The organism is Streptomyces sp. NPDC001914, from assembly GCF_042891215.1.
In the GTDB taxonomy this organism is placed as follows: Bacteria; Actinomycetota; Actinomycetes; order Streptomycetales; family Streptomycetaceae; genus Streptomyces.
Genome location: NZ_JBIASW010000001.1, coordinates 311,596 through 369,266, shown reverse-complemented (window position 1 = coordinate 369,266; position 57,671 = coordinate 311,596). Strand labels below are relative to the sequence as shown.

Below are 57,671 nucleotides of genomic sequence, written 5' to 3'. Positions count from 1 at the left end.
AGAGCACGGCGGCGGCCCAGCACAGGGCGCGCCAGGAACGCGGCACGAAGGGCAGCAGGACCAGCAGCAGGATGGCGAACGACGTGGTGGCCGTCATCGCGTGACCCGACGGGAAGGAGAACCCGGGCGCCCGTGCCACCGGATCCTCCAGTGCCGGGCGTGCCCGCTCCACGACCGCCTTCACCAGGAGCCCGATCAGCCCGCCGACCACCGCCGTCACCGCGGACCAGGCGGCCAGCCGCCAGGCCCGGCGGTACACCAGCCAGAGCGTCAGCGCGGCGACAACCGTGCGCAGGGTGACCGGATCCCAGACCCGGTCGGAGAGGAAACGCAGCGTACTGGTCCAGGCGGAATGCTCCAGGGCGATCTCGTGCAGCCGCCGGGCGGCGCCCGCGTCCACCCGGCGCAGGGGCTGCCACCTGCCCTCGACGAGGACGAGGAGCAGGCCGAACGGCACCGCGGTGATCGCGGCCACCGCGGCCGCGCCGAGCAGGCGGGCGCCGAACCGGCGGTCGGCCGCCGCCCGTCGGCGGTCCCGCAGCTTCTGGACCGTTGTACGTGCCGCCATTCACACTCCAGGATCGGGTTCGACCGGACCGGGGCGCCGCGCGCGCGAGGCTTCGAGCTGCGCGGCGAAGGACAGTCCGAGAAACAGGGCGATCGAGGTCAGATAGGCCCAGAGTAGGAGCGACATGAAGGCGCTGAGGGGCCCGTAGACCGTGTCGAAGGTACCGCTGAGCCCGAGGTAGAGGCTCAACAGCCAGGTCAGCGCCGTCCACAGCACGAGGTAGACGGCGGCGCCGAAGACCAGCCAGGTGTAGCCCGGCTGGCGGCGGCGGGGTGAGCGGCGGAAGATCGCGCTGGCCGAGATGAGGGCGAGGAGCAGCCCGGAGGGCCAACGCAGCACGTCCCAGGCGGTCCTGGCGCCCCCGTCGAGGTGATAGACCGTCACGACCGCGGACGCCAGATCGCCGCCGGCCACCATCAGGACGAATCCGAGGCCGAGCGGAATTCCCGCGCTCAGGGACATGACCAGGCCGCGCAGATACTTCCGGTGGAAGACACGGTCGCGCTCGTTGCCGTAGATCCGGTTGGCGCCGCGCTCGATCTGGCACATCGCGGTGGTCACGTTGACCAGGGAGAAGGCCAGCCCGAACCACAGGGCGACCTGCGCCCCGTCGCCCGCCGTGTGCCGGCTGCGGCGCAGCGCGTCGTCGACGACGTCGGCGCTCGGGCCCGCGGAGATCCGGCGGATCGTCAACTCGGCGACTCTGCCGATGTTCTCGGTGTGCAGGACCGAGGACAGGCCCACGAACGCGATGACGAGCGGGATCAGGGACAGCACGGTCTGGAGGGCGAGCGCACGGGAATGGCTGAAGCCGTCGGCGTAGCGGAACCGGATGAACGCGTCGCGCAGCAGCGGCCAGCCGCCGTACCGGCGCAGCGACGCGAGGGCTTCGTCGGCGGAGAGTTCGTCGCCGGACATGGCACGGGTCTCCGGGACCTTCGTCGCGGTACCCATTCACTTCTCCCGGGAGGGCAGCATGACGGTCAGAGCACCGGGCCGGACCTCGGCGGTGAGGTGCCGGCCGGGGCCCACCGGATCCCCGTCGAGTTCCCTGGACTGCGGCGTGTCGAAGGTGAGTTCGGCGCGCCGGAAGGTGAAGAACTCCACGGGAACCCTGTGGTGGCCGTCGCCTTCGGACACCGGGGTCCGGACGGTGGACGGCCGCGACGGCGTGCCGCGCCCGCGCAGCAGCGTCCGCACGGCGCGGAGCCAGCCGCCCATTCCGCGCGGGTCGAGGACGAGGAGGTCGAGCAGTCCGTCGTCGGGACGGGCGGCGGGCAGCAGCGTGACTCCGCCCTGCACGGCCGCGACGTTGGCGACGAGCACCATGCGCGCCGTGCGGCTAAAGGCGGGGGATCCGTCGAGCCGGATCGTCACCCGCATACGCGGTGTGCGCAGGGTTCCGATCCCGGCGAGCGCGTAGGCGGGCCAGCCGAGGGCGGCCTTGGCACGCGGATCGGCGTGCTCCATCATCGCGGCGTCGAGGCCGGCCCCGGCCATCGCGGCGAACCGGGTGGCGGTCAGGCCGTCGCCCTCGACGGCGGCGAGGTCGATCCGGTGCGGAGCGCCGCCGAGCGCCGCGTCGAGCGCGGCGACCGGGGAGAGCGGCAGGTCGAGATTGCGGGCCAGCAGATTGCCGGTGCCGCAGGGGACGACCGCCAGCGGAACATCGCTGCCCGCCAGGGCGTCGGCGACCGTCCGGACCGTGCCGTCGCCTCCGCAGACCACGACGAGGGTCGCGCCCTCGCGGACGGCATGTGCCGTCTGTCCGGCGCCGGGGTCGTCCGCGGTGGTCTCCAGGAACACGGGGTCGCGGTGACCGTGCCGTTCGAGGGTCCGCCGCAGTTCGTCCCGATCGGGCGCGTCGGACACCGTGGGGTTGAGGATCACGGCGGTCGTGCCGGGCGGACGCTCCTCGGCGGTCGGTGCGGCGGGTGCGCGGTGGGCGGTCGGCGCGGCGGTCACGGACCGGTCGACCAGCAGGGCGCGTCCCACGATCAGCAGGGACAGCCCGCCGTTCGTGAGGCCGCCCAGGACGTCCGTGGGGTGATGCATGCCGCGGTAGAGCCGCGCGGCGCCCACGAGCAGCGGCAGGAGCAGCAGCAGCCCGCCCACGACCTTGCGCCACGGCCCGCGGACCTTGGAGAGCACGAGGACCGCCAGACCCGCGTAGAGCGCGGTCGCGGCCCCGGTGTGCCCGGAGGTGTAACTCGACGTGGGCGGCGACGCGTCGAGCCGGTCGACCTCCGGCCTGTGCCGGTCCACCGACTCGGTGACGGCCAGGAAGACGAGCGACTGGAGCGAGACGGCCACGGCGAGGAAGATCGCCTGGCGCCACATCGGGAGGCGGGGTATCAGGAGCAGTCCCAGGCAGGTCAGAAGCGTGATGGCCACGACCGTGAGGGTGTTGCCGGCCTCCGAGGCGACGGACGACAGCGCGGTGAGGGTGCCGGTGCGGGCCTGTTCGAGGCGCTCGTTCACGGTGTCCTCGGCCGTCAGCGGCCACAGCCCGCGGGCGGGACCGGTGATGAGCAGTCCGAAGCCCACCATCGTCGCCGCCTGGCAGGCGGTCAGCGCGGCGATGCGCGCGGCGGTCGGGCCGGTGCCCCGGGGCAGTGCGAACGAGCGGGCGGCGCCCGCGGCTTCGGTGCGGCTGCCGGTCATTCCGGCGGCTCCGTCCGGTACGGCGGTCGGCATCGGGGTCTCCCAGGGGGCAGCGCGGTACGGCCGGATTCCGCCCGGGACGCGCTTCCTCCCGGGTCCACGGCCGTTTGCCCCGGATCGCCTCGGACAGACCTGTCGCGGCCTGCTCCGGACGAAAGCGAACGGTCCTCGTACGGCGCGCTGCCGTACGAGGACCGGTGGGTGTGCCTGGTGCCCCGGCTCAGCCGTGGTACGTGATGTAGCCGTTGCCGTCGGCGTCGTTGGCCGACTTGGTGTACGCGTGGGAGTCGGCGCGGGCGCCGGAGGACTTCACCAGGTAGATGCTGTCCTTGTCGTTGTTCCAGATGAAGTTGCAGTTCTGGCGGTAGACGACGTTCCCGGCGTCCGAGTCGGTGCCGTGGCCGCCGCGGAGCTTCACGGAGTCCCCGGGCTCCAGGTAGTGGTTCGCCGGGAAGGTGAACCGGTTGCCCGCCGCGTCCTTGACGACGTAACCCTTGAGGTTCACGGTCGTGGAGCGCGAGTAGTTCTTGATGGTCAGGTACTCGCTCTTCGAGTTGCCGCTGGAGCAGCTGTTGGAGTCCCGGCCGGGCGCGTCGTACTGGACGCCCTTGATCTTCAGCGCCGACGAATACTCCGTGGCCTGGGCCGGAGCCGTGGCGACGGCGGCGAGCGTGCCGGCGGCGGCCGCGGTGGCGGCCAGGGCGATACGGATACGCATGAGGAATCCCCCCTCAGTGGTGCGGATGGAGCCCCGTGAGCATAGCGACGATGTGATCAATGGATGACGAGAATGTGTGGGATTCGTAAGACCTGCTGGTCGCCGCCCCGCTGTGACTTCGCCCACCTCCTCTTGTCCGACAAGAAAGGCATACCTAAGTTCTCTCCCATGACCGCACAAATTCCCCCGCGCCCCACTGGCCCCGACCCCGAGCTGGTCGAGTTCACGATCGACCTCACCGCCCAGGAGGTCGCGCGACAGGCCCAGGTCCTGGCCGCCCTCGGCCCCGACTGGGACCCCATGGAGGTGATGCGCCAGGAGGAGGCCGCGTACGCGCTCCTGTACTCCGGGCTCGACGAGGAGCAGCAGCGCGTGTACGACGGCCTCGTCGCGGCCGGTGTGCTCCCCCCTCGCGGAGACGGCCGTGCTGCCGCTTGACCCGCAGGCCGACATCGGGCGGCGCGCCTGGGTGACGTGCCCGAACTGCGCGGACAGCCGCGGATGCGTGCCCTGCGGGCAGCGCCGGTCCTGCTCCGACCACTGGCGCTATCTGCTCTCCACCACGGGAAGCCTGCTCCACCTGCAGTGCCCGTCGTGCACCCACGTCTGGGTCCACGAGACCGGATTCGGCGCCACCCGCTCCCTGTGGAGCCGCATCACGGGCGGCCGCGCCGGGCGGTGAAGCGGCCGGCCGGTACGGAGGGCACGGAATCCGCCCACCCCCGGTGATCCGCACGTCACGGCGGGGTTATCCTCGGGGCCCCAGGCGGGTCGAACTCGTCCGACGCGCCGCTGTGGGAAGATCACAGCCCCGCACGACAGCAGTCCGGGCCCGCGCACGCCATCGCTCGTAGATTCGAGGACGCTCGCGGCCCACCGGTGAATGACGGACCGGCCCGCGCGGGTAAAGAAACTCCATGCGCATCTGCGCGAATTCCCACTGCCGAAGGACTGCCGGTCTTGGACCTCCCACACTCAGAATCTCCTGCCGCGCGGCGTCCCGGACGCTCGTGGACCGTCCGCATCTCCGGCCACAGCGACCGCACCGCGTCCGTCACGTGCTCCTCTCCCTGTGCCATGCCGCCGCGCTCCCGCGACCTCGCTGCGCTGCGCCGTTTCGCCGAGGCCCACATCGGGGCGCACGCCCGCGCGGCCACCGTGCACGCGGACGCCGCCTGCGCCTGCCGCCAGACGCAGTGCGCCGCGCACGAGGGCAGCCAGGTGCACTGCATGGGCAGCGTGCTGCTGGTGCTGCGCCATGATCCGGCCATTGCCCAGGTGTGGAACCTGATGGAAGTCTGCGCCGCCTGCGCCCCGTTGATGACGCACACCCGGGTCCTGGGCCGCGCGCTGCCGCGCACCCGTACGCCCTCGGCGCCCTCCGCTCCTGCCGCCACCGCCGGTGCCCCCGTGGTCGCTCCCGCGGTTCCCGGTGGATTCAGCGCCCCGAGCGGACCCGGTTTCAACAGCGCGGACGCGCCCCCGGCGCCCTCGCGCCGCCGCTCCGGCGGACGGGGTCGTCCCCAGCCCCGGCAGGGCCGGCGGGACCAGGGCAGATCGCGCGGCTGACCGCGGTCCGGCCCGCGGCCCGCTGACCGCGTTCCCGCCCCCCCCACCGGGCCGGCCTCGCGCACGGGTCGTGCCGGAGGTGTGCACAAGGCCCGGACCGGGGCATTTTCGTGAACGGCATGGAGTCGGTTGAGAGTTCATCATCGACTGAAAGATGTTGCATGCCTTTGCGCAATTCTTGCAGGCGTTGCAAGGTGGCTCGCGTCGCGGCTCCACGGCCGCGGCATTCGCCGACCTGAAGGACGCCTCCATGTTCACCACCAGCCGCTCCGTACGTCCGCGTGGGCTCAGGGCAGGTCTGGGCCTGTCCGTCGCCGTGCTGGGTCTGCTGGGTGCCGCCGGCGCACCCGCCACAGCGCGAGACGCAGGGCGGGGCGTCGTCACGGGTGACGCCGCCGACGCGACGCCCGCCCCGGACTGCGTCCACTACTACAGCGACTGGCGCTACACGACCGTCGTCAACGACTGCGACACCACCGTGGACGTCACCGTCCTGTACACCGAGTACCAGGACGCCCCGTGCCGCACCCTGCCTCCCCGGGCGATCGCCACCTTCGCCGGCTACGGCCCCCAGCTCAACTACGTCACCGGCCTGAGCGCCTGCACCCCGCCGACCGCGTGAAGCCCCCGCACACGACGGGGCCCGGGCGACGGGATCCCCTCTCGCCCGGGCCCGCGGTCATGTCAGGGGCAGTGGTACCTGAGCTTCGCCGACGCGGTGTCGTGGGCGGGGGAGAGCAGGTGGAGTTCGGCCTTCGCCGCGTAGCGGCCGGTGCCCTGGAACGTCCACAGCAGGTGCAGGCTCGCCTGCTTCTGGCCGCGCGTGAGGTCCTCGTGCAGGACGTCCGATGAGGTGCCGTCGCTGCGGACCCAGCGGTACGTGAGTTCACCGGCCCTGCCGTTGGTGGTGACCGTGGCCGTGATGTCGGCCGTCTCCTCGCAGCCGGGGGAGGGCGACGCGGTCGAGACCGTGACGTCCTCCACCTCGAGGGACGGCGTCGCACGGTGCCACAGCAGGAAGGCGACGACGGCCAGCAGCACCAAGCCCGGCAGCGCGTGCCGGCGCCAGGTCCGGCGGCGCCGTACCGGCACGACCGCGGGAACGTGGCCGACCCGGCGCATGGTGTCGGCGGTCACGCCGGGGCCGAATCGCAGCAGTGTGCCCTCGACCCGGTCGGGCCCGACCTCCTCGACCCTTGTGCCCGACAGCTCGATGGTCGCCGGACTCTCGGTGAGGGCCAGGGTGTCGGACGAGTCCGGCCGCTGGATCCAGTGACTGGCCAGCACCGTCGCGCTGTAGTCGTCGTCGGGGGAGGAGGCGCCCGAGGCGCTCTGGTTCTGGTTCATCCGATCGAGCACCGCCGGGTGAGAAGCTGCTGCGAGGCGCCGCCGTCGGCGGAGGCCGGCTTGGTGTCGGCCTGGACGCTCCAGTAGCAGCCCGTTCCCTGGAACGTGTGGTCGAGGGCGATGGTGTACTGGGTCGAACCGCTGCGCCGGTACGTCTCCGCCGCCCCGTCCTGCGTTCCTGACTGGCCGCCGGCCTCACCGGTGAACCACGCGACCGTGAGCGTGACCGGCCCGGTGCCGTCGGTGGTGACGGTGACCGACGCCGTCGCCGTCGAGGTGCCCGTCTGCCGGAAGCCGCTCAGCGCGACGGACCTGACCTTGACGGTGGGGGTCGGTGACGGGGAGGCCGTGGTGGGCTCCGCCGTCGTCGTGGTCGGTGCCGTCGGAGGCGCGAGGGTGGCCGACGCCGACGCGGTGGTGCTCGCGGACGCCGAGGGGGACGGACCCGCGGTGGTGTCCGTGGCCGAACCGGACGGCGTGGGCGAAGCCGGCCCGGACGAGGAGGACGACGGCGTCGGGGAACCGGAGTCCGCCGTCGCCGTGGGGCCGCCGTCACCGGCCGGCTGCGCACTGGTGGTGGCCAGTGCCTCCGCGGCCCTTCCCGGTGTGCCGAAGTCCGGGGCGTGCCGGTCGATGCCGTACGTCAGCAGGAGGGCCGCGACGAGCGCGGCACCGGACACGAGCAGGGAGCGGAGACTCGGCTGCCAGACGCGGAGCCAGTCGGGCGTCCTGCCGAGAACGGTGCGGGCGACGTCCGTCGCGTGACGCGGCACGGAAGGGGCTGAGGGAAGCAGCAACAGGAACAGGGCGACGAGCGCGGCGAGTTGGCGGCGGCCGCGCTCCTCCCAGTCCGGACCGTACGCGCCGCCGGCCGTCGCCTCGAGTTCCGCGACGAAGTCCTCGGCGTGCGCGGGCCGTTGATCGGGCTCCTTGGCGAGGCCCCGCTGGACGAGGGAGCGGACCGGCTCGGGGACCTCGTCGGCGGGGATGACTCCGTCCACGTGCTGCAGGGCGAGTTCGGCCAGGTTCTCGCCCGTGTAGGGCTTGCGGCCGGTCAGACACTCGAAGAACGTCGCGGTCGCCGCATAGACGTCGGCGGCCGGTGAGGCGGGCGCGCCCGTCCACTGCTCGGGAGCCATGTACGAGGGCGTGCCCGCGATGCCCGCCGTGGTGCCGTCGGTGGCAGCGATCCCGAAGTCGACCAGCTTGGAGGTGCCGTCGGGGCGGACGAGGACGTTCTCCGGCTTGTAGTCGCGGTGGACGACGCCGACACGGTGGGCGTCGGCGAGGCCGAGCAGCGAGCCCTTGAGGAGGACGAGCGCGGCCTCCGGATCGAGGGGAGCCTGCTGGGCGAGCAGCACCCGCAGGCACACCCCGTCGACCAGCTCCATGACGATGGCGGCGCCCTCGGGGCCCTCCACGTACTCGTAGAGGCCGGCCACGTGGTCGCTGCGCAGCCCGCCGAGCAGCCGCGCCTCCGCCCGGAACTCCTGTACGAAGCCCGGACGGGTGCGCAGCGACTCGCTGAGGTACTTCACCGCGACCGGATGGCCGGTCTCCTCGTGCACGGCCAGCGCGACGCGACCGCTCGCCCCCGCACCCAGCTCGCGGGACTCCGCGTAGCCCGGTACCGCCCATGTGTTCATGACTCATGCCTCCCCGAGACGTGGGGCCCTTGAGACGGTCCGGTCCCCGCGCGCTCCAGTCGAGTGCTGAGACACGATCGGGGCCGCTTCGGTTGCAGGCGGCGCGGAACGGATCGCCGGGCACCCGCTCCCGCCGGGCAGACGGGAATTGTCGGACAGGCCCTAGCCCAGTTCGGCCAGGTCCTCCGGGCTCAGTTCGAGTGCTCCCGCGGCGATGTTCTCCTCGAGGTGCGCCAGGGAGCCGGTGCCCGGGATGAGCAGGATGCCCGGCGACCGGGCCAGCAGCCAGGCCAGCGCCACCTGGGGTGTGGTCGCCCGGTGGCGCGCGGCCACGGACTCCAGGTGCTCGGCGGTGACCGGCTGGAAGCCGCCGACCGGGAAGAAGGGCACGTAGGCGATACCGGCCTCGGCGCAGGCGTCGACGAGGGGATCGTCGTCGCGCCGGGACAGGTTGTAGAGGTTCTGGACGCAGGCGATCGGCGCGATCTTGCGGGCCTCGGCGAACTGGTCGGCCGAGACGTTGGAGATGCCCAGATGCCGGATCAGGCCCTCGTCGCGCAGTGCCAGCAGTGTTTCCAGCGGCTCGGCCAGGGAGGTCGCGCCCGCCTCGCCGACATCACCCATCCGGAGGTTCACCACGTCCATCCGGTCCAGCCCGAGCGAGCGGAGGTTCGCCTCGACACCCCGGCGCAGATTGTCGGCGGTCAGGCCCGTCTTCTCCGCCGCGGGCAACGCGATGTCGCCACCCTCGACCAGGGCGCCCACCTTGGTCACGATCACCAGGTCGTCCGGGTAGGGGTGAAGCGCCTCCCGGATCAGCTCGTTCGCCGACACCCCGTCACGCGCGTAGTAGTACGAGGTGTCGATGTGGTTCACCCCGAGCTCCACCGCGCGGCGCAGGATGCCCAGCGAGGTGTCCCGGTCCGGCCGCTCGCCCCTGGGCCAGCCGGTCAGCTTCATCGCGCCGTAGCCGATGCGCGCGACGCCCAAGTCGCCGCCGATGTGCCATCGTTCAGTCGTCACGCCCATCACCCTAGGGCCTGCCGCGGCGGGACCGCCGCGGGACGGGCGAAGGGGCGCGGTCGGAGACGGACGAGCGGTCGTCGCCGTACGTCGTCCGCCGGGCCCCCGTCACAGACTCCGCGCGGGCCAGTCCAGCAGCCGGGCGCCGATGACCGCGGTCTGCAGGGTGTAGCGGTGTCCGGGGTCGGCGGGATCGGTGCCGGTGAGCTGGTGGATGCGTTCGAGGCGGTACGTCAGCGCGCGCACGCTCAACGAGAGCCTGCGGGCCGCCGCCGCGGCGACACAGCCCGTGTCGAAGTAGGCGGTGAGGGTGTCCAGGAGCGGCTGGGCGCCGCCCCGAGCCGCGGTCAGCGGTCCGAGCGCGACGAGGACCAGGTCGGCCATCGCCTGGCGGTCCCGGGTCAGCACCGGGTACACGAGCAGGTCGGCGGCGCGCAGGACGGGCGTGTCCAGGCCGAGACGCGCGGCGAGTTCGAGGGCGTTCAGCGCCTCCTCGTAGGACTGGACGATCCCGCCGGGTCCGGGCCGGGGCCGGCCGAGGGCCACCCGGCCGCCGTGGGTGGCCGCGTGCGCCAGCCGGCCGAAGTGGGTGAGGACGTCGTCCTGTTCGCCGGGCGCGATGCACAGCATCCTGCCGCCCTTCGTGGTGAACAGGATGCTGCGGTCCCCGAAGCGGGCGATCAGCGCCCGCTCCACCTGACGGGGCACGGGCGCCGACTCGTCGTAGGCCGTCGGTCCCTCGGCGACGGCGACGGCGTGCGTGGGGGAGAGCCGCAGACCGAAGCGTTCCGCCCGCTCGGCCAGGCGGCCCAGGTCGCTGCGCCCGTAGAGCAGGTCGTCGATGAACTCGCGCCGGGCGGCCTCCTCCTTGCGCACGGCGAGGAGCTGGGCCCGGCCGTAGCCCTCGGCGAAGGCGTCGACGACCTGCTGGACCGCGGCGAGCGCGCCGTCGGCCGAACCGGGTGAGGCGGGCCAGGCGGCGCGGGCGGCGGAGAGATGGGCGCTGACGAGGGCGGGCAGCCCGTGTCCGGCTTCGGCGGCGCGCTCGCCCAGGTTCCGCCGGGACTCGATCTCGTCGCGGGTCAGACGCCTGCCGGTGACGGAGACGTCCACCAGTATCCGGGCATAGCCCTCCAGATACTGCTCGGGTATCTGCCGTTCCATCGGTTCGCCCCTGTTTTCTTGACGGCCCGGTGACGACTTCTTGACGGTGACCGGCACGCAGAGCCTAGGCAATACTGCCGGGAACCGGCAATGCGCATGTCACGCACGGCGATACACGATGTCGGCAGGGGAGTACGGAGGACGGTCCCGTGCCGGACACCGGCAGAGTCGACGGTGTCCGGCACGCGGCCGGGACGGGCGGATCAGAGGCGCCTGACCCGGGCGGCGCCTGACTCAGGGCGCGGGCCACCGGACGGTGCCTGATTCAGGGCGCGGGCCAGTTGCGCAGCAGGGCGTCGAGGGCGTCCAGGATGCGTGCCCAGCTCTCGGCCGAGTCGGGAGCGCTGTGACTGAAGCCTCCACTGGACTCCAGGCTCACATAGCCGTGGAACACACTGCCCAGTAGACGGACCGCGTGGGTCTCGTCCGGTTCCGTGAGCTCGTAGCCCCGCAGGATCGCCCGCATCATGTGCGCGTGCTTGACGCCGGCGCTCGCCGCCGCGGTCTCGGGGTCGAGCCTCAACCGGGCGGCGGCATACCGCCCGGGGTGCTCCCGGGCGTAGTCGCGGTAGACGTTCGCGAAGGCGGTCAGGGCGTCCCGGCCGGCCCGTCCGGCGAGTGCCGCCGCCCCCCGCTCGGCGAGCTCGTCCAGGGCGAGCAGGGCGATACGGGTCTTGAGGTCCTGCGAGTTCTTCACGTGCGAGTACAGACTCGCGACCTTGACGTCGAACCGCCTGGCCAGGGCCGAGACGGTCACCTGGTCGAAGCCGACCTCGTCGGCCAGCTCCGCTCCGGCTCGTGTCAGGCGTTCGGCGTTCAGTCCCGCGCGGCCCATGTCCTGCCTCCCTCGCCTGCTCTTCGGCGTAACCGATTATGCATTTGCCTAAAGCTTTTAGGCAAATTACCGTGAGTCTTATGAAGCCGTTGACCGAGCAAGAGATCCGTGCCGCGTTCGTGAACTGCACCAAGGGTGAGGCGAAGCGCCTGTCCGTCCCGCGCGACCTGGCCGAGCGGCCCTGGGACGACCTGGACTACCTCGGCTGGCGGGACCCCCAGGCGCCCGATCGCGCCTATGTCGTGGCCGAGCTGGATGACGGCCTGAAGGGCCTGATGCTGCGCTGTCCCAGTGCGACGGTGGGGCAGCTGCGGCGCAGCATGTGCTCGATGTGTGTGACCACCCATACCGGGGGTGTCTCGCTGATGGTCGCGCCCAAGGCGGGGAAGGCCGGGCAGCAGGGAAACTCGGTCGGCGCCTACATCTGCAGCGACCTGGCCTGCTCGCTGTATGTCCGGGGGAAGAGGGACGCGGGCGTCGGAGGGCGGCTGCACGAATCGCTGACGCTGGAGGAGAAGATCCAGCGGACGGTGGCGAACCTCGCGGCGTTCATCGCCAAGGTGACGGCCTGACCGGTGGGCTGGGGTGCGGTGCGGGTGCCGCACACGGCAGTGCCGTGCCGTGCCGTGTGGTGCGCTGCCGTGGGGTGCCGTGGTGTTCAGTGCGGTTCGGTGCGGCGCAGGGGGATGTCGAGTGGTGCGGCGTCCGTGGTCGGTGGTGCGGTGCGGCGGCGGGCCGCGGCGCGAACGCCGCGGCCGTGGCACCGGACTGTCACCGGCCCCGCAGGCCCGCGAAGCCGCGCGGTGGTACGAGCCTCGCTCGGCCACCCGGGTCCGACCGCTTCAGTCGCCGTCCTTCTTGGCCTCCGCCTTGACCTTCGCCTCCGCCCTGGCCTTCGTCTCAGCCTTCTCAGCCTTCTCAGCCTTCTCAGCCTTCTCCGCCTTCGCCTCGGCCTTCGGCTTCGCGGGCGCGGGCGCGACGGCCGCAGGCACCGACGCCTCTTCGCCCTCGACGGCCGTGTAGAACACGGACGTGCCCTGCTTGGCGCGGTGGGCATGGCTCTTGGCCACGAGGTTCTCGAGGGTGGTCCGGACGACGTTGGTCTGGATGCGACGCTCGGGGTGCGTCTGGCCCAGCGCCGTGGACACCTCGGCGGCGGAGCGCGGTTCCCGCTGCTCCGTCAGATAGCGGCGGATGAGTTCGATGAGGGTGGGCTGCGTCGAAACGGCCTTGTCCGCGGGCTTCTTGGCCGCCGACGTCCGTGCCGTCGCCGGCTTCCCGCCGTCGGCCTTCCGGCTGTCGGTCTTCCGGCCGTCGGCCCGCCTGACCCGCGCGCGCTTGCCGTCGGCGGGCTTGGCCGCGGCGGGCTTGGCGGGAGTCTTCTGACGGGGCACGGCCGCCGTCGTCGGCTCGGGGCCGGTCTCGACGGGCGCGGACGTGGCCCCCAGCGCCTGCTGAAGGTTGGTGAGGACGGCGTGGTCGTGCCGCAGGGCGTTCAACTGCTCCTGCAGCGCCTCCATTTCCGCACCGATGCGGTCCTGTTCCTTGGCGTTGCGCTCCAGGTCGGCGACCACCTGGGCCGTGTACTGCGATGTCAGCTGGGTGGGAGTCTGGGTGTCGGGCACGATGGGACCTCTCTTCGGAGCGCGGTCGCCACATGAACACCCCGGGAAGGTGCCGCGGGGCAGGGCGTGTTGGTGTCGAACCGGGCTGCATGGCTGGGCGACCGCACGTGGTGCGTATGCCCCGGCTTACAGATAGTACGGACAGTGTTGGCCCGTTGTTCCTTTCGCGTGCGGGTTCGCCCCAAAGGGGAGTTCGGGTCGTGCCACGGGATTGACCGGCCGATGTGCAGTCCGGGTTCCGCACCGGGCACATGAGGGCCGTGCCCAACTCGTCCGTGGGGCGCGTGCGGAGGGCCGCAGCGGTGCGTCGGGGCCGACCGGAGGTGTGCCGACTGCACCGGCGGCGCGCGGGTACACGACCCCTACGACAGGGCACGAAGGCACGAGTGGAAGCGGGGTCGGGCGATGGCGGTCAAGGCGATGGGCTGGGCGCACTCGTTCCCGGTCTCCGGAGGGGTGAGCGCCGGGCGACGCTGGACCCGCCGGCACCTGGAGTCCCTGGCCTGGACGGCCGACGAGCCCGACACGGTGGACGCCGTCGTGCTGGCGGTCTCCGAGTTGCTCACCAACGCCCACATACACGCCCACAGCGACGCGCAGCTCGTCCTCACCTGGGACGGCGACTGCCTGCACGTGAGTGTCCACGACGAGGACTCCACACTGCCGCGCCAGCGTGACCCGGAGCCGGGAGCGGTGTCCGGCCGCGGGGTGGGCATCGTGCGGATGCTCGCCGACGAGTGGGCCATGAAGTGCCAGCGGCACGGAAAGACGGTCACGGCATGCTTCCGCCCGTCCGGCGCCCACCGGGGCGGCGACGAGGTCCGGCTGGGCGGTGACGAGGCCCGTCGGGGCGGCGACGAGGTCCGGGTGGGCGGTGACCCCGTACGACACCGTGGTGAGGACGGCTGAGACCCACCGCCGTTCCCGTCCCGGACCGGTGGTGCCCGGCGCGTGCCGCCCGGACGGCCCGCTCGCCGGGCGAGGCCCGGGTACGCCGCCTATGTTGAGCAGGTGAGCGGCTCCAGCGTTCCACCCGAGGGCGGGGACGGCACACACCGGCCGGCCGGTCCGCGAACCGACTACGCGGGCGCCATCTACGGCTCGATCCTGGCCGCCTCCGTCGTCGCCACGGCCGGAACGACAGGGGAGTTCCCGCGACTCGAGGCCGTCGTGCTGCTGATCGTCACCGGCCTCGTCTTCTGGGCGACCCATGTGTACGCGCAGCTCGCCGGCGAACGCATCCACGGGCAGCGGTGGACCCTGCAGCAGATCCGCAGGATCGGCACGCACGAGTGGTCCATCGTCGAGGCGGCCACCCTTCCCGCCGTCGCGGTGGCCCTCAGCGCCCTCTTCGACCTGAGTGTGAACACGGGGCTGTGGGTCGCCCTGGCCGTCGCGGTGGGCCAGCAGGTCATGTGGGCGTGTCTCGGAGCCGTCCGCGCCGGCGCCTCCCACGGGCTCGTCGTCGCCGAGGGTGTCGTGAACCTGGCCCTCGGGCTGATCATCGTCGCCGCCAAGGTCGTCCTGAAGCACTGAGCACCCACGACCGCCCCGGACCTCGGAGGACTGGTTAGCCTGGAGCGGAGGGGGAGGCTCGGGTGACGGCCCAGAGGAGGCCGGTATGGCCGGTACCGCAGACACAGATTCCGGGGTCGGCGCCGACGGCGGGACCCGCGCCGGGCGCGGCAGCCCGCACGGCGGCACACATGAGGCGGCCGACGGCCCGCACGGCACGGCCGGCGCCACATACGACGCGGCCGGCGGCCCGTACGGCGCTACTCATGCCGCGCCCGGCGCCACACACGACGGGGCCGGCGGCCCGTACGGCCCGGGCGGCGGGACCCATGCCGCGCCCGGCGCCCCGTACGGCACGGACACCCCCCGCTACCTGCCGATCGCCGACCACGGCCTGATCGGGGACCTGCGCAGCGCGGCCCTGGTCGGCACCGACGGCACCATCGACTGGTACTGCTGCCCCCGCTTCGACGCGCCGAGCGTCTTCGCCTCGATCCTGGACGCCGACAAAGGCGGCTGCTTCGAACTGGCCGCGGACGTTCCGGCGCGCACGAAGCAGTTCTACTTCCCCGACACGAACGTGCTGATCACCCGGTTCTTCGCGGACGACGGCGTCGGGGAGATCCAGGACTTCATGCCGGTCGCCGACGACTCGCGCGAGGCCGACCGGCACCGCCTGATCCGCCGTGTGATGTGCGTCCGCGGAACCCTGCCCTTCCGCGCGCGCGTCGCCCCCCGCTTCGACTACGGGACGACCCCGCACACCGTGCGCATCGACTCAGGCCAGGCCGTCTTCGCCACGCCCGCGCTCAGGCTGGCGCTGACGGCCACGGTGCCCATCGAGGCGGCCGGGAACGACGTGTGGTCGCTGTTCAAGCTGCGTGAGGGAGAGTCCGCGGTCTTCGCCCTCGACCACGTCACCGAGGAGGTGGCCCCGCGGTTCTGCGCGGTGACGGAGGCCGAGCGGGAGTTCGGGGCCACCGTGCGCTACTGGCGGCGCTGGCTGTCGCAGTCGCGCTACCGGGGCCGCTGGCGGGAGATGGTGCACCGCTCCGCGCTCACCCTCAAGCTGCTCACGTACGCCCCCACCGGAGCCATCATCGCCGCGCCCACCACCAGCCTGCCCGAGCGCATCGGCGGCGAGCGCAACTGGGACTACCGCTATGTGTGGGTCCGTGACGCCGCGTTCTGCGTATATGCGCTGCTGCGTCTCGGCTTCAAGGACGAGGCCGAGGCGTTCATGTGCTTCCTGTGCGCCAACGTCCAGTGCGACATACCCGCGGACGTCGGTCCGGACGGCCCCCTGCAGATCATGTACGGCATCGACGGGCGCCGTGACCTGCCCGAACGCGAGCTGACGCACCTGGAGGGCCATCGCGGATCGTCCCCCGTACGTGTCGGCAACGGCGCCGTCGGCCAGCTCCAGCTCGACATCTACGGCGCCCTGATCGACTCCCTCTACCTCTACGACAAGTGGGGGCAGCCGCTGTCCAGCTCGCACTGGGACAGCGTCAGCGGCATCGTCGACTGGGTCTGTGAGAACTGGGACCAGCCGGACGAGGGAGTGTGGGAGACCCGCGGGGGCCGCAAGGACTTCCTCTACTCCCGCGTCATGTGCTGGGTGGCCATCGAACGCGCCATGCGGCTGGCCCGGCACCGCGGCCTGCCCGCCGACCTGAACCGCTGGGGCGCCGCCCGTGACACGATCTACCGGCGGATCATGAGCCATGGCTGGTCGACGGTACGCAACGCCTTCACCCAGACGGAGAACAGCGACATCCTCGACGCGTCGCTGCTGATGATGCCGCTCGGCAAGTTCATCTCCCCGACCGACCCGAAGTGGCTCGCCACCCTCGACGCCCTGGGCGAGGAACTGGTCTCCGACTCCCTCGTCTACCGCTACGACCCGCTGGCGAGTCCCGACGGCCTCAGCGGGGAGGAGGGCACCTTCTCGATCTGCTCGTTCTGGTACGTCGAGGCACTGACCAGGGCGGGCCGTCTCGACGAGGCCCGGCTCGCCTTCGAGAAGATGCTCACCTACGCCAACCATCTCGGCCTGTACGCGGAGGAGATCGGCCACACCGGGGAGCAGTGCGGCAACTTCCCCCAGGCCTTCACCCATCTCGCCCTGATCAGCGCCGCCTTCAACCTCGACCGCAGGCTCGGCTGACCCCGGCGGGGCCGCGCGCTCAGGGTGCCGTGAAGAGGCCCGGGAATCGGGGCGCGAGCCACGGCTTGCGCCCGCGGACGAGGATGCGGCCGCGCAGGATCGGGCCCACTTGTCCCAGACGGCCGAGACCCATCAGCAGGAAGGTGACCGGTTCGATGGAGATGGTGCAGTCCGGTCCGGCCGGCGGCTCCGCGTCGACGGTCAGCACTCCGTCCGCCAGCGTCACGCCGAACCCGCCGCCGCCCCACAGCCGTACGTCGTAGCGGGCGTTCATGCCGGCGGTGCGCAGCGGGTCGGTGACCCGCGGCATCGCGGTGAGCATGAACGGCAGGGTCAGCCGGACCCGGGCCCGGTCCAGCATGTGCGGCCGCCCCAGCGCGCGGGCGAGGTCGTAGCCGTGGCCGAGCATGTGCGTGAGCAGATACGACCCGAGCTCGTGCGGGCTCATCGAGCCGAGCGGGGTGACCACGGGCCCCTCGGTGGCCGACTCCTCCAGGGCCTTCACACAGGCGTCGGCGTGCTCGACGATCATCGCGGCCAGGGGCTCGGCGTTCCGCTCCCCGAACTCCGCCAGCGACCGCTCGTTGGCCCCGGCGAGGCTCTGCGGGGTGCCGTCCCCGTAGGGGCGCGCGTGTCCCGCAGCGAGCCCGGCCATCAGCTCGTTGGCCAGCGCCAGATGCGCGGCCGCCTCGCCGACGCTCCACTCGGCCCCGGGAATCCGGCGTTCCATGTCGGCGTCGGCCCGCAGCAGCGCGGCGATCTCCTCGGCGGTCTCGCGTATCGCCGCAGCCAGCCCCTCGGGCAGCCCCCTTCGCACGTCCTGCCCAGCCACTGCGTCCACGTCCTCGCCTTTCCTGTCTTCGCCTGACGCCGTCGCCCCCTCCGGGCCGCGGGCAGACCGGAGGGGGCGACGGATTACCGGTCACCGGGCGTACAGGAGACCAGGCAACAGGAGCAGCGACAAGACCCTGAGCAGCGAGAACGCTCCACGAGGGCGGACTTCGGGGGCAATGCGGGCATTCGCGTCAGGAATGCGCCGACGTCGGGTGACCGTTGTACGCCTCCACGCGCAGCGAGGGGCGGCCGGAGGGGAGCGCGGCGGCCGGCCAGGACAGGGTGACCTTCTGGGACTCGCCGGGCAGCAGCCACAGATAGTTGTCGCTGTACAGGGTCGGCAGGACGCGGTCACCACTGGCACGGTCCACGAGGGAGAGCCTGGTCATCGCGGCGACGGCCTTGCCCCGGTTGCGCACGGTCGCGGTCATCTCGTGGCGTGTCCCGGTCCGCGAGAGACGGGTGACGGAGGCGGACAGCCGGACCTGTTCGGCCTGCGTGAGCGCCTTCATGGCCGCCGGGGTGCGGTAACGCCAGTAGGTGTTGCGCGAGAGCGGGCGGCCGGCGGCGTCCTCCAGTGTCAGCCGGAGCAGGTGCAGGTCGGGCAGACCGTCGGTCCACGCGACCGTGAACGCCCGGGTGGTGGCCGCGGCCGGGACGTCGGCGGCGGTCGTCCGCGGGGCGCCGAGCGGCCGGCCGGAGAGGTCGTGGAGGCGGGCGGTGACCTTGGCCCCCTTCACGGCCGCGCGGGTGTGGTTGACGGCGATGACCTGTCCCGTCCTCGGGTCCGCCTGCACGTGCAGGGGCTCGCAGGCCGAACGGGCCCCGTAGTAGGTGCCATTCACGTCGAAGTCGTAGTCGTAGGTCTGCCAGACCGTGCTGTGCCACGCGGGGTGGGACATCCACAGCATGAGACCGCTGGCGTCGTCCCACATGTTCGCGTTCCAGGCCTCGAACATGGCGCGGGTGTTCTCGTAGTTGACGAACTGCGCCTTGCGGGCGAAGTCGTCGAGATCGGTCGCCGTGCCGAGGCGGGCCTCGATGGCCGTCTTGTAGTTCTGCGGCGCCTGGTTGCCCCGCTCGCTCCAGTCGTGGTAGTACCACGCGCCGCCGATCGGCCACTCGGGTTCGTCGCCGGTCATGTTCCGCAGGCTCGCCGCGGTGGAGACGACCGGCATGCCGATCTCGGTGTGGAAACCGAAGCTGTCACTGCCGTACGTCGACGGCTCGTAGTACTTCTCGGGCTCCACCCAGCCGTAGGGGCCGCCGCCGGTGATGATCCCGCCCGCCGAGTTGTTCTGGTACAGGATGCCGGGCGCCTGCTGTTCGACCGCCTCGCGCATGCCCTTGTCGATGGCCGCCGGCGGATTGCCCTCGTTGGCACCGCACCACACGACCACGCAGGGGTGGATGCGGTAGCGCAGCACGGTGTCCCGCGCGGTCGAGTTGAAGGCGTCGTGGTCCGGCGGGTCCATGCCCCAGGCGTTGGGGAAGTCGTTCCACACCAGGATTCCGTGCTCATCGCAACTGGCGTAGAACTCCTCGCGGTTGATGCTGCCGACCCAGTTGCGGATCATGGTGAAGTTCATGTCGCGGTGCATGCGCACCGCCGCGTCCATGCGGGCGGCGGGCATCCGGCGCAGCAGCTCGTCCCAGCCCCAGTTGCCTCCACGGGCCAGCACCCGTACGCCGTTCACGCTGATCTTCAGCGGTTCGGGCGTGTTGGTCACCGACTTGACGTCGGTCCACGCGTCGCCGTCGTCGGACACCTGGATCGTGTACGTCTTCGGGTACGCCGCCTCCCACACGATCGCCACCCGGTCGAAGCGCCGTGCTGTGCCGAGGTCGACCCGGATCCACTGGTGGTCGGCGTACTGCGAGGACCAGCGCGTGCCGGGGTCGCCGTCGGTGGCGGCGGACGCCGGGTGGCCGTCGTCCTCGGTGGAGGCGGTGACCGTCTTGCGCAGCGCGAGGTCGGTGCCGGGGTCGGTGCTGTCGAGCACGGAGAGGGACCACAGGGAGTTGCCCCAACTGGTGTTCCGCTGACCGGTGCTGATGCGTACGAAGCGGGCGGTGCGCGGCTCGAAGTCCTCCACCTGCAGGCTCGCGTCGCCGTCGTTGAAGGGCAGCGGAACCGCGGTGTTGTCGACGGCTCGCGCGTCCTGCCAGTCGGAACCGTCGGTGGACACCTGCACCACGAAGGTCCGGGCGTACGCCCTCTCCCAGACCAGGTCGACCCGGTCGAACGACTGGGTGGAGCCCAGGTCCACCTGGATCCACTGATCGTCCCGGTAGGCGGAGGACCACCGGGTGGCCGGGTCGCCGTCCGTGACGTTGCCGGCGCCGTGGCCGTCCTCGTCCACCGTGGAGGCGGTGGCGGAGGCGTGCAGGGCGAGGTCCGTTCCCGGCCGTGAACCGTCGAAGACGGACAGGGCCCACAGCGAGCTGCCCCAATCGGTCGCACGGGTCAGACACTTGATCCTGACGTGCCGGGCCCGCCGGGCGCCGAGGTCCACGGACTGCGTGTACGCGTCGCCGGTGGCGACGAAGGGGAGCGGTACGTCGTACTCGTAGCCGAACTGGCGTATGCCGAAGCGGGTGGTGCGCCGGTCGCTCTCGGTGCCGTCCACCCGGGCGGTCAGGGTGAGGTCGTGCAGACGGGGGTTTCCGAGCCCGTTGGGCCACCAGAGTTCGGGATCGCGCAGCCGCAGCCGGCCGAAGGCATCGGGAGCGAAGACGACGTCGACGCTCTTGCCGGCCGGGACGGTGACGGTCTTCGCGACCCGTACGTCGCCGAACGCGGCGGTGACGGTCGCCTCGTGGTCGGCGCCGTCGGCGTTGCGCACCGGGACGACGATGGTCAGTTCGGCCGTCGAGGTGTCGGGCAGGTCCGGCAGCACGGTGTCCACCCGCGGGTCGCCGATGACGACCTGCCCGGTGGATCTCAGCCGGACGTGGTTCCAGATGCCGGCCACCCGGTCCCGTACGGCGGGCATCCAGTCCCAGCCCGAAGAGGCCAGATAGGTCGGGGAGTTGAGGTTCATCTGGCCGGCTCCGGCGTCGACCCAGGCCTCACCGGCCGGGCCCTTGTCCCCGGGGCTGCCGGGGACGGGCATCGGCGTGATCCGCACCGCCAGCGCGTTCTCGTCCTTCGCCCGCAGGAGGTCCGTGACGTCGTGCGCCGAGCGGGCGAAGGGGTAGAGCAGGTCGCCCACACCGTGCCCGTTGAGCCAGATGTCCGCCTTGTGGTTGATGCCGTCGAACTCGAGCCAGACACGGCGTCCGGCGCCGGTCCGCAGCCCGCGCGGCACCGTGAAGTCCCGCTTGTACCACCAGGCGTGGCGGGAGAGCGCCTCCGGGACGCGCAGATTGTTCAGGCCGGCGACGGGGTCGGGCAGCTTGCCCTGGTCGACGAGCGAGGCCAGGACCGTGCCGGGCACGGTGGCGGGCAGCCAGTTCCGGGTGTCCACGCCGCTGCGCGACAGCGCGGCACCGTCGCCCTCGGCCCAGTCGTCCATGGTCAGCGCCCAGCCGGACTCCAGCGGTACGGTGCCGTCGTCGGCCACCTTCAGCGCGGGGGCGTGGCCGTCGTGCGTGCCCCAGTCGGTCCAGCCGGTCGCCGAGGGTCTGTGTCCCGGGGCCGTACCGAAGACCTCGAACCCGTTCAGCCCGAGCGGGTTGGCGCTGGAGCGCTTGCGGGAGGTCAGGCGCACCCAGCGGGCCGTGGTCGCCTTGGGGAGCTGGATCTCCACGACCCCACCGGTTCCGGCGGTCGTACGGTACACACTCGACCAGGACGTGTGGTCACGCGAGGTCTCGACCACGAAGTCGACCGCGTAGCTCGACAGGATCTCCCTGCCCGTGGTGCCGTCGGCCCAGTTCCCGCTCGCGGGAGGGGTGAACACCGGGTCGCCCGCGTCGGCCTCGAAGGTGAGCCGGATCCAGGTGACCTGACAGTCCGCCTGGAGATCGACCGAGATCCACTGCGGGTCGCCGCCGGCCGCACGCCATCCGGTGCCGCGCACGCCGGGGGAGGGGACGCGGTCCACCACGAACTCGCCGGGCGTGGGGGCGTAGTCGGTGGAGGAGACGGTGACCGGCCGGTACACGGCCAGTTCCTCGGCGGCCCCCCGGCTGCCGGTGGTGCCCGATTGTCCGGCGGCCGAGGCGGTGCCCGGGAGCGTGGTGCCGAGGCCGAATCCGGCCAGCAGGGTCGAGCCGGTGAAGACGATCGATCGTCGCGAAGGGGAGTGCGCAGGATTCGGCTGAGCCATCAGCGGGGTGTCCAATCACACGGTGGTGCTTGCCGAGCACAGGGGTTGGCAACGTTGTCAGGGCGAATGACAACGTTGCCAAGGCTGTGACGCGTGATCGCTCCTGTCAAGGGTTGCGTCGTGGATTGCCCCGGTGCCGGGAGGATTTGTCCGACCGTCAGGGGTGACCGACCCGGCGACCGGACCTCCTCTCGGGCCGGCGAGGGTTCATTTCCGGCCGGTGGCGCGGCGACCGCGGGGACGCGGTGCCGGGCTCAGCCGCTCGCCCTGATCGTCTTCATCGCCAGACGGGACTCGACCTGGACGTCGCCCTGACCGCCCTGTTCACCGTCCTCGCCCTGGACGCCGTCCGGGACCTGCGGGGCGACCTGCCCACCCCGTTCCTCGCGGCCGCCTGCGCTCTGGCCGCCCGGCTGCTGGTCCCCGGTCAGATGCTCCTGACCGCCTTCGCGCTGTTCACCGTCGCGCTCCTGGCGCGGCGCTTCACCACCTCCGGGAGACCCGCACATGTCTGACACGGGCTACGCCGTCGGCGCGGTCCTCCTGGCCGCGGCCCTCACCTGGACCCTGCGCGCCCTGCCCTTCGCCGCCCTCGCCCCGCTGCGGGCCGGCGCCACCGTGCGGTACCTCAGCGCCCGTATGCCCGTCGGGGTCATGGTCATCCTGGTCGTCTACTGCCTGCGCGACCTGTCCCTCGCCCAGCCGCTGGCCCTCGCCCCGGTCGCCGCCCTGGCCGTCACCGTCGGCCTGCACCTGTGGCGCCGCAACGCCCTGCTCAGCATCCTCGCGGGCACCGCCGTACACGTGGCGCTGGCGAGCAGCGTCTTTCCGCGCTGACCCGGCCTTACCTCCCGGGTAATCGACTCCCGCGGACGAGGCGGGCAAGGTCGTTCGCGGACGGAGCCCCGACAGCAGGAGGACGCCATGACCGCGTACGCCATCGCCCATCTGCGGGAAGCCGCGCCGCACCCGGAGATCGCCGACTACATCGAGCGGATCGGTGCCACCTTCGAGCCGTACGGCGGCCGGTTCCTCGTGCACGCCGCGCGGCACGAGGTGGTGGAGGGCGACTGGCCGGGCCATGTCGTGGTGATCGGGTTTCCCTCGATCGCCGAGGCGCGTGCCTGGTGGGACTCGCCCGCCTACCGGGAGATCGCTCCGCTCCGGTCGCGGCACATCGAGGGGGACATCGTCCTCGTTCCGGGTGTCCCCGAGGGCTACGACCCGACGGCCACCGCACGGGCGATGCGGGAGGCGTTCCCGGCCGCGTAGCCCCGCCGGACGACCGAGGGGGATCGCGCCGCCCGGCCCCGGGCGACGCGATCCCCCTCTCGTCCGACAAGCCCTACTGGTGCGGCTCGGCGGGGAGGCCTTGAGCCGACGGCCTCGGACGGGGTGGCTGTCGGCCGCGCCCCGTCCGGATCCGGACGGGTGTCAGCAGGCGCCCTCGTCCTGCCAGGGACCCCAGTCGACGCCGGTCGGCGTCTCGTTCTGGGTCCACCACTTGGCCTTCCAGTTGTGGTGGTTGTACGAGGCCTCGTTGCCGGCCGTGTAGACCGTGGCCGCGTTCCAGGCCGCCTTGCAGCCGCCGCCCGGCGTGGGGGTCGGGGTCGGCGTCGGAGTGGGCGTCGGAGTCGGGGTGCCGGTGGGCGGGGTCGCGCCGGCGAACTTCACCGAGTACTTCGCGAAGTCCCAGGAGTTCTGGGTCACGCTGGAGCATGTGCCCGACGTACGGCCGCCGTTGTCGGCGGGGGTGCACTGGCGGTCGCGGTTCAGGGACCAGAAGGTGAAGCGGTCCATGGCGTGGCTCGTGGCGAAGTCCAGCACCGTCTGGAAGTCGGCCTGGGAGAAGTACTCGCCGGTGTCACTGCGGCCGTTCATGCCGGAGAAGCCCTCGTGGGCGTACGCGGTCGCCTGGTCCCAGCCGAAGGTCGACTGGAGGATCGTGTTGAAGTTGGCGAGCGCGCTCGTCTGGGACGCGGCGCCGTTGAAGCCGCCGTCGAAGGGCATGATGGAGAAGTTGTTCGGGGTGAAGCCCTGCGACTTCGCCTCCAGGAGCATCTGCTTGCCGAACCAGCCGGTTCCGTCCGCCGTTCCGGCCGTGGTGACGGACACGTACAGGCCCGGGTTGTTCTGCTGGAGGATCTTGGCGGCGCCGATCTCGTTCCTGACGGCCGCCGTGTTCTCGTACTCCGGCTCCTCCAGGTCGAAGTCGATCGCGTGCAGGCCGTACTTGGTGACGACCTGCTGGTACGCGGCCGCGGTGGAGGCCGGGTCCGAGCAGGCCTGGCCGAGCTTGGTGCCGCCGTAGCCGCCGATCGAGACGGAGACGTCACCGCCCTTGGCGCGGATGGAGTTGATGACCGACTGCACGGCGGTGTCCGAGGACACCGCGGCCGTTCCGTCCCAAGTGGGCGTGCAGCCACCGCCGTTGGGGGCGAGGATGAAGGCGAGCTGGAAGGCCTTGAGGCCGGTCGCGTCCATGATGGCGCCCGCGTCCGGCGGATCGTTGTCCAGCGGCATCAGATAGGGGGCGGCGGCGTACCACCGGTTGCCGAGCGCGGTGGTCGCGCCCGATGCGCTGCCCGCGACGAGAGCGGTCGTGCCGACCGCGGCCAGGCTCACGGCGGCCGCCGCGCCCAGACATGCGCGAAGACGTCTCACTGTGCCTCCAGAGGGGTGGGGGAGTCTCCAGCCTCCGGGCACTGTCGCGATCACGTCAATACGTTGGACTAGACCAAACGGGTCTTTGGACTAGACCAGGCCAACTCTTTACCCGGCAACCGTTTTCGCGTCGCCCGTCCGTGGTCCGCGACCCCAATCAGCCCTGCCTGAAGGTGTGTTGCCCGGTGTCAGTACGGCAGCCCCTCCGACGCCGCGTGGAGGGCGGCGTGCAGGCATGTGGCGAGGTCCGCCTCCGAGGCCTGCGCCGCGTCGGCGAAACGTACGGCGAAGTCCTCGGCGGCCGCGCGCAGCGCGCCGTTGACGGTGGCCGCGTGCACCTTCACCCGCAGATCGTCCGCACTCCTGCCGGAACGCCGGGCGAGGACCTCGGTGAGGACCGGTAGAGCGTCGTCGTGGGCCTGGAGCCAGACGGCACGCAGTGCAGGCTCGGCGGGGGTCATGCGGATCAGGTCGAGTACCGCCGGGTCGGCGGACGGCAGCGTCCCGTGGCGGCAGGAAAGGATGAGGAAGTCCAGCAGCCCGGTCTCGGGCGGCCAGTGCCGCAGTCGGTCCGTGGCGGCGTCGAGTCCCGCCGTGAGTAACGGGCGTACGCAGCTCTCCTTGGTGGGGAAGTGGCGCCACAGTGTGCGGGTCGAGACGCCCACCGCCTCCGCGATCTGGTCCCCCGTGGTGCTCGTGACGCCCTGTGAGACGAACAGGCGCACGGCCTCGCGGGCTATGTCCAGCCGGAGGGCCTCCTTGCGCCGTTCGCTCAGTGACGGCCGCGCGGCCGTCGTGGCCCGGTCTGCGGGTGCCGCATCGCGCACCGTCGCCCCACCACCCCTGTCTCATCGACCGGAGCAGCATAGCGAGCCGCGCAGAACTGGCGCGCGCAGACATCTTGTCACTGAGTGACATCCGCTCCTACTCTCCTGATGTGACTCGGGAGTAACTAGCGGGTGTCGAACGGGACTTCGACGTCCGTTACACGACCGAGCGCAAAGACGGGAACAGGGCGGCCCGGGACAGCGGGAGACGGATCACAACGGCGGAGCCGCAGCCACGAGCCCCCGGGCTCCGCCGGACACGACACCCGAGCCACGCCGCCCCGCCCGCCGTCGCACGACGTGCGGGTGGACGCCGCACCACGCGCCGACCGGCCGACGGCGCGCGGGCGGTGCCTTCCTCCTGTCCACCTCCGCGACACGGCTGGGCACGCCGTCCCGTGCTGCCCAAGTCCGCGTCCGGGCACCGCCCTTCCCCCCTCACCGACCCGTCACCGTCACCGCCGGTCCAGCGGCGACGGCCCGGTCGGCACCCCCAGCCAGAACCGGCGTCACGCCATGGACGCCGCCGGCCGCCCGCACGACCCCCACGTTTCGACGAAGCAGGGAGTGAGCCGCATGCAACGACCCCACAGCACCCCTCAGCCGCATCCGGTGTCCAGCCGACGACCCCGCGCCGAGCGTGCACTGCCCTCCGCGCGCCCCGAGCCCGCCGCCCGCAACCGCAACCGCGGCCGCGTCCTCGCCACCGCACTCGCGGTGCTCGCCTGCCTGGGCGCCCAGGCGCTCCCCGCGGCGGCCGCCGACGCGGGCGCGGTGGTGTCCCGAGGCGTGACCATCCCCGCCTTCTACACGCCGCCGGCGACCCTTCCCGCGGCCAACGGCGCCCTGATCCGCACCGAACCCCTCCCCCTCGCGCTCAGCCTGCCCGGCCTCGACGGTCCGCTCCCCGGCACCGCCACCCGCCTGATGTACAAGTCCACCGACTCCAACGGGCGGCCCGTCGCCGTGACCGGCGCCTACGTCGAGCCCTCGGCCGCCTGGAAGGGCGGCGGCGCGCGCCCCCTGGTGGCCGTCGCCCCCGGCACCATGGGCCAGGGCGACCAGTGCGCGGCCTCCATGGGCCTCGAGCACCCGATCACCTTCAACGGCGAGACGGTCTCGGTCGGTTACGAGGACCTCGCCATCTACCGGCTCCTCGCCTCCGGCGTGGCCGTGGTCGTCACCGACTACGTCGGACTCGGCGCGACCGACCGGCTCCACACGTACGTCGACCGCCTCGACGGCGGCCACGCCCTGCTCGACGCCGTCCGCGCCGCCCGCGGACTCGCCGGGGCGTCGGTCGCCGCGGCCTCGCCCGTCGGCCTCTTCGGCTACAGCCAGGGCGGCGGCGCCAGCGCCTCGGCGGCCGAACTCCAGCCCACCTACGCCCCCGACATCACGCTGGCCGGCACCTACGCCGGCGCACCGCCCGCCGACCTCACCGAGGTGATCAAGGGCATCGACGGCAGCGCCCTCGCGGGCGCCCTGGGCTGGTCCCTCAACGGCTTCCTGCAGTCCGACCCCGACCTCCAGGACTTCGCCGACGCCCACATCAACGCCGCCGGCAAGGCCGCGCTGAACGACCTCTCCACGATGTGCGTCGGGGACGCCATCCTCGGCTACGCGTTCAAGAAGAGCACGTCCTGGACGACGGACGGCAAGTCCGTCAGCCAGCTCGTCGCGAGCACACCGGCCCTCCAGGACACACTGGCCGACCAGCGGATCGGCAAGCTGAAGCCGACCAGCCCGGTCCGCCTGGTCACCGGCGTCCAGGACGACATCGTCCCGCACTCCCAGGCACGTCAACTCGCCGTCGACTGGTGCCGCAAGGGCGCCGACGTCACCTACGACGCCATCATCCTGCCGAACCTCGGCGACGGACTGCTCCTCAACCACGTCGCACCCCTCATCACCGACCAGGGCGACGCCATCTCCTGGCTGACCGACCGCCTCTCCGGCAAGCGCGCCACCTCCAACTGCTGGACGATGCCGCTCCAGCCCTGATCCCCCGGTACGGGCTCCGGCGTCCCCCCACGGCGCCGGAGCCCGTCCGGGTTCCATCCGAAAGGCAAGCGGTCGTCATCGTTCAACGAGTGCCTTTTCGCGGCAAAGTGCCCTGAAACCATAAGGGAGTTCCTAGGCTCGCCTCCTGTTTCTCAGCATCCGGGAGGACCCGCGTGCCGCAGCCCCATCGGACGAACGAGAACGATCTCGTCCTCCCCAGCGGTTTCGACGACATCGTCCGCGTGATCGACCGCTACGTCGTCGACCGCCGCAACGGCGTCCCGCACAGGCGGCAGAGCGCCAGACACCGGCTCCCCGCCCTGATCCTCACCCGCGAGCCCGCGCCCGGAGCGACCACCGAGGGCACCACCCCCGACGGCGCGGCGACGGCGGACACCGGGCAGGGCGAGCCCGATCCCGCGCTGTCGGCCCTGGTACACGCCTACCACCACCGCCTGGTGCGCCTGAGCACCGGCGAGACGGGCCACCTGGCCAGCCTCGCGCCCCACGCCCTGGTCGACGAGGACCTCCTCGCCTGCGAGCACCCCGGCGAGGACACCGACCGGCCCGAGGGCCCCCACGTACGGCTCCTCGACCGGGTGGCCCGGCAGTTGCGCGTCACCATGCCGGACGGCTCCGGCACCTTGCGGCTGACCGAGTTCGACGCCTGTCTGTCGGTGCTGCGCGCCGACATCGCCGACGGGGACGTGCGGGACGAACGGCTGGCGCTGCGCGACCGGATCTACGACAAGTACGCCTGGAAGTTCGGGTTCGCCGCCGAGGCGGCCGCGCTCGGCGAGCAACTCGGCGCGAGGCGGTGGTCGGCGATCACGCGACTGGTGACCACACCGCTCGCCTGGCTGTGGCGGTGGTCGTACGGCGTACGGATCGACCGCGGCGCACGGTTCCGGTGGATCGGCGGGATGCTGGACGAGCCCGGGCGCAGCTTCCTCAACGCCGCCCTGTCCCTGCGCGACGCCCACCTGCGATCCCGGGCGCAGGAACGGGCCGACCGGGAAGCCTCCGCCGACGCCGGCGCTCCGGCCGCCTCGGCCAGGTCCGCCGCCTCCGCCGTGTCCGCCCGCGACGAGGCCGTGGTCCGCCAGGTCCTGCTGACCGCGCTCCTCCACGATCTTGCCCGGGCGGCCCGCCCGCCGGTGTGGAGCGCGCGCAGGCCGCGGCGGCGATGGCCCTTCGTCCTGCTGCTGCCGACGGTCGGCGGCGACGATTCCCCGAGCCGCAAGCTCCTGAACTCCTTCTCCGCCGTGTCCGAGGAGACCGGGACCTGCCCGCTGCTCGTCCTGGGCGCCGCCACGGCGGACATCCCGCCGTACGCCGTCGCCCTGCCACGGTCCGGCGTCCCGGGCCAGAACGCCCGGCCGGGCACTTACGGCGCGACGGCCCGGGCGGTGGCCTCGGTGCTCGCGGCGGGTGCTTCCGGGCAGTCGGTCGAGGCGGTGCGCGCGGTGCCGCTCTCCCGCGTGCCCGACAACGGCACGAGCGCCGAACGGCCCGCGGTGCAGCGGACCGTGCGCTCCCGCGAGCGGCGCGGGAGCGACTGGCTGCGCCCCGGGGTGGCCGGCGTGGCCGTGCTCGCGGTCATGGCCGTGGTCGCCGCCGGACTGTCGCGGGTGCCGGGGCTCGGCGGGACGGATCACCGGGCCGGGCCCGGGCCCACGCCCCGTGCCACGGACACCTGGTGTCCTCTGGTCGGCACGGGCGAGCGCGTGGGGATCACCGACGGCAGCGACGGATGTGAACTCGCCCATGGTCTGTACGCGCCCGAACTGCGGCTTCTGGAAGACCGGTTGGGGCGTCAGAACGCGGAGGTCGACCGGTCCGGGCCGTATCGCACCCTGGTCTTCTTCGCACCGCTCAGCGTCGGCTCCACGTCACGCCGGACGGTTCCCACCGGCCTCCAGATGCTGCGCGGGGCGCTGCTCGCCCAGGACCAGGTGAACCACCTGAATCTCAAGTCACAGATGCCGATCCGGCTGCTCGTCGCCAACGCGGGGGAGTACTTCACGTTCGGCTCGCACGGCGGACTCAACACGAGCAACGACAGTGATGTTGATGTGGCCCACATGATTGTCCAGCGCATCCACCGGGACCGCATCGCCGGCGTCATCGGCCTGACACAGAGCCGTCCGGAGTCCCTCCAGGCCGCGATCGAACTCGACGCCCAAGGAGTCACCGTCCTCGGCACCGGAGTCTCGGGCCAGGCCATGGTCGAGGGCGACTCCCCGGTGTCGTACTTCCAGCTCTCGGCGCCGGACGAGCGGGTCGCGCGGGTCATGGCGTCCTTCGCCCGGCGCTCACCCCGGCTGGCGGCCCTGACCAAGACCGCGCCCGGGCACACCGCACCGGCCGCCGTCCTGGTCTTCGACCCGCGCGACTCGTACTTCAGCGTGGACCTGAAGAAGCGGTTCACCCGCGCCTACGGGTCGGCCGGGCCGGTTCACCCCGTGCCGTACGGCGAATCGGGCAAGGACAGCCAGACGCCCGCCGTGGCGGCCAGCGTCTGCGCGCTGATCCGCAGGACCAACGGCTTCGTCGTCTACGCGGGCCGGTCCAGCGTCATGTACGACCTCTTCTACTACCTGCAGAGCGACAAGCAGTGCCGGACGCGCCAGGGCCGCGTCGCCGTGCTGGCCGAGAGCGCCGCCCCGTCCCTGGTGCAGCATCCGGAGACGATGCCGCGGGAGTTCGGCTCGCTGAGCCTGTTCTACAACCAGTTCAGCCTGCCCGACGCCAAGGGGCCCTTCGCGACGGGCTTCAAGGAGTCCTACGACGTCTCCGCCGACAGCGACGCCGCCGCGGGCTACGACGCGGTGAGGGTCTTCTTCCGGGTGATGAACGACATGCTGGACACCGACCCGCAGTTCACCCCCAGTGCCGTCGTCACCTACCTCCAGTCGACCGGAGTCACCGACTTCGTCGGCGAGTCGGGGATCATGACCTTCGGCAAGGGGCGCAAGTACCCGGTGAACAAAGAGGTCGACATCCGGGAGATCACCGCGGACGGACGCATCGTCGACGACCTGACGTGCGGGGCGGTGGACGTGAAGGCGGCGCCGGTGACGCGCTGGGGACCCTCCGGGAACTTCTTCTGCCCGCCGGACGACTGAGAACGGCCACGGGGCACGCGTCCGGGCGCGACCCCCGGACGCGTGCCCGGAGCCCGTCGCCCGCATCGGTCCCCGCACCGGCGCCCTCCTCGCCGGACTGCCCGACTCCGCTTTCCTGTGCGGGAGTTGAGGCCGCGAATCGCCGCCCGTACGAGGCAACCCGCCGGTTTCTTTCTCCGTCCTCGTGGGACGGGGGAGCGCTTCGGGACCAACGGGGCGACGGGGGTGAATGCCGACCAGGAGGAGAAGAACCTTGTTCCGTGTCCGGCGCACAGGGGTCGTGGCCGCGTTATTGCTCGCGGCGCTCGCGGGATCGCCAGGATCGACCCAGGCGCAGCAGAACACAGCCGGCCCCGCGCGGTCCGCGGGGCCCGCCTCCGCCGCGGACGCCGACGACCCGGGCGGGCTTCCCGCCGGATGGAGCCTCACCGGCGCGGGTGCGGCACGGCAACTGGTCTGGCGGTCGGACAGGCCGGTGCCCATCAGCGACGCGGGCGTCGCCTTCTACTCCGGGACCCGGTTCCTCGGCCGGCCCGTCGGCACACCCGACGGCCGCTCGTTCAGGCTCGCGGTGGGCCCGGCACGGCTCGGGGACCCCTCCGGCCTCCAGGCGCGGACCGGTGAACGGCGCCTGGACGCCGCGGGCGCCGGACAGAGCGGGCCCGCCGGGCCGGACGCGCCCGAGGGGCGGCCCGGACTGTCGGCCCGGCCTCCGGCGAGGCCGCCGGTGAACGCCGTCGACCCCGGGAAGCCCGGCTCCTACCGGACCGCCACCGGCGACTACAAACTCCCCTCGGTCCGCCTGCCCGGCCTCGCCGAACGCGTCGAGATGCGCGCCGTGGTGGTCGCTCCCACGGACGCCCCGGGACACCGGCCCCTCGCCCTGTTCCTGCACGGCCGCCACACCACCTGCTACGGCGGTGACGGCTCCGGCGGCGAATGGCCCTGCCCCACGGGCAGCCGGCCCGTCCCGAGCTACCGGGGTTACCTGGCCGACCAGAAGCTGCTGGCCTCACAGGGCTATGTGACCGTCTCCATCGCCGCCAACGGCATCAACGGCCAGGACTACGCGGCGGAGGACGGCGGCGCGCAGGCCCGCTCGTCCCTGGTGCGGCAGCACCTCGCCCGCTGGGCCGGCTGGGCCGCCCGCCCGGACTCCGCACCCCCGATCGTGCGGCGCACGGCCGGCGCTGACCTGTCGCGCGTCCTGCTGGTCGGCCACTCGCGCGGCGGCGAGGGCGTGAACCGGGCCGCCATGGACAGCCTCAGCCCCGCCCCGGCCGACCAGGACGGCTATCACGGGCCGGTGCGCTGGCACATCCGCGGCACCGTCCTCATAGGCCCCACCATCTTCGGGCAGAACCCGGCGCCCGACGTGCCCTCCGTGACGATCCTGCCCGGCTGCGACGGCGACGTGTCCGATCTCCAGGGTCAGATGTACGTCGACGCGACCCGCGGGGTCGGCCGCGGTGCCGCCCTGCACAGCGCCGTCCACATGATCGGCGCCAACCACAACTTCTTCAACAGCGAATGGACTCCGGGCCAGGCCCAGGCACCCGCGGAGGACGACTTCTGGAGCGGCGACGAGCGCGACCGGGTGTGTTCGCCGGGAACCGCGACCCGCTTGACGGCTCGTCAGCAGCAGGCCGCCGGCGCGACCTACATCGCCGCCGCCGCGCGGCTCTTCGTCGCCGGTGACGACCGTGTACGGCCGCTGCTCGACGGTTCGGGGCGGCGCGCGCCCTCCGCCGGGCCCGCGCGCGTCCTCACCCACGCGGTCGGCGGACGCCGCACCCCCGCGTTCCTGCCGGACGGGCGGGTCTCCGTCGACGGCGGCAGGCTGTGCGACGAGGTGACCGAGGTCGTGTCCGCGGCCTGTCTCGGCTCCGGCCGGAACGGTGTCTCGCCGCACTTCGCCCCGTGGGCGGCGTCGCATGAGCCGGGCCGCCGTGCCGTGGCCCTGCGCTGGACGGCCGCGGGTTTCCCGGTCCGGATCCGTTCGGCGCGGCCGGTCTCGGTCGCCGGCTCCCGGGCTCTGGCGTTGCGCCTGATCGTTCCGCCGAACACCAGGGACAACCGGTTCGACATCCGGCTGACCGACACCGCGGGCCACCGGGCGACCCTGGGGAGCGTCCGGCTCGACGGCCTGCCCGGAACCGACCGCACGGCCTCCTACTGGGGCCAGGAGGTCCGGCTGCCGCTGGCCGCCGCGATCCGCGCGGGCGTCGACACGCACCGGCTGCAGGCCCTGGAGATCGTCCCGCGCACCCGCTCCGGGCAGGCGTGGCTGGTCGACTCGTGGGGGTGGCGCGCCGGAACCCCCACGGTCCGGGCCGCGGACCTCGCACGGGTCGACATCGGCCGGCTGACCGTCGAGGAGGGCGACGCGGGCGCGCGGACCTACCACGTGCCGGTGACGGTCACCGGACATGGAAAGGGCACGGTCCGGCTGTTCGTCGCCGATCCGGACACGGGCCGGACCACCTCGCGCGAGATCACCGTACGGCCCGGTGACCCGGCCCCCGACGTGACGGTCGAGGTCCGGGGCAACACACGTTTCGGCTACGACGTGTCGCACGACGTCTTCGCGAAGGCGGTCCGCGGGGCGGTGGTCGGCACCTACCGGGGCGGGGTCACAGCGCACAACGACGATCCGATGCCCGCCTTCGAGGTGACCCCGGCCTCCGCCCGCGCGGCCGAGGGCGGGAAGCTCACCTGGCGGATGGGCCTCTCCGCGCCGGCCGACGTGGACATGCAGTCCGACATCGCCCTCGTGCGGGTCACCGGCGGTACCGAACTGTCCACCACCGACGTTGATCCGCAGTGGCTGCGGAACACGTCCGGCAAGGAACCGCTGCCGTCACGGCCGCTGTCCCAGGTGAGCGGATTCTTCCTGTTCGCCGGCATACCCGCCGGCCGGACGAGCACGGAGTTCACGATTCCCACCGTCCGGGACCGCCTCCACGAGCGGGAGGAGACGGTACGGCTGCGCATGACCGTCTACGACGAGACGGGCCGGCCCCACGCCGGACCGGAGTTCACCGGCACCGTGCACGACCCGGCGTAACCGCCACCGGCCCGCGCCCCGGCCGGACCCGGTCCCGCACCCCCGGGTCCGGGACTCCGGCCGGCGCGCGGGGATCCGTGCCCCGGCCGCGGCGCGCGGCGCCTACTTCTCGTCGAAGACGAGGTCCTCCGGAGGGCGGTTGAGCCGCACGGTGTCGCCGTTCGTGACGTCCACGATCGTGTCGAATCCTGTCCACTGGCCGGTGGACAGGACGAACAGCCGGTCCTCGCGCTGCTCCAGGTAGGCACGGAAGCCCTCCAGGGACGGATCGCCGTCATTGAGCTGGAGGTAGTCCGCCAGCCGGCGGAAGAGCTTGGGCAGCAGCACCGCGGACTCGGTCAGCGTGGCCGGGCCCTCCACCTTCGCTCCGCTCCGGGTCTGGTCGGAGGGCCACAGCCCGAGCCCGTTCTCGCGGGCCCGTCGCGCCGCCCCGGACAGCTCCCGCCGGAGGCCGACGAAGAGGTTGCGGTAGAAGGTGGGGTAGGCCAGGCCTTCGGCGAGCTGATGATGGTTGGCGGTCTGCCGAAGGTGCTCGGCGGTGACCGTGACGAGCGACCCGCTGGCACCGGGGGCGGCCTCGGCCCCGCGGCCCGCGAGCGCCACACAGCGCCCGTGGACGTCCGCGCTGCGGGTCAGTATGTAGCCGGGTACGGACTCGGGCGCACTGTGCCTGACGATTCCGTTCGCGCCGCGCTCCACCTCCTCGAACCCCAGCCAGCCGAGCAGCGCCTCCGCGGCCCTGCCGGCGTACGGAGCGGGCTGATGGAGTTCGGGCCCGTGCGGCGGCCGGTAGTGGGTCTCCAGGGTGTCGATGCCGTCCAGCCGGAGCTGGGCCCCGCCCGCCAGATTGCGGCGCACCTTCCGTCCTCGCAGCAGGTCCCACTCCCCGGGATCGTCCGGGACGAATCGGACCGAGTCACCGTCCGGGCTGGCCCCGACGATTCTGTACGACCCCTTGATCAGCAGCATCGGCATGCCGGTTCCCCCATCTCTCGCAAGGCCCCTCCACGATGGCCCGCACGGCGTCGTATGACACCTCGGCGGAGCGCGATGAGTACCCGAAGTCAGGCGATGGGCGGACCGTGCCACGGCGCCCGGCAGCACACGGCGTACGCCGCACGTGGTCACGCCCGGCGCCGCCGGCCGTGCCGCTCGCCGGCACGAGCGGGGCTCGGGTCCTCAGAACTCCTCGTGAGTCGTGGGGTCCCCGCCGAGGCGCCGCCGCGGACGGTCGCCGACGGCCGTCATCTCGGCGGGGGAGAGCTCGAACCCGAAGAGGTCGAGGTTCTCCATCTGGCGCCGTGCGTCGGCTGACTTGGGGATGGGCACCGCCCCCAGCTGGACGTGCCAGCGCAGCACGACCTGACCGGGCGTCACTCCGTGTGCCTCGGCGATTCTTCCGATCGCGGGGTCGTCGAGGAGGCCGGAGCCGCGGCCCAGGGGGCTCCAGCTCTCCGTGACGATGCCCTTGTCGTCGTGGAAGGCGCGCAACTCGTCCTGGGGAAGCAGGGGATGGAGCTCGATCTGGTTCACCGAGGGAAGCACTCCGGTCTCGGCCTCCAGGCGTGCGAGGTGTTCGGCGGTGAAGTTCGAGACGCCGATCGCTCGCACCAGCCCCGCGTCGCGGAGTTCGATCATCGCCCTCCACGAGTCCACGTACTGGTCCACGCGAGGCAGCGGCCAGTGGATGAGGTAGAGATCTACGTAGTCGAGTCCGAGGCGGCCGCGTGACTCCTCGAAGGAGGCGAGCGTCTGCTCGTGACCGTGGTGCCTGCCCGGCAGTTTCGTCGTGACGACGATGTCCTCGCGAGGGACACCGGAGCGGGCGACGCCCCGCCCGGTGCCGGTCTCGTTGCGGTAGTTGGCCGCCGTGTCGAGAAGCCGGTAACCCATGGCGAGCGCTCCGCTCACGCTGTGCTCGGCCTGTGCGTCGTCCATCGGCCAGGTGCCGAGGCCGACGGCCGGGATCTTCGTACCGTCGTGGGCCGTGCGGTCCGGGATGCTGATCACGAGGAGCCCTTCCGAAGCTGCGAGAGGTACCCGCCCATCGTGCACGGCCGCCGTCGTCGCGGCGACGCGGGCGCGCCGCCGCCGACCCCGCCCGACCCCGCCCGATCGGGGCCGGGTGCCGCTGCGCAGCTGCGCGCATCGGGGACGGCTCATGGGTGCGCCGGCCCGCCCGCCCGGCGGACGAGCGGGCCGAAGCGGTCGGTTCAGGTGGTGTGCAGGGTGAGCCCGTAGCGGTTCAGGATCTCGTTCACGGGCTGATACCAGGTCTGGCCTCCGCCGGTGCAGTTGCCCCATCCGCCGGAGGTGACGCCCTGTGCCTGGTCACCGCTGATGAACGAGCCGCCGGAGTCGCCGGGTTCGGCGCAGACGCTCGTCTTGGTCATCTGGTGCACGGCACCCTGGCTGTAGTTGACGGTCTCGTTCTTCGCGAGGACGTTGCCGCAGTGCCAGTGGGAGGTCGAGCCGGAGCGGCAGATCGACGCGCCGATCGGGGCCTCGCCCGAGCCCCGGACGAGCTGGTCGGAGACGGTGCCCCAGCCCAGGACGACGGGCACGGTCCACCAGCCGCTGCCCACGTTGACCCAGGCGTAGTCGTTGTCGGGGAACGAGGAGCCCTGGAAGTTGCCGATGTAACTGCCGTCCCACCCGCGGACGCTCGCGCCCGGCTGGGCACAGTGCCCCGCGGTGACGAAGCCGCCGTACACCGAGAAGCCTATGGAGCAGCGGACGTTGCCGGTGTAGTAGGGGTCTCCGCCCACGGTGCCGGCCGCGTACGTCCTCGGTGCCTGGGCGGTCTGGCGCACGACCACGGGACCGGCGGCGCGGGCGCGGGTGACGAAGGACCGGACATCGTTGTCATCCTTGTGCGTGGACACCACGTCGACGACTACGGAGCTGGTCTTGGGGTCGACGTGCCAACTGCTCACGCCGGCCGGTGCGTCGAGCGCGTCGATGCGCGCCATGGTGCTGTCGAGCTGCCGCTGGCTGTGTTCGACCAGGGTGACGCGCGCTCCGGTCGCCTCCACGGCGTCCCGCGACGCGGCTTCGGTGACGGCCACGACGAGCGCGCCGCTTCCGGCGTCGAACCAGGAGCCCCCGTAGGAGGCGCCGGCCGCACGGCGGGCGGCGCGTTCGACGCCGCGTGCAGCGGTTTCCTGGGCGAGCCGGGTGGTCGCCTGCTGCCGGGTGAGTCCGAGGTCGTGCTGCATGGCCGAGATGACGCCCGAGGAGGCGGGAGCGGGGGTCGCCGCGGCGGTGAGGGGGGCTTCGCCGGCGGCGGCCTGGGTGAGTCCGAGTGTCGCGGCGCCGGCGAGTAGGCCGGTGGTCAGGGCGACGCGCAGAACTGTAGTGCTTCTCATGGGAGTTGCCTTTCGTCGATCCGATGACCGGTGAGTGGGGCGAAGGGCAGGAGAGAGCGCTCTCAGAGTTGCGTGAACGAGGGTGCTGGGAGGTGATTGTCAGGTCCATACCAATGCGTGGACCGCTTGTTCGGCCCGTCCGGAGTGCGGGGGCTTCGGGTGTTCCCGGCCGCTGTGACTGCTTCCTCGTGGTGTGGGCCATGTGGCCCTGAAGAGGCTTTCGGAGTCACTTTCCGTCAGAGTCCGATGTCGCCCCGACGGGTTCTACGCGATCTTGAGGCTGAGGGTGAACCGCGTCTGATCACCGTTGTGTTGGCAGTAGGCTCAACCTGCTGCGGCGCCCCGATGATCACTCATGCTCGGTAGGGAATCGACCCGTGGCGATCGACGGGATCCCAACTGCGTGAGGATGAAGCACACGTGCTGATAGCGGGGCGGTATCGGCTGCAGACAGCTCTCGGGCGGGGCGCCATGGGGGAGGTGTGGCGGGCCTACGACGAGATGATCGGCAGGTCCGTGGCCGTGAAGCTGCTTCTCTCCCAGGACGCCGACCCGACGGCCGCGGCCCGGTTCCGTCTGGAGGCTCAGACCGCGGGCCTGCTCAACCATCGTCATGTGGTGGGTGTCCTGGACTTCGGGGCCTACGAGAACCGGCTGTTCCTCGTGATGGAGCTGGTCGAGGGCGACAGCCTCGCCGGTGTCCTCACCGACGCCGGGCGGCTTCCCGCCGACCGGGTGGCGCGGATCGCCGCCGAGGCCTCCGCGGGGCTGGCAGCCGCGCATCAGCAGGGCATCGTGCACCGGGACATCAAGCCGGGCAATCTGCTCCTGGACGCCGAAGGGAGCGTCAAGATCGGCGACTTCGGGATCGCCCGCTTCATGGACGACCCGGCGGGCGGCCTGACCGCGACCGGGCAGATCGTCGGCACCAGCCTGTACCTCGCTCCCGAGCGGGCCCTGGGCAAGACCGCCGGGCCGCCCTCCGACATGTACTCGCTGGGCTGCGTCCTGTACCAACTCCTCACCGGACGGACGCCGTTCCAGGCGAACACCCCCGTCGCGGTCCTCCACCACCACCTCGACACCGCCCCCACCCCGCCGCGGGAGCTCGGTGTCGACCTGCCGCCCGCCTTCGAGAACCACCTGCTCGGTCTGCTGGCGAAGAAGCCCGAGGACCGGCCCACCGCGCTCGAGGCGTCCGCCTGGTATGCCTCGGGCTCCTGGCAGGGGCGTGCCGAGCCGCTCCCGGCCGCGGTGCCGGAGCCGGGACGTCACCGGCAGGCGGTCAGGCCCGCGGGCCCCGCGACGACGTACGCGCTGCCGTCGGTGATGCGGGACACCTCGGGCGGCGGTCACCGGTCGCGCCGGCGCCAGCGCTCGGGGGTCGGCGAACTCCTCGCCGACCGGCGGAGAATCGTGGGCGCGGCCGCCGGAGCCGTGGTCTTCCTGCTGGCCGTGCTCGTGGGTGTGGCCGTGTTCTCGCCCGACAGCAGCTCCGCGGAGACGCCGGAGCCCGGCTCGACCGCCGGGGTCGGCTCGTCCGCTCCCGCCGTCCCGGCTCCGGAGGGCTCTCCCACCGGTTCGTGACCGGCTGTACGGGGCCGAAGGCGGCCGTCGTCCGCACGCCGGGACGGTCTCGCCACGGGTGTCGCCGCGGGCCTGTCCGTGTGTGTGCGGCCGCTCGCGGTGTCGTCGGTCACGGTGGGCGGGACCGCGCGTTCCGGATATGCGTGACATCCCGTCACGCGGGGCTTCGGTGTGCTGTCCGGCGGTCTTGTCTCGAACGGCGCGGTTGGCGCAACTCCCCGATGTTTATGGGGAGTTCGTCGATCTGGTACATGTGAGACGTGGCGCTTTCGTGCCAGCGTCCGCTGTTCCCTCCGCAGGTCCGGGGTCGATAGAAAACACTCCATGATCTCCCGCATACCCCCCAGTCGGAGCGGCCGAAGAGCCCTCGCGGCAGCGGTCGGTACCGTCGCGTTCCTGACCTCCCTGGCCTCGCCGCCCGGCCTCGCCATGGCTGACGCCCCGACAGCGACCGATGCGGCCCGCCCCGTCACGGACACGGGCACGGGCACGGGGCAGCACACCGTGACCCTCCTGACCGGCGACGTCGTACGCGTCACCGACGCCGGCGACGGCAGGCGGACCGCGGACATCACCCGCGCGCCCGGCGCCACCGGCGGCGTGCGCACCGAGACCGTCGACGGCGACCTCTACGTCTACCCGGACGAGGTGCTGCCCTACCTCGCCGCGAACCGCCTCGACAAGCGGCTCTTCGACGTCACCTCCCTCATCGAGCAGGGCTACGACGACGCCCACAGCACGGGCATCCCGCTGATCCTGGGCTACGGCGCCAGGACCGCGCCCGCCGACCGGACCGCACCCACCGGCACCAAACGGGTGCGCTCGCTGCCCGCGATCCGCGGCACCGCCGTCCGGGCCGCCAAGAAGCAGGCCCGGAAGCTCTGGAAGTCCGTAGCCCCGGCCACCTCCTCCGCCGCGCCCGAGCTCGACGACGGCCTGTCGAAGATCTGGCTGGACGGCAGGGTCAAGGCCACCCTCAGGGACAGCACCGCGCAGATCGGCGCCGCCACCGCCTGGGGCAAGGGCCTCGACGGCAAGGGAGTCAAGGTCGCCGTGCTGGACACCGGCGCCGACCTCGGCCACCCCGTTCTCGCCGGGCGGATCGGCGGGACGCGGAGCTTCGTGCCGGGCGAGGCCGTTCAGGACGGTCATGGTCACGGCACCCACACCGCCTCCACCGTCGGCGGCAGCGGAGCCGCCTCCGACGGAGCCGAGAAGGGTGTGGCCCCCGGAGCCGACCTGCTGATCGGCAAGGTGCTCGCCGACAGCGGCTACGGCGACGAGTCCTGGATCATGGCCGGCATGGACTGGGCGGCGGACCAGGGTGCCAGGGTCGTCAGCATGAGCCTCGGCACCTCGACGCCCTCCGACGGCACCGACGTGATCAGCCAGGCGGTGAACCGCCTCACGGACGAGAGCGGCGCGCTGTTCGTCATCGCCGCCGGCAACTCCGGGGCCGAGGGCACGGTCGGCAGCCCCGGCGCGGCCGACAAGGCGCTGACCGTCGCGGCCGTGGACTCCGCCGACAAGCGGGCGTCGTTCTCCTCCCAGGGCCCGCGCGTCGGCGACTACGGCCTCAAGCCGGACATCTCCGCCCCCGGCGTGGCCGTACTGGCGGCCAAGGCCGGCGGCAGCGCGGCGACCGGCTGGTACCAGACGATGAGCGGTACCTCGATGGCGACGCCGCATGTCGCCGGCGCCGCCGCGATCCTGGCGCAGGAGCACCCGGGCTGGAAGGCGCAGGAAATCAAGGACGCGCTGATGAGCGCGTCCAAGGAGCTCCCGGCGTACACCACCTACCAGGTGGGCGGCGGGCGTGCCGACCTCGCCGCGGCGACCGCCGCGTCGGTGACCGCGACCGGTTCGGTGTACTTCGGCATCGACGCCTGGCCGCACGCCGGCTCCGGGACGGTCGGCCGTACGGTGACCTACCGCAACTCGGGTGCAGAGCCGGTGGAGTTGCACCTGGCCGCGAACGCCACCGTGGCGGGCGGCCCGATGGACACGGACCCCGCCGCCGACAAGGGCAAGCCCGCCCCGGAGGTGATGTTCACGCTCTCCGCCGACACCGTGACCGTGCCCGCGCACGGCACCGCCACCGTCACCGCGACCGCCGAGCCGGGCCTGGGGGCCGACGGCCGCCGCTACCTCGGTCAGGTCACCGCGAAGGACGAGTCCGGCGCGGCGTCGGTCCGTACCCGGTTCGGCCTGTACCGGGAGGACGCCCGGCACAACCTGTACGTCACCCTCAAGGACCGTTCCGGCAGGCCGATGGCGGGCTGGGTCGAGATCCAGCGTCTCGGCAGCGCCGAGGACCCGTACGGCGTGACCATCGACGACAGCGGCGAGGTGAACCTGCGCCTGCGCGAGGGCACGTACAGCCTCCTGACGTACCAGGAGGTGGCCGGCAGTCACGGCCCCGACTCCGTGGGCATGGCGCTCATGGGCGACCCGGAGGTCGTCCTCGACCAGGACCGGGAGGTCGCGCTCGACGCGAGCCGCACCCGTGAGGTCACCGCGGAGGTCCCGCGCCGGACCGAGGACCGGTCGCTGTCCATGAACTGGTACCGCGCGGACGGCCAGGCGGGCAACGCGTGGGGCGTGGGCGCCGTGGAGGTGCAGTATCTGCTGGACGCCAGGTACGACAGCATGTTCGTGCTGCCCACCCGCAAGGCCACCCAGGGCACCTTCGAGTACGAGACCCGCTGGCGCAAGGCCCTCCCGGCGCTGACCGTCACCGACGACGGCAGGCCTGTCCAGGTCATCGGCCAGGGCCGCACCGCGCTGTACGACGGACACGAACGCCTGAAGGCGGTGTACGCGGGCACCGGCACCCCCGCCGAGTACGCCGCCCTGAACGTCAACGGCAAGGTCGCGCTGGTGACCCGCTCGGACGCGCTCACCGGCGCCCGGCGCGCGCAGGCGGCGGCCGACGCCGGGGCGGCGCTGCTGCTCGTCGTCAACGACAGGCCGGGCAAGCTGATCGAGTCCGTCGGCACCTCCACCGCCTACAGTGCCGTGCCCGTGTTCTCCGTGACCGCCCGGAACGGGGCGTCGCTCGTCGCCGACGCCCAGCGCGGCCGGCTGCGGCTGGACGTCGAGGGCGTGCCCAACTCCCCCTACATGTAAGACCTGTCCGACCCGCACCCCGGGCAGATCCCGTCCACCGGGCTGACCTACCGACCCCGTCCGTCCGAACTGGCCACCGTCGAGATGCGGTTCCACGCCGCCACCGCCACCCCGAGCGGCGAGTGGCGGTCGGGCTACCGTCCCTACCGCAAGTACGGCTCCGGGTTCCTGCAGCGCCTGGACATCCCCGGCACCCGCACCGACCACGTCTCGGCACAGGAGGGGACGGCCTGGGTCGAGTCCCAGGGCGCCGGGCCGGGGCTGCTGCTGTCGAGCCAGGGGCCGCGCACCGCGTACAAGCCCGGCTCGTGGCAGGTCCGCGACTGGTTCAGGCCGGTCACGCGCCCCGCCAACGGCGGCACCTACTGGTGGTCGCAGCGGCAGAAGACCTCGCTCGCGTTCAACATCCAGCCCTGGTCCGACAGCGGTGACGGCCACGGCGGCGTCATCCAGTCCAACGGTCCGGCGAAGGTCGGCCTGAAGGTCTACCAGGACGGCACCCTGATCAAGACCTCCAACACCTCGGCCGCCAACTTCGTCCATCCCCCGACCGTCCCGTCGGTCTACACCCTCGACATGACGGCCGAACGCGACGCGGACACCTACCGGCTGTCCCCCCCGCACCCACACGGTGTGGCAGGTCACGTCCGACCCGGTCACCGACCCGAACGTGATCGACCGGGTGGCGGTCCTGCAGATGGACTACGACGTCGTCACCGACCTCGCGGGCGACGCCCGCGGCGGGCTGCAGGCGCTGCGCCTGACCCCGCATCACCTGGAGGGCGCGGCGGGTGCCGGGAAGATCAAGGGTGCCGCGCTGTCGGTGTCGTACGACGACGGCGCGTCCTGGACGCCGGTCAAGGTGATCGGCAGGTCCGGCACCTGGACCGCCCTCTACAAGGCGCCGCACGACGGTTTCGTCTCGCTGAACGCCGAGGGCTGGGACGACGCGGGCAACCGCATCACGCAGGAGGTGATCCGCGCCTACGGCCTGAAGTAGTCCGCGTGCGGACACCCGCACGGGCGGCGTACGGGGCGGCTTCGTCGCCGTCGAGGACGACGACGGAGCCGTCCCGTCCGGGCAACCAATAGGGGCGCCCGGCCGTCCTTTGGACGAGGATCCCGGAAGGGGGCGCCGATGGGGCTGGTACGTGTACTGCTGCCGTTGCCGCGAGCGGCGGCCCGGCTCGGTCCGGACCCGGGGCGGCGGCTGCTCGGCGCCGCGCTGACGCGTTGCCTGGCCCCGGACTGGGTGCTCCTGCGGCCGCCCCCGCCGTGGCGCCGGCTGGCCTGGGCCGAGGAGGCGACGGCCGTGTACCGGGCGCTGGCCGAGCGGGAGGACGCCCGCCCGAGGGACCGGGACCTGCTGGCCCGCGGTCTCGTCTGGCAGGCCTACACGCTGCTGCTCGTCGGCCGCTGCGAACAGGCGTGCACGGTGATGGACGCGGCGGTGGCCGTGCCGGGTGCGCGGTGGTCGCCGGCACAGCGGGCCCTCTTCCTGCATCTCAGGGCACAGGCGCAGTTCGGCCTGGCACGGCTGGACGACGCGCTGGGTTCGGCGGAGGAGTGCGTGGAGGCCTACCGTCGTCTGATCCCCACCCGGAGGGACCGGACGCTGGGCGGCCTGCCGGGTGCGTTACGCACGTACGCACTGGTGCTGGGGGCCCTGAACCGCACGGAGGAGTCCGTGGCCGCCTACGAGGAGTGCGCCGGGCTGGTGCGGGACATGTCGGTGCGCGAGTTGAGCCACGCGGTCTTGGTGCGGGTCCGGGTGATGTGCGAACTCACGGCCGGTCTGGTGGAGTTGGGCCGCCATGAACAGGCGCTGTCCGTCGGCCGGGAGGCCCGGGACACTGCCGACGCGATCATGGTGAGGGTCGCGCCCGAGATCGTACGCCCGTTGCGGGTGCGTCTCTTCGCGGACCTGGCCCGTTGCCTGGCGGCCACCGAGGACCCGTCCGCGGCACGGACCACCGCCGAGGAGGCCGTGGCCGAAGCCCGGACCCTGGCGGGCCGGGACCGGACGACGGGTGAACGCCTGCTCGTCCTCGCGCTCGACTGCCTGGCCGACCGGCTCCGTGAACTGGATTCCCCGGACGGAGAGTTGACCGCCCGACGGGAGGCGGTGGACCTGAGCGCCGGTCTCGCCGCCGAACGGCCGGATATCTACGACCCGCTCCTCGCCGTGTGCCTGGAGCGGCTGGCCGACTGCCACAGGGCTGCTGGTGAACGCCGTGACGCGGTGCGGGAGGGGGAGCGTGCCGTGGCCGCGTACCGCCGCGCGGCCGACCGCGACCCCGCGGCCCAGGAGCCGCAACTCGCCCGTGTGCTCGTGGACTTGAGCCTGCTGCGGCAGGACGAGGGGGACCTCGATGGCGCGGTCGGGGACGCCCGGGAGGCGGTCGCCCTGACGCGCCGACTGACCGAGCCGGACCTGCCGGCCCATCACGCCCTGACGGCCCGCCGTCTCAGAGTGCTCGGCCGCGCTCTTCGCGAGGCCGGGGACCACGGGGCGGCCGTCGCCTGCTGCACCGAGGCGGAGTCCATCCTCACCGACGCGTCGGAGAGTTCCGGGACGGGCGCGTACACGGAGTCCCTGGCCGCCGCACGCACCGCTCTCGCCCTCGCGCTCGACGCGGAGGCCCGCGCCCACCTGGCCGGCGGACGGGCGGACGAGGCGGTCGCGGCACTGCGCTCCCTGCTGGCGCTCACCCGCCGCACCGACGGGACACACGTCCACGCCCGCTGTGTCACCGCCTTCGCCGACGCCCGCGCGGAGCACGGGGACACGGTCCTCCCCGCCTGGAGGCGAGCGACCGGGCAGGAGTTCCCCACGTTCGTGTACCGCCCGTCCGGAACCGGGGCGGGGGACCGGCCGCCGGACGGGAACTGAGCTTCGAAGGCCGAGCCGGCGGATCTCCGGCGGAGCGGGCGGAACGCGCCCCGTATCCGGCGGGTGAGCGCCGGAGCACGGACGGCGCTCTCCGGTCGCGTGTCGCCGGCGAGCGCATAGGGTGGAACTCTGACAAACCAGAATGTTTAGGTGGTCAACGGTCTACGGAAGTGTGATGGGTGCATCGCTGGGCGGACACGGCGGACAGGACGCGGAGCTCGACCAGGCGGTTCTCGGGGCGCTCTTCTCCGAGTCGACCGTCGGTCTCCATGTCCTCGACCCGCAACTCCGCCTGGTGCGCTTCAACACGGCTGCCCGCTTCGTCAAGGCGTTCGCCCTGGAGGAGGCCCTGGGGCGCCACCCGAGGGAGTGGGGCGGCGACTTCTACGCCGGGAACTACGAGGCGACGCTGCTCGAGGTGCTGGACACCGGTGTGCCCGCCCTGGACGTCGAGGTGCGCGGTCACCTGAGTCCCGAACAGTCCGAGATCGTTCTGTCGGTCTCGTGCTTCCGGCTGGAGGACGCCACCGGCGGTGTCCTGGGGCTGGCGACGGCCATCGTGGACATCACCGAACGCAAGCGGGCGGCGGCACGACTGGCCCTGCTCGAACGGGCGGGCGGGCGCATCGGCACCACCCTCGACATCTTCCGCACGGCGCAGGAGTTCGCCGACGAGATGGTCCCCGAACTGGCCGACACCGTCGTCGTCGAGGTGCTGGACTCCGTCCTGCGGGGCGAGGCCGGCGCTCCGGGCAGTCTTCTGGAGTACGGGGCACTGCGCTGCACGAGCCGTCGTTCCACCGCACTGGACGCCGAGAGGTACCTCCCCTCCATCGGCGAGGCGGTCGGCCTGTCCTCGGCGACCCCCTTCGCGCAGTGTCTGTCCGACCTCCGGCCGCGCATCGTCCAGGAGCTGACCACCGACGCTGGCTGGCTGGAGCGGGAACCGGTGCGAGGCCGCCGGCTGGCCGACGCGGGGGCGCATTCGCTGCTCGTGCTGCCGCTCACCGCCCGCGGCTCCGTGATCGGGCTGGCCCACTGCTACCGGGACCGCACTCCGCAGGCCTTCGACGGCGGAGACCTCGCGCTGGCCGCCGAGCTCGCCGACCGGGTGGCCCTGTGCCTGGACAACGCCCGCCTGTACGCGAGGGAGCGTTCGGCCGCCCGCGTCCTCCAGCTCAGTCTGCGGCCGGCCCGGGTGCGCGGCCACGGCGCGGTGGAGACCGCCTACAGCTACTGCCCGTTCGGCGCCGGGGGCGACTGGTTCGACGTGATCCCGCTGTCCGGATCGCGGGTGGCCCTGGTGACGGGTGACACGGCGGGCCGGGGCCTGGAGGCCGCCGCCACCATGGGTGAGGTGCGGGCCGCGATCAGCGCGCTGGCCGTCCTCGACCTGGCCCCCGAAGAGGTCCTGGAACGGCTGCACGCCCTGGTGACCCGGCTTCACGGGGAGCGGCCGGGGCGCGCGGACGCCACGGTGGACGACGAGCCGGACGACACCACCTGTCTCTACCTCGTCTACAGCCCCGTCACCCGCCGCTGCGCGATCGCCAGCGCCGGGCATCCGCCCCCCGTGCTCGCCCGGCCCGACGGGACCGTCGAGTACGCCATGGTGCCCGCCGGACCGCCGCTGGGCCGCGGCCTGGCCAAGTACGGCACCGCCGAGTTCGACGTCGCGGAGGACACCGTCCTGCTGCTGTGCAACACCGCGATGCTGCGTGCCGTCTCGGACGACCCGCAGGACCAACTGGACCGTATCGGCGGGGCGTTGCAGCCGGCCGACCGGCCGTTGCAGGAGATGTGCGACGAGGTGCTCTACAAGCTGGCACCGGAGCAGATGGAGAGCGACGCCGTCCTGCTGCTGGCCCGTACCCGCGCCCTCGGGCCGGACAGGGTCGCGTCGTGGACACTGCCCAACCATCCGGCGTCCGTCGCCGACGCCCGCTCCCGCGCCGAGCACGCGCTCGCGGACTGGGGACTGGAGCAGCACGCCTTCACCGTCACCCTGGTCGTCAGCGAACTCGTCACCAACGCGGTCCGCTACTCGGACGGCCCCATCGGCGTGCGCCTGATCCTCGACGGTTCCGCGGTCGTCTGCGAGGTGACCGACGACAGCAGCACCGTGCCCCACCTCCGGCACGCCGAGGAGGTCGACGAGGGCGGCCGCGGCCTGTACCTCACCTGGCAGGTCAGCCGAAGCTGGGGGACCCGGCCCGAAGCCCGCGGAAAGACGATCTGGGCGGAGGTCGCCCTGTCCGACGACGAGTGAGCGCGGGGCGGGAACGACCGCTGGGGAGATCCGCCCGACCCGACCCGACCCCGGCCCGACCCCGGCCCCGGCCCGTCCCCGGCCGACGGCCGACCGGGTTGCCCCGCGCGGGCCGCCGGTACCGGACGCGTCGGCGTGCCGTGTCGGCCGGGGCGGCCCGGACGGACGTCCGTTACGCTCGCAGCGCCACAGCGGGCCCGAGGACACGGAGGACACGACGGCGGGGATCAATCGCGAGCGCCTCGTCCGGACGCTGACGTTCTGGCTGCGTCCCGCGTTCGCGTTGCGCGTCGTCAACCGGTTCCAGAAGATCGTGGGCTTCGACCGCTCGATGGCGCTGGCGTCCAGCGCGCTCACCGCGCTGATCCCGCTCATGATCCTCATCGGTGCCCTGTTGAGCAGTTTCTCGGACTACGACGCGGCCGACCGGATCGTCCAGCGTTACGGCCTCACCGGACAGGGCGCCGAGGCGGTCAGGTCGCTGCTGGAACCCGCGGAGAGCGCCAGCGCGAGCGTGGGCGTCTTCGGGAGCCTGTTCCTGATCATCTCCACGCTGAGCTTCGCGCGCGCCTCCCAGCGGCTCTTCGAACAGACCTGGGAACTGCCTCCGCTGAGCGTCCGCAACACGAGGAACGGCCTGTGGTGGATCCTCGGGCTCGGCGGCTACGCGGTCGTCACCGGCTGGCTCCACGCGGTTCTCGGCGGGACCAAGCTGGGCCTGGTGCCGGCGGCCGTCGAGATCCCGGTGAGCGTCGCCTTCCTCGTCTGGACCGGCTGGGCGCTGTCCGCGAAGCGGATCCCCTGGCGCGAACTGCTGCCCTTCGGGGTCACGGCGGGAGCGCTGACCGCGCTCTACTCGGTGGGCGCGTCCGTGTATCTGCCGCGCCTGTTCAACTCCTACGCCGGACGCTACGGATCGGTGGGCGCCGTCTTCGCGATGATCTCGGCGCTCTTCGCCGCGATGTTCGTCGTCGTCGCGTCGGCGGCCCTCGGACGCGAGATGCGCGATGAGCTGGACCGGATCCGCAAGGGCGGCCGGCCGTCCGACGACGCGGTCCGCCGCGAGTGGGACAGCGTGGTCGAACAGGCCCGTCTGCGCTGGCGCACCACCCGGGAACAGGTCTCCTCCCGCCGGCGCTCGAAGGAGGCGAAGGACTCGAAGGAGGCCAAGGACCCGAAGGACCCGAAGGACCCGAAGGACCCGAAGGACCCGAAGGACTCGAAGGAGTAGCGCGGGCTAGTGCGCGCGGGCGATGAGCAGGGCGACGTCGTCGTGGTCGTCGGAGTTGCGCAGACCGTACAGGAGAAGATCGCAGATCTCCTCCAGCGGTCTGCCCGGTTCGTCGAGGAAGGTGAGAAGGACGTTCAGGCGGTCGTCGATGGGATGCAGCCGGGTCTCGACGAGCCCGTCCGTGTAGAGGACGAGCAGATCACCCGCGTCGAGTTCGACCGTCGTGCTCTCGAAGGGGACGCCGCCGACGCCCAGGGGAGCGCCCGGGGGAAGGTCCAGCAGCGAGGGGGCGCTGCCCGAGTGGACCAGCGCGGGCGGCATGTGTCCGGCGTTGGCGATGCGGCACTGCCTGCTGTGGGGGTCGTACACCGCGTAGATGCAGGTGACGATGTAGTGCTCCAGATCGCACGTGATCTTGTCGAGGTGCTGGAGTACCTCGCCGGGGTCGAGGTCCAGGTCGGCGTAGGCGCAGGTCGCGGTGCGCAGCCGGCCCATGGTGGCGGCCGCGTCGATGCCGTTGCCCATGACGTCGCCCACGACCAGCGCCGTCCGGTCGCCGGCCAGCGGTATCACGTCGTACCAGTCACCACCGACCTCGCTCGTGGACTGGGCCGGCTGATAGCGGGACGCGACCTCCAGACCGGACAGGTTCGGCGGATGCTCGGGCAGCAGGCTGCGCTGGAGCGTGACGGCGGTGTTGCGCACGCTCTGGAACCAGCGGGCGTTGTCGATGGCCACGGCGGCACGGGTGGCCAGTTCACCGGCGAGCACCACGTCGTCGTCGTCGAAGGGGAGCGGATTGCGGGTGCGCTTGAGGTCCAGGGCGCCGAGCACCTCACCGTGCGCGATCAGCGGTACCGCGAGATACGAGTGGACGCCGGCCTGCGCCAGCAGCGCCGTGCCCTCGGCGTCGCGGGCGATACGGGGCAGATCGTGCTCGCCGACGTGCCGCACGAGGACGGGCCTGCCGGTGTGCACGCACAGGGTCACCAGCCGGTCGCCCTCGTACGTCGCGAGGTCACCGGGAGGGTCGGCGGCACGCAGGGCCACGGTGGGGTGGGACGCCTTGAGGGCGAGGGCGCGGAAGAATTCCGGCCCGTTGTCCGGCCTGCGCTTGCGGCGGCAGGCGAGCACGGAGTCGAGAACGTCCACGGCGACCACGTCGGCCAGTTCGGGGGCGGCGATGTCGGCCAGTTCGCGCGCGGTCTGCTCCACCTCCAGGGTGGTGCCGACGCGGGTGGAGGCGCTGGCGACGAGCGCGAGCCGGCGTCGCGCGCGGTCGGCCTCGGCGGCCGCGCGATGGCGCTCGGTGACGTCGACGACCGAGGCGGCGGCGCCCAGGACCCGTCCGCCCGGGTCCTCCAGCCGGTAGAAGGACAGCGACCAGGCGTGTTCGTGGTCGGGATCGGCCGGCGGGCGGCCCACGTGGTACTGGTCGAGCAGTGGTGTACCGGTGGTCAGGACCTGGCGCAGCGCCGATTCGACGGTGTCCACGTCGGGGAACGGCAGGGTCTCCCGCAGATGACGGCCGACGTGGTCCTCGGCGGGGATGCCGTCGATCCGTTCCAGTGCCGGGTTGACCATCAGGTAGCGCAGGTCGGGGTCCATCAGGGCCAGTCCGATGGGTGACTGGCTGATGAGCTGCTCGCACAGGGCCAGGTCGGTCTCGACGCGCTGGAGCAGGGTGTGGTCGGCCGCGATGCCCAGGGCGTAGACGTCCCCTAGATCGTCCAGGAGCCGCATGTTGCGGAACTCCATGAGACGGGTGCTGCCGTCCTTGTGCCGGATGGGGAACGCGCCCGCCCAACTGCGTCCCGTCTCCAGGACGTCGGCGAACAGCTCGGTGACGGCCTGCATGTGCTCGGGGTGGATGATCAGGCGCGCCGCGTACTTGCCGAGGGCCTCTTCCGCCGTGTACCCGATGAGCTCCTGGGCCTGCGGGGTCCAGAACACGATGCGCCCCTCGGCGTCGAGGACGAGCGCCCCCACGTTCAGGACGTCCAGCAGGCCGGTCGGCCGGGACGCTTCGGGTTCGAGACTGCCTGCACTGTCGGACTGCGTGGACTCGGCTGTCATCCCTGGCCCTCCTCCACCGGCCGGCGCGGTGCGCCGGCTCCGTGACCGCCGCCGGGCACCTGCGTACCCGACTCCGGCCCTTCCATGCTGCGCCCTGCCCCCGCCCTTGCCCACTCCAGGCGCCGCATTGGCATGTTCAGGATCAGGGTCGGGGGCCGCGCGGTGCCGCTCCCGGACGGTGATCGCCCGCCGGGTCTGCACATCCGGCGGACAAGCAGGAACATGGTCGTGTAGAGGATGAGAGCTTCATGGTTTCTGCTCAGGAAGGTTCCGACGCGCCCGTGTCCGAAGGACCGGGCGGTCCCCTTGACGCGTCCAGCGACGCGGCGGCGGTGGTGTCCGGCGACGGGACGGTGGTGGGCTGGACCAGGGGCGCCGAGGCGCTTCTCGGCCACCGGGCCGCCGAGCTGGTCGGCTCCCCGGCCGCCCACCTGCTCGCGCTGCGGGACCCCACGAGGGTGGCGGCGGTCGCGGAGCGCTGCCGCGGCGGAATGGGCTGGAGCGGTCACATCCCGCTGCTGCACCGCGACGGCCGGCGCGTCGACGTGGACCTGCGGGTCTCCGCGTCGTTCCGCATGGGCGGGAGCGAGTGCTTCCTCCTCTCGGCACGGGACCGCAGACGGCCGTGGACGGTCGGCCCGGCCTTCCTCGACGGATTCCTGACCCACTCGCCGGTCGGCATGGCCGTACTCGATCTGCAACTGCGCTATGTCTGGATGAACGACACCCTGGAACACCTGGGCGGTGTGCCCCGCGATCAGCGGCTCGGGCGCCGGCTGAGCGAACTGCTGCCGGGGCTGCAGGCGGACACCATCGAGGGACTGATGCGCAAGGTCCTCGCGACCGGCGAGCCGATGATCGACTACGAGTACCTGGGGTGGAGCTGGGCCGACCCGCACCGCCGGCACGCCTACTCCACCTCGTTCTTCCCGCTGCTCGGCGTCGACAACTCCTACACCGGCGTGTGCTACATGGTCCTCGACGTCACCGACCGATGGAACGCCCGGCAGATCCTGTCGCTGGTGAACGAAGCCGGGACGACCATCGGCGGCACCCTCGACGTCATGCGCACGGCCCAGGAGATCGCCGACTTCGCCGTGCCCCGGTTCGCGGACTTCGTCATCGTCGACCTCCTCGAATCCGTCCTCAGCACCGAGGGGCACGGAGCCTGGCTCTCGGACGCCGGGCCCGCGCCCGCCAAGCCGATGATGCGGCGCGCGGGCATGAGCTCGGTACGGGAGGGGTGCCCGGAGGCCGTGGCCCGGATCGGCGACCGGGCGGACTTCCTGCCGCCGCCCCACGACGTGAACCTGCTCACCAGCGGCGATCCCGTCCTCATGCAGGTCCTCGACCCTGACGACGACCTGTGGATCGCCGAGGAGCCCGAACGGGCGGCCAGCATCCGGCGGTACGGGCTGCACTCCCTCATCTCCGTGCCGATGCGGGCGCGCAACACCGCTCTCGGACTCACCACGTTCCTGCGCTCTCTCAACCCCGTCTCGTTCCAGCCCGACGACGTCCTGCTGGCCCGCGAGGTGGTGGCGCGCGCGGCGCTGTGCGTCGACAACGCCCGCCGCTACACCCGCGAACACACGGCCGCGATCACCCTTCAGCGCAGTCTGCTGCCGCACGTCCTGTCGGGCGGGACTGCCCTGGAGGTGGCCTCGACCTACCTGCCGGCGGACCCGAGCGGCGGGGTCGGCGGCGACTGGTTCGACGTCATCCCGCTGTCCGGAGCCCGGGTCGGCCTGGTCGTCGGCGACGTCGTCGGCCACGGCATCACCGCGGCGGCCACCATGGGCCGGCTGCGGACCGCCGTGCAGACCCTCGCCGACATGGAACTGCCCCCCGACGAACTGCTGGCACACCTCGACGACCTCGTGCTCCGTCTCAGCGAGGAGCGCACCCAGGAGAAGCGCACCGACCGGAGCACCACGGAAGCGGAGGCCGACCGGAACACCACCGCGTCCTTCCTCGGGGCGACCTGCCTCTACGTCGTCTACGACCCCGTCACCAGGTGCTGCACGATGGCCCGGGCCGGGCATCCGCCGCCCGTGTTCGTCGCCCCCGACGGGCGCGTCTCCTATCCCGACCTGCCCGCCGGACCCCCGCTCGGCCTCGGCGGGATGGCCTTCGAGAGCCAGGAGACCGAGCTGGAGGAGAACAGCCTGATCGGCCTCTTCACCGACGGTCTCGTGGCGGGAGCCCACTACGACATGGAGCTGGGCATGGCGCAGCTCGGGGAACTGCTCGCCCGGCCCGACCCCGACCTCGAAGCGCTGTGCTCGGCCGCGGTACGGCAGCTCGTGCCCGTACCGCAGCCCGACGACATCGCCCTGCTCCTGGCCCGCACCCACACGCTCGGGGACGACCACGTCGTCTCCTGGGAGGTGCCCGTGGACCCGGCCGCCGTCTCCGAGATGCGGGCCCGCGCCACCCGCGCCGTCGAGGGATGGGGGATCGGGGAACTGACCATGACCACCGAGCTGATCGTGAGCGAGCTCGTCACCAACGCGATCCGCTACGCCGTACCGCCGATCAGGCTGCGTCTGCTCCGCGACACCCGGCTGACCTGCGAGGTGTCCGACGCGAGCAGCACCGCCCCCCGGCTCCGGCACGCCCGGAGCATGGACGAGGGCGGCCGGGGCCTGTTCCTGGTGGCCCAGCTCTCCCACCGCTGGGGAGCCCGGCACACGCCGGAGGGAAAGATCATCTGGGCCGAGCAGGAGATCCCCTGAGGCCGCCGGGCCACCCGGGACCCAGGGCGTGTCCGCCCTAGAGATCACCGTCCTGATCGCCGTACGCGGCACGGTAGGCGGCGACCGCCGTGGGCAGGGTGGGGAAGATGCGGTCCTCGCCGACCGACTCGCTCAGGCCGTACGCGTCCAGGTCGTCGCGCAGATCCTGCTTGACCCGGGCCATCGCGAACTCGACACCCCTGCCCTCGAGTTCCCGGCGCAGCTCGTCCAGCGAGTCCAGGGCAGTGATGTCCACCTCGACGTTGGCCTCCGCGTTCAGGACGAACCACCGGACCGGCACCTCCTGTTCGGCCACCGCGGCCAGGGCGCTGCGCCGGAAGTCCTCCGCGTTGGCGAAGAACAGCGGGGAATCGTAGCGGTAGACCAGCAGACCGGGGATCACCCGCGCGTCCGGGTAGTCGTCGACGTCGTGCATGCCCGCGAGCCCCGGCACCAGACCCTGGACCGCGTCGTGCGGGCGCGCCACCCGGCTCAGCAGCTCGGCGACGGACAGACCCACCGCCACGAGCACCCCGTAGAGGATGTCGAGGGCGAGGACGCCGACGAGACAGCCGAGCGCCAGCAGGAGTTCGCGCAGCCGGAAGCCCGCCAGCCGCCGGAAGCCCGCCAGGTCGATCATCCGGATGGCGGCGTAGACGACCAGCGCACCGAGGACGGCCTTGGGCGTGTCGGTCAGCAGGGGACTCAGGAACAGCAGGACGGCCAGCACGGAGACCCCGGCCGTCAGCCCGTACGCCTGGGTGTGCGCGCCCCCGGACTGCGCGAGGGCCGTACGGCTGGCGCTGCTGCTCACCGGGAACCCCTGAAGGGTGCCCGCGCCGAGGTTCGCGGCCCCCAGGGCCAGCAGCTCCTGGTTCGCGTCCATCCCCGTGCCGCCGTCGTCCTCGGTCGTGAAGGCGCGCGCCGTGAGGATGAAGTCGGTGTACCCCACGAGCAGGACACCGACCGCGGGCAGCAGCAGTTCGGGCAGGGTGTCGAGCGGGGGGAACTCCGGGTGCGGCAGTCCGGCCGGGATCTCCCCGATCACCGCGAGGCCGTGGTCCCCGAGGTCGAAGGCCGCGGCCACCGCCGTACCCGCGACCAGGACCAGCAGCGGCCCCGGCACGCGCCAGCGGAAACGCGTGGCCAGATACAGGACGGCCAGGGCCGCGGCGCTGAAGAGGACCGTGGCGGGATGGATCTCGTCCAGGTTCCCGAAGAAGGAGGCCAGTTTCGGGAAGAACCCCGAACCGTCCGTCGGCACACCGGTGAGCTTCGTGAGCTGATCCACCATCATGATCAGTGCCACGCCCGCCAGATACCCGATCAGCACGGGCCGGGAGAGCAGATCGGCCACGAAGCCCAGCCGCGCGGCCCAGGCCACCACACACATGAGCCCGACGGCGACGGCGAGTGCGGAGGCCAGCACCGCGTACCGCTCGGGATCGCCCCCGGCGAGCGGCCCCACGACCGTCGCGGTCATCAGCGCGGTCGTCGACTCGGGCCCCACCGACAGAAGCCGGGACGAACCCAGCAGGGCGTACAGCACGATGGCGGGCAGGATCGCCCACAGACCCACGACCGGCGGCAGTCCCGCGACACTGGCGTACGCCATCACCTGCGGCACCAGATAGGCGGCCACCGTCACCCCGGCCAGCAGGTCTCCGCGCAGCCAGCTCCGCCGGTAGTGCCTGAGCACCGGAAGTCCGGGCAGCGCCGGCACGGGGGGACGCCACCCTCCGCTCGGGGTGCCGTGGTGCTTCGACACGGGCCAGTCCTTCGGATCGCGCCGACGATGTCATGGACAGGGGCCCGCCGCGGTCAGCCGGCGGCCCGCGCCCTGCGGGCCAGGAGCTTACCCACCTCCCACACGACCAGGAGAGCGACCGCGGACAGCAGCGCCCAGCCGAACTGCCGCGCGTTGATCTCGGTGGTGCCGAGGATGCGGCGGAACCCGTCCATCTGCGTCACCGCGACCGCGAGGACGAACTGCGCGAGCGCCGTCCAGTTCATCTGCTTGCTGTCGAAGGTGCTCGCGGTCAGCACCGAATCCGTCTCGCTGCGGCATTCGAAGGCGGCCACGATCAGACAGAGCGCGAACGCGGTGAACGCGATCGAACTGCCCTTCTCCACGCTGTCGTAACGGGATTCGCCCAGCTTGATCAATCCGAGCAGGATCAGCGTGATGGCCAGCCCGCTGAGCCCGACGGTCACCATCACCGGCCGGGTCAGCACCGACTCCCCCCGCGGCCGCGGTCTGCGTCGCATGAGCCCCACGCTCTCCTGGTCGAAGCCGAGCGCGAAGCCGAACGAGGCGTTGACCACGAAGTGGATCCACAGCACCTGCGGCGGGGTGAAGGGCTCACCCGCCGCGATGTTGAAAATGGTCGCCCCGAGGAAGGTCAGGACGAACGTGACCAGCAACAGCAGCACGAAACGGATGTACTTGGTGAGGTTGTCGTAGAGCTTGCGGCCCTGCTCCACCGCGTAGACGATCGTCGTGAAGTTGTCGTCGGACAGGATCATCCGCGCCGCGTTCTTCGCCACGTCCGTGCCGCTGCCCATGGCGATGCCGATGTCGGCCGCCTTGATGGCGGGCGCGTCGTTGACGCCGTCGCCGGTCATCGCGACGACGGCACCCTTCTTCTTGAGCGTGTCCGCGAGCAGCACCTTGTGCTCGGGGGCGACCCGTCCCACCACACCGATGCCGTCGATACGGGCCAGCCGCTCGCTCTCCGGCAGCGCGGCGAAGTCGGCGCCTAGGACGGCCTCGCCGGGAATGCCGAGCTGCCGCGCGATGGCGGCACCGGTCGTGACGTCGTCCCCGGTCACCATGCGGACCCGGATGTGAGCCGCCTGGGCGCTGGCCACGGCGGCCTTCGACTCCTCGCGCGGCGGGTCGACCATCCCGACCAGACTCGTCATCCGCAGTCCGGTGACGTAACCGAGCAGGTCTCCGTCCGGATCGAATGCGGCCGGGTCCAGATCCCGGGTGGCCGCCGCCATCACCCGGCGTCCCTCCCCGCCCATGCGCTCGCCCTGCTCGTCGGCGCGCCGGCTCAGCTCCGCGTCCCACGGGACGGTCGTCCCTCCCGACAGCGCGGTCGTCGCGCGGGCCTGCACCGCCGGGGCCGCGCCCTTGACGAAGCAGCGCACCACCGGACGCCCGGACGGGTCGACGGCGGAGTTGAAGGTGGCCATCAGTTTGTAGCCGGGGTCGAAGGGCAGCGTGGCGAGCCGGGGCAGCCGCTCGCGGGTGGCCTCGATGTCCAGCCCGGCCTTGTGCGCCAGCACCAGGAACGCGCCCTCGGTGGGATCGCCCACGACCTCGCCGTCCACCAGTCTGCCGTCGTTCGCCACGAGGTACGGGAGGATCGCCTCCTCGATGCCCGCGGAGGAGCCCGCGGCGTGGTGGATCCGCCCTTCGAGGCCGTAGCCCGTGCCGGTGACGGTGTAGCGGTCGGTGGGTGTCACCACCTCCACCGCCGTCATCTGGTTCATGGTCAGGGTGCCGGTCTTGTCCGAGTTGATCGCCGACGTGAACGCCAGGGTCTCGACGGACGGCAACTCCTTCACGATCGCGTTGCGTTTCGCCAGACTGAGGCTGCCGACGGACAGGATCGCCTGGGTGACCGTGGGCAGGGCCTCGGGGATGGCGGCGATGGCCAGCGAGACCGCGCTGACGAACAGGGCGTCCCAGGCCTGGTCGCGGCGGTACCCGAGGGCGAACATCACGATCATGGTCAGGCCCGCGGCGGCGGTGATCCACAGCGTCAGCGAGTCGAGTTCCCTGGTGAGCGGCGCCTCCTCCCGCTCGGTCGTCGACAGCATCTCCGAGATCTTGCCCAGCTCGGTGCCCGCGCCCGTCCCGGTCACGATCACGAGACCGCTGCCGTGGGTGACCGGCGTGTGCATGAACGCCATGTTCGACTGATCCCCAGGACCCAGCAGGACCTTCGGCAGGGTCGTGGCGTCCTTCGACGCGGGGACGCTCTCACCGGTGAGCGCCGACTCGTCGATCTGGAGCGCGTGGGCCTCGATGATCCGCCCGTCCGCCGGAACCTGGTCCCCGGCGGAGATGTGCAGGACGTCGCCGACGACCACCTGCTCCGCGGGGATCTCCGACTCGCTCCCGTCACGCCTCACCCGGGCCGTCGCCGTCAGCATCGACTGGAGCGCGTTCATCGCGCTCTCGGCCTTCCCCTCCTGCCGCAGTCCCACGACCGCGTTCAGCAGGGTCAGCAGGACGAGCAGGATCGCCGTGGTCCACTCGGAGATCGCCAGCGAGACGATCGCGGCCACCAGGAGGACGACCTGCATGTAGCTGCGGTACTGATCGACGAACCGCCGCCAGGCCGGCTTCTGCTTCTCCTCCGGCAGCGTGTTCGGCCCGTTCTCGGCCAGCAGTTCCGCGACCCGGGCCGCCGTGAGTCCCGAGGCGGGGTCGACCTCGAAGGCCGAAGCGACGTCCTGCGGCTCACGCGCGTACCAGAGCTCCGGAGCGGCGCGCTCCGGAGCCTTCGGACCGCTCGACTGCGTCGCCATGTCAGCTCTCCGATCCCGATCCGGTACGGCCTCGATGCCGGGCCGCGTAAGGATCGGCCGGCGCGCCCTCGGGAGCGTCGGCCTCCAGTTCCCGCCGTGCGGCGCGGAGATCCTTGCGGGCCTTCTTGCCGACCACCGGGTAGGCCGGATCGATGTCCATGAGCGTGTGCACCAGCACGGCCGCCGTGGCGAT

At 72.2% G+C, this 57,671-nt stretch carries 41 protein-coding genes and 1 pseudogene (2 of these 42 only partly in view); 21 read left to right on the top strand and 21 right to left on the bottom strand.

Features of this window, described 5'->3' with window-relative positions:
- The 4 genes from ACFYYF_RS01665 to ACFYYF_RS01650 all read right to left on the bottom strand — a co-directional run.
- A protein-coding gene (locus tag ACFYYF_RS01665; RefSeq protein ID WP_388770225.1) for a phosphatase PAP2 family protein crosses the window boundary here: on the bottom strand, positions 1-568 show its 5' portion. Its footprint begins 248 nt before the window's first position; only the first 568 of its 816 coding nucleotides appear in the window; the start codon lies at positions 566-568; the stop codon falls past the left edge of the window.
- Positions 569-1,522: a YihY/virulence factor BrkB family protein gene (locus ACFYYF_RS01660; RefSeq protein WP_388770222.1), complete on the bottom strand. Its 954-nt coding sequence runs from the start codon at positions 1,520-1,522 to the stop codon at positions 569-571.
- A complete protein-coding gene (locus tag ACFYYF_RS01655) occupies positions 1,523-3,265 on the bottom strand; it encodes a diacylglycerol kinase family protein (protein ID WP_388770219.1) in 1,743 nt (580 codons plus the stop codon). It abuts the gene before it with no gap.
- Between the two features lie 187 nt (positions 3,266-3,452).
- Positions 3,453-3,950 (bottom strand): lamin tail domain-containing protein, encoded by a 498-nt coding sequence (locus ACFYYF_RS01650; RefSeq protein ID WP_361689978.1) that lies wholly within the window; start codon positions 3,948-3,950, stop codon positions 3,453-3,455.
- Positions 3,951-4,118: 168 nt separating this feature from the next.
- On the opposite strand from ACFYYF_RS01650, the gene ACFYYF_RS01645 reads away from it, so the two are divergent.
- From ACFYYF_RS01645 to ACFYYF_RS01630, 4 genes are all read left to right on the top strand, one after another.
- Positions 4,119-4,388, top strand: a complete 270-nt coding sequence (locus ACFYYF_RS01645; protein ID WP_388770216.1) for a DUF6400 family protein — start codon at positions 4,119-4,121, stop codon at positions 4,386-4,388.
- Entirely contained in the window at positions 4,375-4,632 is a 258-nt protein-coding gene (locus tag ACFYYF_RS01640) for a hypothetical protein (RefSeq protein WP_365494616.1), read from the top strand. The genes ACFYYF_RS01645 and ACFYYF_RS01640 overlap by 14 nt, the downstream gene beginning before the upstream one ends.
- A gap of 395 nt (positions 4,633-5,027) precedes the next feature.
- A complete protein-coding gene (locus ACFYYF_RS01635; RefSeq protein ID WP_361689987.1) occupies positions 5,028-5,519 on the top strand; it encodes a hypothetical protein in 492 nt (163 codons plus the stop codon).
- Between the two features lie 250 nt (positions 5,520-5,769).
- Entirely contained in the window at positions 5,770-6,141 is a 372-nt protein-coding gene (locus tag ACFYYF_RS01630) for an alpha-amylase (RefSeq protein WP_388770213.1), read from the top strand.
- A gap of 62 nt (positions 6,142-6,203) precedes the next feature.
- On the opposite strand, the gene ACFYYF_RS01625 is transcribed toward ACFYYF_RS01630, so the two are convergent.
- The 5 genes from ACFYYF_RS01625 to ACFYYF_RS01605 all read right to left on the bottom strand — a co-directional run bounded on the left by ACFYYF_RS01625 (position 6,204) and on the right by ACFYYF_RS01605 (position 11,534).
- Positions 6,204-6,866 carry a hypothetical protein gene (locus tag ACFYYF_RS01625; protein ID WP_388770210.1) on the bottom strand — a complete coding sequence of 221 codons (663 nt, stop codon included), beginning with the start codon at positions 6,864-6,866 and terminating at the stop codon, positions 6,204-6,206.
- The gene (locus ACFYYF_RS01620) at positions 6,863-8,512 is read right to left on the bottom strand and encodes a serine/threonine-protein kinase (RefSeq protein WP_388770208.1); all 1,650 of its coding nucleotides are present in this window, start codon (positions 8,510-8,512) and stop codon (positions 6,863-6,865) included. Before ACFYYF_RS01620 ends, ACFYYF_RS01625 begins: the two co-directional genes overlap by 4 nt.
- Before the next feature lie 162 nt (positions 8,513-8,674).
- The gene (locus ACFYYF_RS01615; RefSeq protein ID WP_388770206.1) at positions 8,675-9,541 is read right to left on the bottom strand and encodes an oxidoreductase; all 867 of its coding nucleotides are present in this window, start codon (positions 9,539-9,541) and stop codon (positions 8,675-8,677) included.
- A 102-nt stretch (positions 9,542-9,643) separates the two neighbouring features.
- The gene (locus tag ACFYYF_RS01610) at positions 9,644-10,699 is read right to left on the bottom strand and encodes a PucR family transcriptional regulator (RefSeq protein ID WP_388770204.1); all 1,056 of its coding nucleotides are present in this window, start codon (positions 10,697-10,699) and stop codon (positions 9,644-9,646) included.
- Positions 10,700-10,964: 265 nt separating this feature from the next.
- Complete coding sequence (locus ACFYYF_RS01605; RefSeq protein ID WP_388770201.1) at positions 10,965-11,534, bottom strand: TetR/AcrR family transcriptional regulator; 570 nt, start codon at positions 11,532-11,534, stop codon at positions 10,965-10,967.
- Between the two features lie 80 nt (positions 11,535-11,614).
- Between ACFYYF_RS01605 and ACFYYF_RS01600 the strand changes: the two genes are divergently transcribed.
- Entirely contained in the window at positions 11,615-12,106 is a 492-nt protein-coding gene (locus ACFYYF_RS01600; protein ID WP_388770198.1) for an FBP domain-containing protein, read from the top strand.
- 270 nt (positions 12,107-12,376) lie between these two features.
- On the opposite strand, the gene ACFYYF_RS01595 is transcribed toward ACFYYF_RS01600, so the two are convergent.
- Positions 12,377-13,159 (bottom strand): hypothetical protein, encoded by a 783-nt coding sequence (locus ACFYYF_RS01595; RefSeq protein ID WP_388770195.1) that lies wholly within the window; start codon positions 13,157-13,159, stop codon positions 12,377-12,379.
- 405 nt (positions 13,160-13,564) lie between these two features.
- Between ACFYYF_RS01595 and ACFYYF_RS01590 the strand changes: the two genes are divergently transcribed.
- The 3 genes from ACFYYF_RS01590 to ACFYYF_RS01580 all read left to right on the top strand — a co-directional run bounded on the left by ACFYYF_RS01590 (position 13,565) and on the right by ACFYYF_RS01580 (position 16,844).
- Positions 13,565-14,068 (top strand): ATP-binding protein, encoded by a 504-nt coding sequence (locus ACFYYF_RS01590; RefSeq protein ID WP_388770192.1) that lies wholly within the window; start codon positions 13,565-13,567, stop codon positions 14,066-14,068.
- 102 nt (positions 14,069-14,170) lie between these two features.
- A complete protein-coding gene (locus ACFYYF_RS01585) occupies positions 14,171-14,695 on the top strand; it encodes a hypothetical protein (RefSeq protein ID WP_388770189.1) in 525 nt (174 codons plus the stop codon).
- Between the two features lie 85 nt (positions 14,696-14,780).
- Positions 14,781-16,844 (top strand): glycoside hydrolase family 15 protein, encoded by a 2,064-nt coding sequence (locus tag ACFYYF_RS01580; protein ID WP_388770187.1) that lies wholly within the window; start codon positions 14,781-14,783, stop codon positions 16,842-16,844.
- Between the two features lie 19 nt (positions 16,845-16,863).
- On the opposite strand, the gene ACFYYF_RS01575 is transcribed toward ACFYYF_RS01580, so the two are convergent.
- Complete coding sequence (locus ACFYYF_RS01575) at positions 16,864-17,685, bottom strand: maleylpyruvate isomerase family mycothiol-dependent enzyme (protein WP_388770184.1); 822 nt, start codon at positions 17,683-17,685, stop codon at positions 16,864-16,866.
- A gap of 184 nt (positions 17,686-17,869) precedes the next feature.
- Entirely contained in the window at positions 17,870-21,952 is a 4,083-nt protein-coding gene (locus ACFYYF_RS01570) for a discoidin domain-containing protein (RefSeq protein WP_388770181.1), read from the bottom strand.
- A 299-nt stretch (positions 21,953-22,251) separates the two neighbouring features.
- Between ACFYYF_RS01570 and ACFYYF_RS01565 the strand changes: the two are divergent.
- The 3 genes and pseudogenes from ACFYYF_RS01565 to ACFYYF_RS01555 all read left to right on the top strand — a co-directional run.
- Positions 22,252-22,467, top strand: a pseudogene (locus ACFYYF_RS01565) (branched-chain amino acid ABC transporter permease); the annotation flags it as partial.
- A complete protein-coding gene (locus tag ACFYYF_RS01560; RefSeq protein WP_388770179.1) occupies positions 22,460-22,789 on the top strand; it encodes a branched-chain amino acid transporter permease in 330 nt (109 codons plus the stop codon). The pseudogene ACFYYF_RS01565 and the gene ACFYYF_RS01560, both read left to right, overlap by 8 nt.
- An 87-nt stretch (positions 22,790-22,876) precedes the next feature.
- Positions 22,877-23,224 (top strand): DUF1330 domain-containing protein, encoded by a 348-nt coding sequence (locus tag ACFYYF_RS01555; protein ID WP_388770177.1) that lies wholly within the window; start codon positions 22,877-22,879, stop codon positions 23,222-23,224.
- Between the two features lie 162 nt (positions 23,225-23,386).
- Here the strand turns inward: ACFYYF_RS01555 and ACFYYF_RS01550 are convergent, their stop codons facing one another.
- Positions 23,387-24,616, bottom strand: coding sequence for a carbohydrate-binding protein (locus ACFYYF_RS01550; protein ID WP_388770174.1), 1,230 nt, complete (start codon positions 24,614-24,616; stop codon positions 23,387-23,389).
- Positions 24,617-24,804: 188 nt separating this feature from the next.
- Entirely contained in the window at positions 24,805-25,443 is a 639-nt protein-coding gene (locus tag ACFYYF_RS01545; protein ID WP_361690035.1) for a TetR family transcriptional regulator, read from the bottom strand.
- Between the two features lie 576 nt (positions 25,444-26,019).
- Here ACFYYF_RS01545 and ACFYYF_RS01540 point away from each other — a divergent pair.
- From ACFYYF_RS01540 to ACFYYF_RS01530, 3 genes are all read left to right on the top strand, one after another.
- Positions 26,020-27,447: a lipase family protein gene (locus ACFYYF_RS01540; protein ID WP_388770171.1), complete on the top strand. Its 1,428-nt coding sequence runs from the start codon at positions 26,020-26,022 to the stop codon at positions 27,445-27,447.
- Positions 27,448-27,620: 173 nt separating this feature from the next.
- Positions 27,621-30,575: a hypothetical protein gene (locus ACFYYF_RS01535; RefSeq protein ID WP_388770168.1), complete on the top strand. Its 2,955-nt coding sequence runs from the start codon at positions 27,621-27,623 to the stop codon at positions 30,573-30,575.
- A gap of 253 nt (positions 30,576-30,828) precedes the next feature.
- On the top strand, positions 30,829-33,642 hold the full coding sequence (locus tag ACFYYF_RS01530) for a hypothetical protein (protein WP_388770167.1): 2,814 nt from the start codon (positions 30,829-30,831) through the stop codon (positions 33,640-33,642).
- Positions 33,643-33,744: 102 nt separating this feature from the next.
- On the opposite strand, the gene ACFYYF_RS01525 is transcribed toward ACFYYF_RS01530, so the two are convergent.
- The 3 genes from ACFYYF_RS01525 to ACFYYF_RS01515 all read right to left on the bottom strand — a co-directional run bounded on the left by ACFYYF_RS01525 (position 33,745) and on the right by ACFYYF_RS01515 (position 37,010).
- Positions 33,745-34,617, bottom strand: coding sequence for a nuclease (locus tag ACFYYF_RS01525; protein ID WP_388770164.1), 873 nt, complete (start codon positions 34,615-34,617; stop codon positions 33,745-33,747).
- A gap of 204 nt (positions 34,618-34,821) precedes the next feature.
- Complete coding sequence (locus ACFYYF_RS01520) at positions 34,822-35,652, bottom strand: aldo/keto reductase (protein WP_388770161.1); 831 nt, start codon at positions 35,650-35,652, stop codon at positions 34,822-34,824.
- A gap of 203 nt (positions 35,653-35,855) precedes the next feature.
- Positions 35,856-37,010 (bottom strand): S1 family peptidase, encoded by a 1,155-nt coding sequence (locus ACFYYF_RS01515; protein ID WP_388770159.1) that lies wholly within the window; start codon positions 37,008-37,010, stop codon positions 35,856-35,858.
- 420 nt (positions 37,011-37,430) lie between these two features.
- Between ACFYYF_RS01515 and ACFYYF_RS01510 the strand changes: the two genes are divergently transcribed.
- The 6 genes from ACFYYF_RS01510 (at position 37,431) to ACFYYF_RS01485 (ending at position 48,119) form a co-directional block, all read left to right on the top strand.
- Positions 37,431-38,597, top strand: coding sequence for a serine/threonine-protein kinase (locus ACFYYF_RS01510; RefSeq protein ID WP_388770156.1), 1,167 nt, complete (start codon positions 37,431-37,433; stop codon positions 38,595-38,597).
- 324 nt (positions 38,598-38,921) lie between these two features.
- Complete coding sequence (locus tag ACFYYF_RS01505; protein WP_388770153.1) at positions 38,922-41,726, top strand: S8 family serine peptidase; 2,805 nt, start codon at positions 38,922-38,924, stop codon at positions 41,724-41,726.
- A 631-nt stretch (positions 41,727-42,357) separates the two neighbouring features.
- Positions 42,358-42,726 (top strand): hypothetical protein, encoded by a 369-nt coding sequence (locus ACFYYF_RS01500; protein WP_388770152.1) that lies wholly within the window; start codon positions 42,358-42,360, stop codon positions 42,724-42,726.
- A gap of 138 nt (positions 42,727-42,864) precedes the next feature.
- Positions 42,865-44,619, top strand: coding sequence for a hypothetical protein (locus tag ACFYYF_RS01495; protein WP_388770150.1), 1,755 nt, complete (start codon positions 42,865-42,867; stop codon positions 44,617-44,619).
- Between the two features lie 175 nt (positions 44,620-44,794).
- Positions 44,795-46,888 (top strand): SpoIIE family protein phosphatase, encoded by a 2,094-nt coding sequence (locus tag ACFYYF_RS01490; RefSeq protein WP_388770147.1) that lies wholly within the window; start codon positions 44,795-44,797, stop codon positions 46,886-46,888.
- A 283-nt stretch (positions 46,889-47,171) separates the two neighbouring features.
- Positions 47,172-48,119, top strand: a complete 948-nt coding sequence (locus tag ACFYYF_RS01485) for a YihY/virulence factor BrkB family protein (RefSeq protein WP_388770145.1) — start codon at positions 47,172-47,174, stop codon at positions 48,117-48,119.
- A 6-nt stretch (positions 48,120-48,125) separates the two neighbouring features.
- On the opposite strand, the gene ACFYYF_RS01480 is transcribed toward ACFYYF_RS01485, so the two are convergent.
- Positions 48,126-50,195 carry a SpoIIE family protein phosphatase gene (locus ACFYYF_RS01480; RefSeq protein WP_388770142.1) on the bottom strand — a complete coding sequence of 690 codons (2,070 nt, stop codon included), beginning with the start codon at positions 50,193-50,195 and terminating at the stop codon, positions 48,126-48,128.
- Positions 50,196-50,443: 248 nt separating this feature from the next.
- Here ACFYYF_RS01480 and ACFYYF_RS01475 point away from each other — a divergent pair, with 248 nt between their 5' ends.
- The gene (locus ACFYYF_RS01475; protein ID WP_388770140.1) at positions 50,444-52,933 is read left to right on the top strand and encodes a SpoIIE family protein phosphatase; all 2,490 of its coding nucleotides are present in this window, start codon (positions 50,444-50,446) and stop codon (positions 52,931-52,933) included.
- Between the two features lie 37 nt (positions 52,934-52,970).
- On the opposite strand, the gene ACFYYF_RS01470 is transcribed toward ACFYYF_RS01475, so the two are convergent.
- The 3 genes in view from ACFYYF_RS01470 to ACFYYF_RS01460 are tightly spaced (at most 53 nt apart) and all read right to left on the bottom strand, a layout consistent with a single transcriptional unit that may run on beyond the window.
- Positions 52,971-54,701, bottom strand: coding sequence for a SulP family inorganic anion transporter (locus ACFYYF_RS01470; protein ID WP_388770138.1), 1,731 nt, complete (start codon positions 54,699-54,701; stop codon positions 52,971-52,973).
- 53 nt (positions 54,702-54,754) lie between these two features.
- Positions 54,755-57,478 (bottom strand): cation-translocating P-type ATPase, encoded by a 2,724-nt coding sequence (locus ACFYYF_RS01465; RefSeq protein ID WP_388770135.1) that lies wholly within the window; start codon positions 57,476-57,478, stop codon positions 54,755-54,757.
- Position 57,479: 1 nt separating this feature from the next.
- Positions 57,480-57,671 carry the end of a polyphosphate kinase 2 family protein gene (locus ACFYYF_RS01460; protein ID WP_361690080.1) on the bottom strand. The gene runs 774 nt beyond the window's last position, so only the last 192 of its 966 coding nucleotides appear in the window; its start codon lies off the right edge, out of view — the gene reads right to left on this strand; its stop codon occupies positions 57,480-57,482.

Bases quoted from the DNA above. Each gene is read 5' to 3' on its own strand.
- ACFYYF_RS01660 (WP_388770222.1), bottom strand. From the start codon at position 1,522: ATGGGTACCGCGACGAAGGTCCCGGAGACCCGTGCCATGTCCGGCGAC.
- ACFYYF_RS01655 (WP_388770219.1), bottom strand. From the start codon at position 3,265: ATGCCGACCGCCGTACCGGACGGAGCCGCCGGAATGACCGGCAGCCGC.
- ACFYYF_RS01650 (WP_361689978.1), bottom strand. From the start codon at position 3,950: ATGCGTATCCGTATCGCCCTGGCCGCCACCGCGGCCGCCGCCGGCACG.
- ACFYYF_RS01645 (WP_388770216.1), top strand. From the start codon at position 4,119: ATGACCGCACAAATTCCCCCGCGCCCCACTGGCCCCGACCCCGAGCTG.
- ACFYYF_RS01635 (WP_361689987.1), top strand. From the start codon at position 5,028: ATGCCGCCGCGCTCCCGCGACCTCGCTGCGCTGCGCCGTTTCGCCGAG.
- ACFYYF_RS01630 (WP_388770213.1), top strand. From the start codon at position 5,770: ATGTTCACCACCAGCCGCTCCGTACGTCCGCGTGGGCTCAGGGCAGGT.
- ACFYYF_RS01625 (WP_388770210.1), bottom strand. From the start codon at position 6,866: ATGAACCAGAACCAGAGCGCCTCGGGCGCCTCCTCCCCCGACGACGAC.
- ACFYYF_RS01620 (WP_388770208.1), bottom strand. From the start codon at position 8,512: ATGAACACATGGGCGGTACCGGGCTACGCGGAGTCCCGCGAGCTGGGT.
- ACFYYF_RS01615 (WP_388770206.1), bottom strand. From the start codon at position 9,541: ATGGGCGTGACGACTGAACGATGGCACATCGGCGGCGACTTGGGCGTC.
- ACFYYF_RS01610 (WP_388770204.1), bottom strand. From the start codon at position 10,699: ATGGAACGGCAGATACCCGAGCAGTATCTGGAGGGCTATGCCCGGATA.
- ACFYYF_RS01605 (WP_388770201.1), bottom strand. From the start codon at position 11,534: ATGGGCCGCGCGGGACTGAACGCCGAACGCCTGACACGAGCCGGAGCG.
- ACFYYF_RS01600 (WP_388770198.1), top strand. From the start codon at position 11,615: ATGAAGCCGTTGACCGAGCAAGAGATCCGTGCCGCGTTCGTGAACTGC.
- ACFYYF_RS01590 (WP_388770192.1), top strand. From the start codon at position 13,565: ATGGCGGTCAAGGCGATGGGCTGGGCGCACTCGTTCCCGGTCTCCGGA.
- ACFYYF_RS01580 (WP_388770187.1), top strand. From the start codon at position 14,781: ATGGCCGGTACCGCAGACACAGATTCCGGGGTCGGCGCCGACGGCGGG.
- ACFYYF_RS01570 (WP_388770181.1), bottom strand. From the start codon at position 21,952: ATGGCTCAGCCGAATCCTGCGCACTCCCCTTCGCGACGATCGATCGTC.
- ACFYYF_RS01560 (WP_388770179.1), top strand. From the start codon at position 22,460: ATGTCTGACACGGGCTACGCCGTCGGCGCGGTCCTCCTGGCCGCGGCC.
- ACFYYF_RS01555 (WP_388770177.1), top strand. From the start codon at position 22,877: ATGACCGCGTACGCCATCGCCCATCTGCGGGAAGCCGCGCCGCACCCG.
- ACFYYF_RS01540 (WP_388770171.1), top strand. From the start codon at position 26,020: ATGCAACGACCCCACAGCACCCCTCAGCCGCATCCGGTGTCCAGCCGA.
- ACFYYF_RS01525 (WP_388770164.1), bottom strand. From the start codon at position 34,617: ATGCCGATGCTGCTGATCAAGGGGTCGTACAGAATCGTCGGGGCCAGC.
- ACFYYF_RS01515 (WP_388770159.1), bottom strand. From the start codon at position 37,010: ATGAGAAGCACTACAGTTCTGCGCGTCGCCCTGACCACCGGCCTACTC.
- ACFYYF_RS01505 (WP_388770153.1), top strand. From the start codon at position 38,922: ATGATCTCCCGCATACCCCCCAGTCGGAGCGGCCGAAGAGCCCTCGCG.
- ACFYYF_RS01495 (WP_388770150.1), top strand. From the start codon at position 42,865: ATGGGGCTGGTACGTGTACTGCTGCCGTTGCCGCGAGCGGCGGCCCGG.
- ACFYYF_RS01490 (WP_388770147.1), top strand. From the start codon at position 44,795: ATGGGTGCATCGCTGGGCGGACACGGCGGACAGGACGCGGAGCTCGAC.
- ACFYYF_RS01480 (WP_388770142.1), bottom strand. From the start codon at position 50,195: ATGACAGCCGAGTCCACGCAGTCCGACAGTGCAGGCAGTCTCGAACCC.
- ACFYYF_RS01475 (WP_388770140.1), top strand. From the start codon at position 50,444: ATGGTTTCTGCTCAGGAAGGTTCCGACGCGCCCGTGTCCGAAGGACCG.
- ACFYYF_RS01465 (WP_388770135.1), bottom strand. From the start codon at position 57,478: ATGGCGACGCAGTCGAGCGGTCCGAAGGCTCCGGAGCGCGCCGCTCCG.